The organism is Novosphingobium gossypii (assembly GCF_050433305.1).
Taxonomy (GTDB): Bacteria; Pseudomonadota; Alphaproteobacteria; order Sphingomonadales; family Sphingomonadaceae; genus Novosphingobium; species Novosphingobium gossypii.
The window spans coordinates 54055-109262 of the sequence record NZ_JBNPXM010000001.1; the positions used below are offsets into that span (position 1 = coordinate 54055).

Genomic DNA, 55208 nt, shown 5'->3' on the forward strand with positions numbered 1-55208 from the left:
GAGTGGCCGTCTTCGTTTCAGGGTTTTAATTGATTGCGGCAACCATCTTCCGCCTATGCCTTTCCCGGTCGCAACTGCGACGGAAAGGCAGGTGATGCGAATGGACTTGCAGACGACCGTGACACTGGCTGTGGGAGTGGCGACATTGATCGTCGCTCTCATCATCCTGACGATCAAGCTGATCGAACTGGGCTGTAAGTAACCGGTGAGGAGGTCGGCGCTGGAACGCCGGCCTCCGATAGGGTTAGCCAAATGCAAAGAGCCCGGATGCTGGAACATCCGGGCTAGGCAGGTCGAATGGACATTCAAACCATCGTGACGAAGAAAATTTATACCCGCCCCCGCCCTGTTTCAAGCACCGCCTCCGCGTCCCGCCCATCTTGCCGATATTTAACCGTGCCGCGTAAACGTGCTAGGCGCAGCACAGTTCAATTTCCGGAACCATCAGATGACCCGCTACTGCGCTTTCTTCGCCGCGATCAACGTGGCCGGCAACCGGCTTACCATGGCCGATCTGCGCTATGCCTTCGAGCGGGAGGAGTTCGAGAACGTCGAGACCGTGGTCGCCAGCGGCAACGTCCTGTTCGATTTCGAGGACCGGCCCACTGAAGGGCTGGAGGAACTGTTCGCCTACATGATGCTCGAACGTTTCGACATGAAGACCTTCGCCGCCGTGCGCAATCGCGATGAAGTGCGCAGCGCGGTGGAGGACAATCCGTTCACCGGCATCGGGCAGGACCATCTGGTCCACACGCTGTTCCTTGAACGTGAAGCCGATCCCGAGAAGTTCGAAAAGCTGGTGGCGGACCACGCCACGCGCGGTCCCGAGAAGATCGCGCGTGGGCCGCGCTGCCTCTACATCGATTATGTCGATGGGGTGGGGCCTTCGAAGCTGAGCAACGCCTTCATCGAACGGCGTCTGGGCTGCCGCGGCACCGCGCGCAACGTGCGGTCGCTCGCACGGATCGCAGCCAAGATGGCATGAAGAAAGGCGGGCCGCGCGAACGGTCCGCCTCCCCGTTCAGGGCTTGAGGCCGTCAGTTCATCGGAACTGCCCGGCCAGCACCGAAGCCACGATGCCGCTGGTGATGCCGACGAGCAGCATGTCGTTGCCCGATCGCACATAGTGATAGCCGCGCGGCGGGGCCTTCACGTTGCGGTACTTGCGATAATCGACGACCTGGTAATTGCGGGCATAGCGGCGGTCGAACTTCTGGCCCTTGCGGAAGGTCTTGTACGTGGTCCGCTGCGTGACCACGGTCTTCTTCTGCGGGCCACGATTGTCATGGCCGCGGGCGTCATGACGGGCCGGCTGGGCCATGGCCGGAACGGCGGCGACCGTCGGTGCCAGCAGGGCGGCGGCCATGAATGCTGCGGTGATCGTCTTCATATGGTGCGTCTCCTTTGACGGCGGGTGTCATCCGGGATAACGCCAAATACCGGGCCAGGAGGCGTAACAGTTTGTTGCAAATTGTCGCGAACCGCCCAAATGGACGCAACACGATGGCAAAACACCAGACTACTCCCGAACAGCACTCTGTCCGCCTCCTGAAGGTGGGTGAGCAGGTGCGCCATGTCATTTCAGAGATCCTCACGCGGCAGCAGGTCCACGACGCCACGCTCAGTGCGCATTCGGTGTCGGTTACCGAAGTACGGATGACGCCGGACCTGCGGCAGGCGACCGTCTACGTGAAGCCCCTGCTGGGCGAGGACGAGGAAGCGGTGCTCAAGGCACTGCGCACGCACACCGCCTTCTTCCAGCGCGAAGTGGCGCAGCGGCTGAAGATGCGCTTCGCCGCCAAGATCCGTTTCCGCGCAGACGAGACGTTCGACGAAGCCAGCCGCATCGACGCCCTGCTCAACGACCCGCGGGTGAAGCGGGACATCGATGGGCCCGAGGACGATACTGAGGACGCCGAGGATTGAGGCGCCGATAAGCGAGTAAACGCCCCCGTTTCATTCCGCCTCGAATGACAGCACCGCCGCGCGCCAGTCTCCTGCTGCCAGCGCGGCGGCAGGGATGCGGAAGCGCCATGTGCCGGTTTCCGGCCAGGACCATTCCATCAGGTCGTCGTAGCCCAGTTGCAGCAGGACAACGTTGGCCCCGTCGGCATCGAACATGCGATGCATGTGGACGGGCGGCAGGCGGTATTCGCGGTTGATCCGCAGCAAGGTGGCGTCGGGAATGGCCGCCAGCATCTCTGGCGGGCCGGAGATCATGGCACGCAGCGAAATGGTGGCGAGTTCCGCCAGCGTTCCGGGTACTGCGTCCCGCACGGCATCGCCGTAGCGTTCGTGGATTTCGGCCAGGATGTCGCCCACCACGGCCAGTTCATCGGCGGAGAGGCGCGCCAGCGGCTCGCGCCCGGCGACGAAGCCGTCCAGCGCCTCGACCATTTCCGGCAGGGCGGCGCACTGGTCCTGCAGCACCGCGTATTCCGCCTCCATCTGCTCGGCAATTTCGGCAGCGTCTTCCAGTGCATAGGGCACGGCGGCGGCGTCGGTACGCAGGCGTTCGCGTTCGGCATGCTGACGCACGAGTTCATCGCGACGGCGGGCCAGCAGGCGCGGCGCATCGTCCAGCGCGCCGTGGAGCCGGTCGGCCAGATGCATCACCGAATGCCACCACAGCGCCTCCACCGGCGCGCCGACGCCTGCCGCGTAGAACGTGTGATCGCGCGTCGTGGCGCCGAGGGTTGCGGCCAACGTGGCATCCTCGGCGTCTTCAGGCAGGTCCAGCGGCAGGGTAGCCACCGGCCAGAACGGGAAGAACCAGCGCGTCAGCCGGGTCACGCGCGTGGGGAAAGGGTGGCCGCCCTCGTCGTAGGCCGGGGGTAGGTCGGCGGGCGGCTCGGCAAAGTCCTGAACCCCTGCGGACACTGCGACGACGGCTCCGGTGCCGAGGAAGAACGCCAGAGACCCTCCGGGCGGCAGCGGTATGTCGGGCCGGGCGGCGGCAAGGTCGGCAAGGTCGATCTGCGCGGCGAAAGGCAGCGGCGTTCCGCCTGCGTCGCGCGGCCATGGCGCAGGGCCCAGCCGCGGCAGACCGCCCAGCCAGCTGGTGTCGGAGAACCAGTCGCGCGCGCGTTCGCGCTGCTTGCGCACCAGCACGACGGGCGCGGTGGGCGTCACCGCGAGGGCCTCTGCCTCCGGTTCGGGTTCCGGCTCGGGCGCGGGATGGAAGAAGAGGGGGGCGTCCTCGGCCTCTTCGACTTCTGCTGGTTCGGGCGACAGGCCGCGTCTGCGGCGGCCAAAGTTCTGCGGCGCGACTTGCGGATCATACGTCAGCCGCTCCGGGCCAGACCCGCGCACGGCCAGCGCCGCCAGCACCGCCAGTCCAAGGCCCGCCATCACCAGCGCAAAGACCGCCGCACTTCGCCCCTGCCACGCGACGACATGCTGCGCAGCCGGGTCGAACGACGCGAACTGCCCGCCCAGTGGCGCCAGCGCCACCCAGGCGGCAAGCACCGCCGGCAACGCAAAGGCTGCAAGGGCCGCCAACAGTCTCTTCATGCGCCCGGCTCCATCCGGTTCTCCCCAGTATGCCGCAAGTGTCTTCGCTTTTGATTGTTAAGGGCAATCGAGCCGGGGAGAAGCCCGGGAAAGACCGTGCGCGGCTTTCCGGGCGGTGTTATCCCCAGCAACCGATGGCCAAGCTCTATTTCTACTATGCCAGCATGAACGCGGGCAAATCGACGACGCTGCTGCAGGCGGATTTCAACTATCGCGAACGCGGCATGCGCACGATGCTGTGGACCGCCGCCATCGACGACCGCAGCGAAGGGCTCGGCGCCGACCATGCGATAGAAAGCCGCATCGGCCTGCACGCTTCGGCACATCGTTTCGGCGGGCAGACCGACCTGCTCAATCAGGTGCGCGCCGCCCATGCGGTGGAGCCGATCTCCTGCGTGCTGGTGGACGAGGCGCAGTTCCTTACCCGTGCGCAGGCCTGGCAATGCGCCGACATCGCCGACAAGGCCGACATCCCGGTGCTGTGCTATGGCCTGCGAACCGACTTCCAGGGCGAACTGTTCCCCGGCGCAGGCGTCCTGCTGGGCATTGCCGACACGCTGGTGGAACTGAAGGCGGTGTGCCACTGCGGACGCAAGGCCTCGATGAATCTGCGCGTCGACGACACGGGCCGCGCGGTGAGCGAAGGCGCCCAGACCGAGATAGGCGGCAATGACCGCTACGTGGCCCTATGCCGCCGCCATTTTAGTGAGGCGTTGGGGCGATAGAAGACGGCCAAATTTAGCCCGGATATATTGACAATAAAATCCGGGTAAATGTATGGACGCGTCCGAAAGGATGATCATGCCCGTTACCGTGTTCTACAAGGACGAAGTCATCGCGCGCGGTTCTCCGGCGGATTTCGTCGGGGCCATTCGCGATCTCGGTGTATTGGCGCGCAGCAGCGACCTGCTGGCTTTCGATGACGATACCGGCGCACAGGTCGATCTCGATCTGGCGGAACCTGCCGCGCCGCGCCCGCGTGGACGGCCCTCGCTGGGGGTGGAGGCGCGTGAGGTCACGCTATTGCCGCGTCACTGGGAATGGCTGGCGGCGCAGCCGGGCGGGGCTTCCACCACACTGCGTAAGCTGGTGGAGGGCGCCATGCGGGCCGGCCGCAGTGAGCGTGAGTGCCTGGACGCGGCCTGCCGTTTCCTCACCGTCATGGCCGGCGACCGGCCCGGTTACGAAGAGGCGATCCGCGCTCTTTATGCCGGGGACCGCGACAACTTCGACGCCCTGTGCGTGCTGTGGCCGCAGGCGGTGGCCGAACATGCGCGCAAGCTGGCATGGCGAAAGGACGCGTGATGGCGCACGGATGGATCATTCTCGACAAGCCGTTGGGGCTCGGCTCGACGCAGGCGGTGGCCGCGGTGAAGCGCAACTTGCGCGAAGCGGGCTACGGCAAGAAGGTTAAAGTAGGGCACGGCGGCACGCTCGATCCGCTGGCCTCGGGCATCCTGCCGGTGGCATTGGGCGAGGCGACCAAGCTGACCGGGCGGATGCTCGACGCCAGCAAGATCTATGAGTTCTCCGTGCGCTTCGGCGAGGAGACGGACACGCTCGACCTTGAGGGCAAGGTCATCGCCACCAGCGAGGTGCGGCCCACGGCAGAGCAGGCGAAGGCGGTGCTGGAGCGCTTCACCGGCCCCATTGAGCAGGTGCCGCCGATGTACTCGGCGCTGAAGATCGACGGTGAACGGGCCTACGACTTGGCGCGCGCAGGCGTCGAGGTGGAGATGAAGTCGCGGTCCGTGACCGTCTTCGACCTCGCGTTGCTGCGTTTCGATGAAGCGGAAGGCGCGACTTTTGTCGCCCACGTCTCCAAAGGTACGTATATTCGCTCCCTTGCGCGGGACATCGCGCGGGCGTTGGGAACATGCGGCACGGTCACCCTTCTGCGCCGGATCAAGGCGGGTCCGTTCGACCTGTCCCACGCGATTTCGCTGGACAAATTGAACGAATTCGGTAAGGGCGCGCCTCTTGAGCAGATACTCTTGCCGCTGGAGGCGGGGCTGGACGACATCCCGGCCATCGACCTCACCCCGGAGCAGGCAGGGGCGGTCCGACAGGGCCGCGTTCTCACCGGGATGCCCCATGAAGACGGGCTGTATTGCGGGTTCGAGGGGGCGACCCCCGTGGCGCTGGTGCAGCTTACGGACCACGAGGTCCGCGTCGTTCGGGGGTTCAACCTATCCGATGTCGCGGAGTAAATGAAATGTCGGTTACCGCTGAAAAGAAGCAGGACATCATCACGGACAACGCACGCGTCGCTGGCGACACGGGCAGCCCGGAAGTCCAGGTTGCGATCCTTACCGAGCGCATCAAGAACCTGACCGAGCACTTCAAGGCTCACCACAAGGATAACCACTCGCGTCGCGGTCTGCTGGCCATGGTCAACAAGCGCCGCTCGCTGCTGGACTATCTGAAGAAGAAGGATGTGGCGCGCTACAACTCGCTCATCCAGAAGCTGGGTCTGCGCAAGTAAGACCAAGCTACGGCCCGCTTCGGCGGGCCGTTTTGCATTTGTCACAATAGGCGTGGTAATAGCCCGCCAGCGAAACATCGGGCATCCTCGCAATTCGGCGCTGGAAGCCCAGGGGCGACGAAAAAGCCCCGCACCGGACCGGGACGGTATCCCCGGCAGTAAGCCCCGCAAGGCAATAGGGCCTGTGGGTCAAGGAATTCGAAAATGTTCGACGTAAAGACCGTAAGCATGGAGTGGGGCGGCAAGACCCTCACCCTCGAAACCGGCCGCATCGCCCGTCAGGCCGACGGCGCCGTCCTCGCAACCTACGGCGAGACCGTGGTGCTCTGCGCGGTGACTGCCGCCAAGTCGGTGAAGGAAGGCCAGGACTTCTTCCCGCTGACCGTCCACTACCAGGAAAAGTTCTCGGCCGCCGGCCGCATTCCGGGTGGTTTCTTCAAGCGTGAGCGCGGCGCGACCGAAAAGGAAACGCTGACCAGCCGCCTGATCGACCGTCCGGTCCGCCCGCTGTTCCCCGAAGGTTTCTACAACGAAATCAACGTCATCGCCCAGGTTCTGAGCTTTGACGGCGAAACCGAAGCCGATATCGTCGCGATGATCGCCGCTTCGGCTGCGCTCACCATCTCGGGCGTTCCCTTCATGGGCCCGATCGGCGCCGCGCGCGTCGGCTTCGTCGATGGCGAATACACGCTGAACCCGAAGCAGGACGTCGCCCTCAAGGACGGTCGCCTCGACCTCGTCGTCGCCGCCACCGGCGATGCCGTGATGATGGTCGAATCGGAAGCCAAGGAGCTGACCGAGGAAGAGATGCTGGGTGCCGTCGTGTTCGCGCACGACGAGATCAAGAAGGTCGTCAACCTCATCATCGACCTGGCTGAAAAGGCCGCCAAGGAGCCTTGGGACGTCGACCTGTCGGACAACACCGCCGACATCAAGGCGAAGCTCAAGAAGGCCGTCGGCAAGGACGTCACCGCCGCCTACAAGCTGACCGACAAGTCGAAGCGCTCGAACGCCCTCAACGCGGCGCGCGCCAAGGCCAAGGAAGCGTTCGCGGACGAAACCCCGCAGACGCAGATGGTCGCCATCAAGACCATGAAGAAGCTGGAAGCGGAAATCGTGCGCGGCGCCATCCTCAAGGACGGCAAGCGCATCGACGGCCGCACGCTGGAGCAGGTCCGCCCGATCGAGGCGATCGTCGGCTTCCTGCCGCGCACGCACGGTTCCTCGCTGTTCACCCGCGGTGAAACGCAGGCGATCTGCACCACCACGCTGGGCACCAAGGACGCCGAGCAGATGATCGACGGCCTCGAGGGCCTGTCGTATTCGTCGTTCATGCTGCACTATAACTTCCCGCCCTACTCGGTGGGCGAAGTGGGCCGCTTCGGCGCGCCGGGCCGCCGCGAAGTCGGCCACGGCAAGCTGGCATGGCGCGCGCTGCACCCGGTGCTGCCTTCGAAGGAAGACTTCCCCTACACGATCCGCGTTCTCTCGGACATTACCGAGTCAAACGGTTCGTCCTCGATGGCCACCGTCTGCGGCGGTTCGCTGTCGATGATGGACGCCGGCGTGCCGCTGGCCCGCCCGGTCTCGGGCATCGCCATGGGCCTGATCCTGGAAGGCAAGGACTTCGCCGTCCTGTCCGACATCCTGGGTGACGAAGATCACCTCGGCGACATGGACTTCAAGGTCGCAGGCACCGAAGCCGGCATCACCACGATGCAGATGGACATCAAGATCGCGGGCATCACGCGCGAGATCATGGCGAAGGCTCTGGAGCAGGCCAAGGCTGGCCGCGCCCACATCCTGGGCGAGATGACCAAGGCTCTTGGCTCGTCGCGTACCGAACTGTCGGCGCATGCACCGCGCATCGAGACGATCCAGATCGACAAGTCGAAGATCCGTGACGTCATCGGCACCGGCGGCAAGGTCATCCGCGAAATCGTCGCGGAAACCGGCGCCAAGGTGGACATCGACGACGAAGGCGTGATCAAGATCTCGTCCTCGGACATCGCCCAGATCGAAGCCGCCAAGAAGTGGATCCTCGGCATCGTCGAGGAAGCGGAAGTCGGCAAGATTTATCAGGGCAAGGTCGTCAACATCGTCGACTTCGGTGCTTTCGTGAACTTCATGGGTGGCAAGGACGGCCTCGTCCACGTCTCCGAAATGAAGAACGAGCGCGTGGAAAAGCCGACCGACGTCGTCAAGGAAGGTCAGGAAGTCTACGTCAAGGTCCTGGAAATCGACCAGCGCGGCAAGGTTCGCCTGTCGATGCGCGTCGTCGATCAGGAAACCGGCGCCGAGCTGGAAGACACCCGTCCGCCCCGCGAACCGCGTGAAGGCGGCGATCGTGGCCCGCGTGGCGGTGGCGATCGCGGTGGCGACCGTCGTGGCCCGCGCCGTGACGGCGGTGGTCGCGGTGGCGATCGCGGTCCGCGCGGTGGCGGTGACCGTGGTCCGCGCCGCGACGGCGGTGGCGAGGGTGGCAATCCCAACCACATGCCGGCCTTCCTTAAGGAAGACTGATCGGCAACACGATCCGCAAGGAAACAGGAAAGGGGCTGCGCGAAAGCGCGGCCCCTTTTCACTTGCAGGAATACCTGCGTTCAACCGGATGGCGATTGACGGTCGAGCATATGAAACATATACGTTTTGCATATCAACTAAAAGAGCCTTCCATGGGTATCGTAAAAATCGCCGAAGACCTGCACGAGGACGTGCGCCGGGCCAGCACCGTCATGTGCCGCTCCATCAATGCCCAGGCCGAGTTCTGGATGAAGATCGGCATGCTGGCCGAAGCCCATCCTGCCCTGTCGTTCACCGAAATCGTAAAGATGCAGATGCAGGCGGCGGAACTGCAGGGCGTGGCCGCAATCGCCACGGCGGCCTGACATGATAAAGACGGCGGAGGAACTGGCGCTGATGCGCATTTCCGGCAGGCTGCTGGCATCCGTGTTCGAGATGCTCGACGGGCAGGATCTTGCCGGGCTGTCGACGATGACGGTCAACGATATGGTGGAACGCTTCATCACGCACGACCTGTCGGCGCGTCCCGCCAGCAAGGGGCAGTACGGCTTCAAGTACGTGCTCAACTGCTCGATCAACCATGTCGTCTGCCACGGTGTGCCCAATGAGGACGAGGTGATCCGCGCGGGCGACATCATCAACCTTGACATCACGCTGGAGAAAAACGGCTTCATTGCCGATTCCAGCAAGACCTACATCGTGGGCGACGTGCCGCCCGCCACGCGCCGGCTGGTCAAGGTGGCGCAGGAGGCGATGTGGCAGGGCATAAGGCAGGTCCGGCCCGGCGCACGCATGGGCGACATCGGTTTCGCGATCGAGCAGCACGCGAAGCGCCACGGCTATTCGGTGGTGCGCGAATACTGCGGGCACGGCATCGGTCGTGAGATGCACGAGGAACCGCAGGTGCTAAACTTCGGGCGGCGCGGCACCGGGGTGTTGCTGCGCGAAGGCATGACCTTCACCATTGAACCGATGATCAATCAGGGCACGCGCAAGGTTTCGACCGAGGATGACGGCTGGACCGTGGTGACGAACGACCGCAAGCTGTCGGCGCAGTTCGAACATACCGTGGCGGTGACCGCAGACAGCGTGGAAGTGTTGACCTTGCGGCGGGACGAGAAGCCCCCGAAGGCCGCATAGACCACCTGCGGCAAGGTGATTACATTTCTTTCATCTCGCAACGGTCGCGATTGCTCCCAACTATTCAGGCCGATAGGCTAGCGGTGCCGCAAGGGCATCGGGGGCAAGCATGAAGACGAATGGGGCAGGGGCGTTGATCGCGGCCGTGATGATGTGCGCCGCGCTGATGGCGGGCCCGGTCCATGGCAAGGCAAGGAAGGCCTCGGGGCCGGTAGTCGGACAGCCGGCGCCCGATTTCGAGATCACGCTGATGGATGGCAGCAAGGTCACGCTGGCGCAGATGCGCGGGCAAGTGGTCGTGCTCAATTTCTGGGCGACGTGGTGCGTTCCATGCCGCACCGAACTGCCCATGCTGGACGCCTATTACGAAGCACAGCGCAAGCACGGGATGAGGGCTTTTGCGATCACCACCGAGGGGTCATTGCCCGCGTTCCGGCTCAGGCAGCTTTTCAAGGCCATGGAGATGGATTCCGCCCGCAAGGTTACCGGCGGATATGGACCGCTGGAGGGCGTGCCGACGAACTTCGTCATCGATCGTGCCGGTGTGCTGCGTTATGCCAAGGCGGGGGCGCTCGACGTGAATTCCCTTAACGCTGTCCTCGTCCCGCTGCTGCGGGAGAAGGCGCCGGGGTAACGCCCTAAGCCCCTTCTGCAGGCGCCTTGGTGCGGCGGGCGGTGATGATCTTCACGTCCTGCTCCAGAATCTGGCCCTTCATCACACCCTCGCCCTTGGTGGCGGAGCGGGGCTGGTTCCAGATCGCCTTTACCACGTCCATGCCCGAGGCGACGTGGCCGAAGGCGGCGAAACCGGCGCCGGGATCCTGGCCCTGATTGCCGTCCTCTGCATCCAGAGCACGCATGTCGGACAGCAGGATCAGGAAATCGGCCCGTGCCGAACCGGGGGCGAAGCGCGCCATCGACACCGTACCGGCCACGTGCCCGATGCCGGTCTTGCTCGTCGGCTCATGGGCGACGGGCGGCAGCAGGTTGGCGGCGTTGCGCACGCCGCCTTGCAACAGGCCCTGATGTTCGGGGTCGTGCTCCAGATGCATGGCACGGTAGAACACGGCGCCGTCCATCTTCTTCGCATCGACGTACTTGAGGAAGTTGGCCGTCGTCAGCGGTGCATGCGTCTTGTCGAGTGCGAGGGTGATGACGCCCTGCGGCACCGTCAGCGCGACGTAGACGTATTCCGCCGGGACCGGTGCGGGAGCCTGGGTGGCAGGAGCTTCCGGCGTTGCCGTCGGAGCGACCGGCGCGGCGTCTTGTGCCAGTGCGGGCGAAAGCACGGGCAGCGCCGCGAAAAGAGCGAGCGCCGCGCGAGCCTTCATCCCTGCACGCACGATCAGCGGACCCGGGGACCGCCGAAGGGCAGCGGCGGCGGGGCGCGACGGGCACCGCGCGGCAGCTGGGCCTGATAGGCGCGGCCGCAATGTTCGACGCAATAGGGGAAACCGGGGTTCACCTTGTCGCCGCAGAAGTGGAAGTCCGGCTCGCCGGGGTGACCCATCGGCCAGCGGCAGATGCGGTCGTTGAGATCGAGCAGGCTGGTCTTGTCGGCAACCTCGGCGCTGGGCTTCGCGGGCACCAGACGGCGCGGCGGCGCGGGCGGGATCGGCTGCTGCTGATCGCCGGGGCCCTGACGCAGGAAGCCGCCCGGACCGACCGAGACGATACGCGGCTGCGGCGGCGCAGCGGGCGCAGCATCGGCTGCCGGAGCGGGGGAGGGCTCTGCGCGCTGCACGGGCGGCTGCGGGGCAGGAGCGGCGGCGCGGACCACCGGCGGCTCGACGCGCGGTGCGGGTGCCGGTTCGGGCGCGCTGGTGTTGAACGGAGGCACGGTATCGGCGGGCTTGGGCTTCTTCGGAGCGGCGGGCGCGGCAGGGCGCGCCGGCTTCTCGTTGGCCTTGACCGGGGAAGGACGCGCCTTGAGGCCAAGGCGGTGGGCCTTGCCGATCACCGCGTTGCGGCTGACGCCGCCGAGTTCGTCCGCGATCTGGCTGGCGGTGGAACCACCTTCCCACATCTTGGTCAGCTTCTCGATCCGCTCGTCAGTCCAGCTCATTCCAGTTCCATCGTTCATGCGGGACGACATGAAGAATCGTCCCTGATTTCCAGGCGCCGCTTGCCTCGGAAGGCATCAGCCGATAGTCGCCGGTGCATGGCCGATCAACCCCATTCGACTGCGCTCCCGGACAACCCGCTTCCGGATACCGCCGGGATACTCGATCCCGATGGCGCCGTGGCAAGCCGCTTTCCGGCAAAGGGAGAACCCCTGATCCACCAGGTCAACTGGGAGGGGCTCAAGACCCTCTATATGAAGGAGGTGCGCCGTTTCTTCAAGGTCCAGACCCAGACGATCTGGGCACCGGCGATTACCACGATGCTGTTCCTGGTGATATTCTCGGTGGCGCTGGGCCGCGGCGACCGTCAGGTGCTGGGCGTCAACTTTGCGACCTTCGTGGCGCCGGGGCTGATCGTGATGGGGATGATGCAGAACGCCTTCGCCAATTCCAGCTTCTCGTTCCTGGCGGGCAAGGTGCAGGGGACGATCGTCGATTACCTTATGCCGCCGCTGACCGAGGCGGAGCTGATGGTGGCGATGGTCGGCGCCGCGGTGACCCGCGCGGCGCTGGTGGGACTGGCGCTGACGCTGGCGATGCTGCTGTGGCCGGGCGTGGACCTGTCCATGGCGCACCCATGGGCGGTCGTGTGGTTCGGCATCGGCGGTGCGGCATTCCTCGCGCTGCTGGGGCTGCTGTCCTCGATCTGGGCGGAGAAGTTCGATCATAATGCGGCGGTGACCAACTTCGTGATCGCGCCGCTTTCGCTGCTGTCGGGCACGTTCTACGTCATCGACAACCTCGCGCCTGCATTCCAGGCGATCAGCCGCGTGAACCCGTTCTTTTACGTGATCTCGGGTTTCCGCTTCGGCTTCTTGGGGCAGAGCGACATCGGCGACACCAACATGGCCGTGCTGCACAGCGCGCTAGGCATCGGACTGCTGGATGCCGCAATGGCCATGGCAGTGTTCCTCGTGCTGCGCTCCGGCTGGAAGCTCAAGGGCTGAGCGAAAAGCCCAGCCCCGAAGGCGCCTGTCAGTCTGCGGGCGCCTTGTCCACGGCGCCGGGATCGGCACCGGGACGCTGCAGCACGCCGATGGACGTTGAACTGATGCCGATCGCCGCCAGGAACATCACCAGCAGCGCGATCGCCAGATAGACAGCTTTCCTGACACCCTTGCGCGTGCCGGGCGGGGAATGCTTTTCGTTCATCGGATCGTGCGGTTTGTCGGCAGGCTGGTCAAAAGGGTTGTCGGGCAATTCGTTCGCTCCAGTTGGTCGGTTGTGTCGGATGCTACGAAGGCCAACACCGCGCTCGGCCAAGAGTTGCTCCGGGCGTGCTTTTGCCGCCAGATCGGCGCAAATTCGGCGCCGGATCTCACCTTTCGTTAATAAATCCTTATCTGCTGCGGTGCCAATCAGAAGCGGTGGTGCCTCGATCCGCCCTGACAGAAAATCGCAAGCAGACGATCGCGCGGTTCACCGTCCCGATCGGGGTCGCCGCGATGTGCGTGCTGGGGCTGACCCTTGGTCTGCTGGAATGGTCGGGGCGCGAAGTGGACCGCATCGCACGCGACCGGGATCGCGCCATCGTTTCGCTGATGCTGACGCAAAGCATGGCCCGTCTGGCTCATGCGCAGGAATCGTCCACCGTGTGGGACGATGCACTGCGCGAAGTGCGCAGACAGCCTGTCGATCCGCAATGGCTGGACCAGAACCTCGGCATCTGGTTCGAGAATTATGCTGACATAGATGAAGTCTACGTCCTCGACGCCGGGGGGAAGGCGCTCTACGCCATGCGCGAGGGCAAGCGGGCGCGGCCTGAAAGCTTCATCGCGGTGCAGGACGCTGCCGCACCGCTCATTGCCGCGCTGCGCCGGTCGCCCTCGATCCGTAAACGCAGCCTCGCAGACGTCGACATGCTTTCATCCGGCGAAGCGGACATCGCGACGGTGCATGGCCGCCCCGCAATCGTCAGCGTCAAGCCCATCGTCACCGACAGCGGCGCCTTGCGGCAGGCGCCCGGAACAGAGCCGCTGCATGTCGCCCTGATCTATCTCGACGCCGAATTCTTCGCCGGGATCAGCGAGCAGTACGGCCTGTCCGGCGCGCGCTTTGTCACTTCCGTCTCCCGTTCGGAGAATCTGCGCTCGGTCATGCTGCGCGACCGCCAAGGCCGCGCCGTCGGCTACATGCTGTGGCATCCGTTTGCGCCCGGCAGCCATGTGATCGCCGCGCTGGGCCCTGTGCTGGTGGTTGTGCTGCTGCTCGTCACGGTCGTGGTATTCCTGCTGGCCGGAAGGCTGGCCCGGCGCACGCACGACCTGGAGGAGAGCCGCGTCGATGCGCAGCACCGGGCGATGCACGATGGTCTGACGGGACTGGGCAACCGTGCGATGTTCGAACAGCGGCTGGACGAGGCGCTTTCGCGATCCCGCCGCCACAAGTCGCTGCTGGCGCTGCTCTACATCGACCTCGATCGGTTCAAGCAGGTCAACGATACGCTGGGCCACCCTGCGGGCGATGCGCTGATCCGGCAGGTCGCCAGCCGTCTGTGCGCCGAGGTGAGGGGCTATGATTTCGTCGCCCGGCTGGGTGGCGACGAATTCGCTATCCTCATCGCCGAGCCTGAGGGGCTCGACGCGATCGAGCGGATCTGCACGCGCATCATCGCCGAACTGGAACGCCCCTTCGACCTGTCCGGGTCGCAGGCCTTCATCGGCGGCAGCATCGGCGTCGTCGTCGCGCCGTCGCACGGACTGGACAGCACCGAACTGACGCGAAAGGCTGACATTGCCCTCTACAAGGCGAAGACCGATGGACGAAGCCGTTTCGTGTTCTTCGCCCCGGAAATGGATGTCGACGTCCGCTCGCGCGAAAAGACCTATCGCGAACTGCGGCTGGCGCTGGCCGATTGCGATCATCAGCTGGAAGTCCACTACCAGCCGGTCTGGGCGGTCGAAGGCCGATGCATCGTTGGCGTCGAGGCGCTGTTGCGCTGGCAGCACCCCGAGCAGGGCCTCGTTGCCCCGGCTGACTTCATCCGCTCGGCGGAAGAGACCGGCCTCATTACCGTGCTGGGCGAATGGGTTCTGCGCCGCGCCGTTGAAGACGCGCATGCGTGGCCCAGCCTGCGGGTGTCGGTAAACGTATCGCCCATACAGTTGCGCAGCCGGGCATTCGTCGAAACAGTGCGGCACGTTCTGGCCGAAGGCGCGCCGGGTGCGTTCGACCCCGAAAGGCTGGAGCTGGAACTGACGGAGACGGCGCTCATGGCAGCGTCGGGTGAAGTGGCCCGATCGCTGTCTGAAATCCGCCGCTTGGGCGTGGCATGCGCGCTCGACGATTTCGGTACGGGCTATTCCTCACTGAGCCACATCCGCGACTTTGCAGTGGATCGCATCAAGATCGACCGCTCGTTCGTCAACGCGGTGGACACCGTACCCGGCGCCGCGCTAGTCGAGGCGATTGTCGGGCTGGCAAGGGCAAACGGCCTGCGCCTCACGGCAGAAGGCGTGGAAACCGAGGCTCAGCTCGATTTCCTGCGCAAGGTAGGGTGCCCGGAGGTTCAGGGATATTTGCTATCCCGGCCGGTGCCGGCGGCGGCGATCACTGCGATGTTGGTCGGAGCAGGGGCCGCGGAAAACTGCCCGCAACCTCCACCGCTGATGTAGTCCGGATCGTCGCTGTCGGTGTTCAGTGCGCCAGACCACGACGCAGGCGGTAGCGGCCTTCGTCGTAATCCTCGAACATCTGGGACAGCGAGGGATGGTCCACCGGCCCGCTTTCACCGTCGCCGGTCAGGTTCTGCTGGCTGACATAAGCGACATAGCTCGAATCCTCGCTCTCGGCGAGGAGGTGGTAAAAAGGCTGGTCGCGACGCGGGCGAACCTCTTCAGGGATCGACTGGTACCATTCCTCGCTGTTTGCGAACACGGGATCGATGTCGAAGATGACGCCGCGAAAGTCGTGATGACGGTGCCGGACCACATCCCCGATCGCAAACCGCGCCCGCGTCCTCAGCGGTGCGTCGATCACGCGGCCGGCTTGCGGGGAGAAAAAGGACGCTTTGTTCATAGGCGGAATATAGGTTTCCTGTGGGGTCCAAACAAGCGAGCCGACCCGGCTGTTCCCGAAAAAGTGAAATGAGGGCTTGGCAAGCACGAAAAGGTCGGCTAACGGCGCGTTCCCGACCCGGTGGAACCAGTTTCCACCGCACACAACTTCTAGCGGAGAGGTGGCAGAGTGGTCGAATGCGCTGCACTCGAAATGCAGTGTACGGGTAACCGTACCGTGGGTTCGAATCCCACCCTCTCCGCCACTTACCTGACCGGCTATCAGTGAATGTTTGGAGAACGGCAGATTTTCTGCGGTTTTTAGGCCACCGCTGCTCTGCGACTTCCGATGTTGATCGGGCGCAACCACGTCGATCTTTCGTGGCAGCGACTACCCTTGTTGGTTATAGGGTGAAGTCAAGCCGATCCTCGGAGCGGTGCGACGGCGTTACAAGATTTTAGTTAGGAAAACTAACTAACGGCAGGTGCGCCATAGCTCCTTCGTTTGTGATGATGGCAAATCCACGCCATTACACCCTGGGGCGAAAGACATAGTCATTTCGCGTGGAAGTGGGTGACGGTGCTGTTCTTCCTTCTTAATGGAGCTATGCCTCAAAGAAGGCAGCAGCGGGATGCACCCGCCGGCGCATCGGTTGCCGTCTGATCGAAATCGAAGCAACTTGGCAGACGTCTGTCTAATCCGGCACTACAGATCCAGCGCCGCGGTCAGGTCGCCGGGCGGCATGCCGCCCGCAGCGCGCATCGCTTCTTCCCGCATGGTCAGCCCCGGCAACTTGGCCAGACCGAATCGCCGCGTCAGGAACCGCGCGATGGAGCCGGTATCGTAGATCGTGTGATCGACAAAATCCTTACGCGCATGGGGAGAGACGATGACGGCGGGGATGCGTGTGCCGGGGCCCCAGCGGTCACCCTTCGGCGGCGCTACATGATCCCACCAGCCGCCATTTTCGTCGAAAGTAATGACCACCAGCATCTTGTCCCACTGCGGGCTGGAGCGCAGCGTGTCGATCACCGCCGCGATGTGGTGGTCGCCCGCATCAACATCCGAATAGCCCGCATGCATGTTGAGGTTGCCCTGCGGCTTGTAGAAGCTGACCGGCGGCAAACGGCCCGCTTCGGCGTCGGCAAGGAAGCGGTTGGTGCGCGAAGTGCTGCCTTCGCCGCCGTCACGCAGGTGTTCTTCGCGGTCCCGGGTTCCGGGGGCAAAGCGCGAGTAGTAGTTGAACGGCTGATGATGCGGCTGCAGATTCGGGCGTGACGGGAACGAAGCGTCCTTGCCCAGCGCCGAGCCCCAGGCACCCGCGTACCAGGCCCAGCCGATTCCGCGCGCGGAGAGCATGTCGCCGATGGTGCGGTGATCCTGCGGCACCAGAGTGCTGCCGTTTGACCAGTCCGCATAGCCCGGCTTGTCCGGATCGGGCAGATAACTGGGCATGTAGGGCGGAAGCATCGTGTTCACGGCCCAGAAATCCGGCGTCAGAGTGCTGGGGACGAAGCTGGCCGGGCCGTCCATTGCGCTGGCGGGTGTCTTCGGCTCCAGCTTGAGGCGGATGCCCTTGGGATCGTCGCCCTCCACTTGCGCGATCTTGCGGGCGGGCGGGCCCTTGTCGGCATCGGGGTAGAAGGGAGGCTGCGCGGCGATCAGGTACTGGTGGTTCAGGAACGATCCGCCGAACGCGCCCATGAAGAAGTTGTCGCACAAGGTGAATTCCCGCGCGATCTGCCACAGCCGCAACTGGGCGCGCGTGTCGCCATAGTGGCCCATCACCAGCGCGCCACTGTCCCCCCAGGCGACGAAACCGTCATTGTGTCCGCCATTGATCTGCAGCTGGTTGTTGTAGAACGCGTGGACAAGATCGCGGGTGACAACGCCGTGGGGCAGCGGATCGCCATCGGGCGTCTTCAGCGCGAACGGCGCATTGGGCAGGGCGGCAAGATCGTCCGGCCCGATCAGGTACTCCGTATGATCGACGACCTGCTTTTCCGGGGCGAGACCCTCCCAGATTTTCGGCAGCATAGGCAGGAGCTTGCCATCGCGATCGCGCTGGGCGGCGCGTTCCGCAGGGACCGCCGAAAGCGGCTGCTGCAGGCCGGGAAAACCGGCGAACAGGTTATTGAAGCTGCGGTTTTCCGCATAGATCACCACCACCGTGTCGATAGCTTCACGCAGTCGCGCGTCGCTGACGGGTGCACGGGAGGTGCGGCCGACCGGGCGCGCCTGCGCTGCCGGTGCCGCTGCGCCGACGGTCGCGGTTGCCGCCCCCAGCGCCGCGAGACCTTCGAGAAAATGGCGGCGATCGGTATCGAGCATGCCGGTCTGCGGCAGATCGGAGCGGGCATCGGAGCTGGTCATGGGAATTCCTGGCAATGCGACTTCGGCGGTCGTCTGCCGATGCGCAGCGCGCCTCGTCAATCGCAAAACCGACAAGTGCCACCGCGATGGACGAACGCCCGGATACCTGCCACATCCCTGAACAGAGAAGGCGAGAGACGATGACGAAACAGGATCCCGACATGGTGGAGGCGCTTGCCGCAACGGTGCTGGGCGAACAGCGCGCCAGCGAAATTAGCGCATTGCTGCAGCCGATGGTGCCTTTTGCGCCTGCACAGGACATATCGCGCGCGACTTTTGCGGCCGCGCTGAACATGGTGCTGTTCGCACAGTTGCTGGACCGCGTGCCAAGCGGCGCGGCCTATGTCGCCGATGTGCGCGCATCGCAGGGCAGCGTCCTGTTCGACCACGGCGCGATACGCACCATCCGTTTTGCGCAGGGGCCGACAGGCGCGCTGCCTGCCGGCGAACTGGCGTTCCGCCGCATCCTGGAGCCGTTGGGGTACGAGGATGCGGCGCTATATCCGCTCCCCACTCTGCGCATGACCGGGCGCGCATATCGCCATCGCGATTTTCCCGAAACGATCCCCCAGTTCTTCGTCAGCGAGCTGCACGTCGATCAGTTCGATGCAGAGTTCACCGCTGCCGCCCATCGTGTTTTCGATGCCTCCGTAGATCCGCTCGATACGCCTGCCATGGATGCGCTGGCGCGGTTCGCCGCCGGCGAGGAACTGCTCTTTGGCGATGCTGCGGCGGCGCTTCCCGCCATCGTGGGCGCATTCGGGCGCCAGCATCCGGCGCCGATGCTGTCCGATTACGAAGACCTTTTGTTCGCTTCCAGGGAAGCGGCGTGGATCGCGACGGAAGGCAATGCCTTCAACCATGCGACCGACCGCGTGCCCGACGTCGTCGCCCTGTCGGATGGGCAGAAATCGCTGGATCGGCCCATGAAGGACAAGGTCGAGTTCTCCCGCACCGGACGCGTGCGCCAGACGGCCTATCGCGCCGACATGGTGACCCGCACTTTCCGCACGCCGGAAGGAGAGCGGCAGTTGACGGTGCCTGGCTCGTTCTATGAATTCATCAGTCGCGACGTCGATCCCGATACCGGTCTTCTGGACCTGTCGTTCGACAGCGGCAACGCGACAGGCATCTTCCACATGACCAAGGCCAGCTAAGCAGGGGGGGCTGCGGCGAAACCTGGCGGCCAAGCTTGTTCGCACGGATCACCATGCTAGGGGACGGGGATAGTTCTGCATCCCGGATCGGTCGGCATGAGTCTCAATATCCTCCTGATCGAAGACGATCGCCAGTTGCAGCGCCAGCTTGCCCGGCAACTGGCGCAGTTCGGCCATGAGGTGCACGCTGCCTTCGACGGGCCGCAGGCGCTCTCCCTCCTCAGCAGCCTGCCTGTCGATGCAGTGGTGCTGGACTGGATGATGCCGGGGATGGACGGGCCGGAAGTGGTGCGCCGGATGCGCGAGGATGGCATGACGATGCCGGTGCTGATGCTCACCGCGCTGGGGCAGACGCTGGACAAGGTCGAGGGGCTGGAGGCCGGCGCGGATGACTACGTGGTGAAACCGGTCGATCCGGCGGAGCTGAATGCCCGCCTCAACGCCCTGCTGCGGGCACGGCGGACCAGCGATCAGGGCACCGACACCATCGCGGCAGGCGACATCGTCATCAGTCCGTCCCGCCTGACGGGCTGGCGGGACGGCCAGCCGCTGGCGCTTTCGCAGACCGAGTTCAAGCTGCTGCTCGAACTGGCGCGCAACGCCGGGACGGTGGTGACGCGGCCCATGCTGATAGAGCGGATCTGGGGCCGCGATGTGGTGCCCACCACCAACATCGTCGATGCCCATATCCGCCAGTTGCGCGTGAAGCTGCTGCAGCACGGCGACGATCCCATCGCCACCGTGCGCGGGCTGGGTTATACCCTGCGCGCATGAGGCCGCTGCCGCGATCCTTGCGCGGGCTGACCATCGTCTTCCTGGCGCTGTTCCTGACGGTCACGGCGCTCGCCGGCTTCGGCACGTTCTTCGCCACGCTGTCGATGGTGCGTGTTCTGGTGGACGAACGCATCAGGTCCGAAAGCGATGCGCTGGTTCCGCCGGGCACCAAAGCGAACCGCAGCGAACTGATTGCGCACATTCTGGAACTGACGCGCCAGCGCGATACCGGCGATCTCGGCGTCCTCCTCAGCGATGCGCAAGGAAAGCCGATCGCCGGCAATGCCCGCTTTTCGCGGAAGCTGCCGCTGGGCTATTCCTCGCTGGGGCAGGGGGACAGGATCGTCGGCCTGAGCCAGGGCCGGGTGCTGGTCCGCGAAGTCGGCGGCGGGATGCGTCTGGCCGTCTTTGCCGAAACCGAGCCGATCGACAACTACTTCACCATGCGGCGGCGCATCTACATCGCCGGATTCGGTGCGATCGTGCTGGTGGTGCTGGCCGGATTGATCGCATTTCGCCGCTTGGTCGGTCGCCGCATCGACGAAGCGCGCCGGACTGCGGAATCGATCATCGAGGGTGACTTGTCCCATCGCGTGCCGATGTCCGGCGACGGGGGCGAATTCGATCAGCAGGCGGCGGTCTTCAACCGCATGCTCGACCGCATCGGCCAGTTGATGGGGGAGATCCGCAACGTTTCCAACAATATCTCGCATGAGATGCGCACACCGCTGGCGCGCCTGCGCAACGAACTGGCGCTGATCGAAAGCAGCCCGGAAGCCGCGCCCGTGCGTGACCGCCTGCTGGAAGCGCGCGAGCAGGTGGACGACCTGCTGGGTATGTTCAGCGCCATGTTGCGCATTGCCGAGATCGAGAACGGATCGCGCCGCGCCGGGTTCGCCCCTCTCGATCTTTCCGAACTGACCGAGGAGATCGTCGAGATGGTACGACCGCTCGCAGAGGAGCAGGACCAGCGCATCGTCGTCGAACGTAGCGATCCTGCGCGACTTGTCGGCGACCGGCAGATGCTGTCGCAGCTGGTGCTCAACCTGCTGGAAAACGCGGTGCGCCACACGCCCAACGGCACCCGAATTCGCGTGTCCGTTGCGCGTGAGGTGTCCGGCGCGGTGCTGGTGGTGACGGACGGCGGGCCGGGTATTCCCGCCGCTCAGCGCCAGCTGGTCATGCGCAGGTTCGGCCGGCTGGAGCGTGGCGAAGGCAGCGGACACGGTCTGGGCCTGCCGCTGGCTGACGCAATCGTGCGGTTGCATCACGGTACCCTGATGCTGGAAGACGCCGCGCCCGGCCTGCGTGTGGTGGTGACTTTGCCGGCGTAGTTGGGGCTTCTGACTTCAACGGCCAGCCCAACGCATCGCTGAAAAGGAAGGCGACGTCGCCGCAGGTCGGGAACTTCGCACCTTTGGGCCTCTGCGTGGGACCGACCTTCTTGGCAGTTTGAAGCGGACGTCTGCATCGGGCAGCGCGTCGCTCCCACCTCTACCAAAAACAAAACCGGCGTGACGCGGGGGAGGCATCACGCCGATTCAGGAACCGTCCACGCAGGGTGAGTGCAAAGCAAGGCCCATCGTGCCGGCCTGCTTTCCGCCTGCGCGGCGGTCTTCCCCGGCTCTTCCGAACCGGGGAATGTACTTAGAACGCGACGCTGGCGTCGATGCCGAAGGTGCGCGGCGCGTTGAAGTTGCCGTAGTCACCTATGACGTTGCCGATGCTGCCGGTGGTGACGTTGGTCGTCGGTGCGCCGGGCAGGCTGTTCGACGGGTCACGACGGAACACATACTGTTCGTTGAAGATGTTGCGGCCCCACACGCCCAGTGTCAGCTTCTGGTTGCCCACGCCGATGTCTGCCAGCGAGATGCGACCGTTGAAGATGAGCGAAGCGTCGTTTTTGGTGGCGAACTGATCGAAGGCCTGCGTCGCCTGCGAGTAGTTGCCGTCGACGTGGAACTTCAGCTTGGTGTCCTGAGCGCCGATCGGCAGCACGTAGTCGATGGAGCCGCTGGCTGCGTTGCGGGGCGTGAACACGATGTAGAACTGCTGGTAGACACTGGTGGAACGGCCCGCAGGGTCGGTCGCGGTGATCAGCACCGGCGGGATCTTCGTGTAGGTATAGGCATAAGAGGCGTTCAGCGTCAGGCCTTCGACCGGCTCCAGCGTCAGGTCCGCTTCGATGCCGCGGATCTTGGTGATGCCGGGTGCGTTGATCGTGACCAGATTGTTGAAGCTGCTGGAACCCACGAATTGGATCGAGCTGATGTCGACTTGGCTGTTCTTGCGGTCCATGATGTAACCGGCCAGGTTGAAGCGGGCGCGGTGGTCCCAGAAGTCGGACTTCAGACCCACTTCATAGGATTTGACGTCTTCCGGGTTGAAAGACTGGTAGTTGGAAGTGCGCGAACTGGCACCGCCGGCGCGGTACCCGGTCGCGTACTTGGCGTAGACGTGCAGATCGTCGTTCACGTCGTATGCGACGGTGGCCATCGGGTTGAAGCGGTTCCACTTCGCGTCGAGAGGCTTGTAACCCACACTGGCTGCGGGCGGATTGGTGTCGTAGTTCACATTGCGCGAGAAGTGCAGCACGCCTTCCTTCTCGTCATGCGTGTAGCGGCCGCCCACCGTCAGATGCAGCTGCTCGGTGGCGTTGTAGGTGATCTGGCCATACGCGGCGTAGCTCTTCGACCAGACTTCAGAAGCCCGGTCGATCGAGCGGCAGCCGACCGTTGATCCGAACCCGCCCGAACCGGTGCAGGGGTCGAGGATGGTGTAGACCGGCTGACCTGCCGCGTTCAGATACACGCCGTTCGAGTTCGGCGTGGCGGCATCGTCGCTGACGTGCTCGTTGAAGTAGAACAGGCCCGCAACGTAGTCGATCTTGCCCGCGGTGCCCACGGCCTGCAGCTCCTGGCTGAACTGGCGCTGGCGCAAGTCGGCAAGGCTGTAGCGGCTGAAGGCGCAGGGTGCCGCCTGGGTGCAGGCAGAAGTCAGGTTGACCACCGGCGGACGGTGCGCGCCGCCGGAATTGTCCCACTGCGTGGCGTCGACGCCGCGCCATGCGGTGATCGAGCGGATTTCGATTTCGGGTGTGGCTTCCCACTTCAAGGTGTTGGTGAAGCCGTGGGTCTTGTCCACGCTGACCTGCTGCGGAACGCCGATGTCGGCAACCTTCATGCGCGTGTCGCCGTTGACGACCACGCCCGGCAGCAGCGAGCGCACGGTGCCGGTCAGCGAGGTATACTGTGTCCCCGGCAGGGTGCATGCGGCATGCGACGCCTGCGTGCCGGCAGCACAACCGTTGGGGTTGTAGTTCAGCAGCTGGCTGTAGAAAGGCGTGTTCTCATCGCGCGCGACGTCATAGGAGAAGTCGTTGGTGATGGTGCTCGTCGGCTGCCAGCGGACGGCCACGCGGCCACCCTTGCGGTGGTACTGGTTGAAGCCGGCCTGGCCCGCCAGCGGGTTTTTGGTGGTCGGATCCTGATGCTGTAGCACGCCGTCCAGCTTGACCGAGAAGCCTGCGAACTTGGGCAGATCGATGTGGGCCGATGTGCTGTAGGCGCCATAGTTGCCCAGGCCGCCGTCGATGCGGCCACCGAATTCGCCGGTGGGCGCCTTGCTGACGATGCTCAGCGCGCCGCCTTCGGTGTTGCGGCCGAACAGGGTGCCCTGCGGCCCCTTGAGCACTTCCACGCGCTCGACGTCGAACAGCGCCGCGTTCAGGCCGTGCTGGCGGCCCATGTAGACGCCGTCGACATAGATGCCCACGCCCTGTTCGCGGGCCGGCTGGTTGGCATCTAGCGGCACGATGCCGCGAATGCCGATTGTCAGCGCGCTCTGGCGGGCCTCGAACGTGGCGACGCGCAGCGATGGTACGGCGCCGTCGGCCAGATCGTAGAGGCTCTGGACGTGCCGATCCTTGAGCGCCGCCTGGTTCACCACGTTCATCGAGATCGGGGTTTCCTGGAGGTTCGTCTCGCGCTTGGTCGCGGTGACGACGATATCGCCCAGCCCGGAATCGGCGGCTGCGTCGGCAGCGGCATCGGCGGCGGGAGCGTCGGCCCATGCATTTCCGCCGGTTACTCCTGCAAGCATCGAACCGGCGAGCAGCGTCGCGCGGACAAACTTGGTCATCATGTTGAAATTCCACCCTTTTGCAGCAGTCCGCGACTGCCTTGGGGCGGCTAATATGGCTGCATCGCGACAGTTATATGGAGGTTCAATGACGTTGGAGTCGCGCCGCCCTCATGCTCGCTTCATTTTCGGTACAAAGGGCTGAAACGCTTGCGAAATTCGGGCGTGAAAAGCGGCGAAAAAATCTTTCGGACTTATCTGCCGATCAGTCCCAGTGCATGACGGACGAAGGCGTCGCGGTCGAGCACCCACCGGGCGTCTTCAGGCAGGTCCGGGTCGGCATACGTCCATCCCGCATCCGCCGTGCGGGCATAAACCTTGTCGAACGTGCCGGAGGTGCCGAAAGCCAGCGAGATCATGCGCTGCTGCGCCGGCCCGGTGCTGCCTTCGCCGTCGACATGCGTGCCATCCGCGCCGATCGCCTGGCCAGTGCGGCGCAGAGCGAACACATGCGGTTCGCTGCGAAAGCTTTCGACAGACGTATTCACGAAGACCGACAGGTAGACCTTGTCGAGCGCCTTCAGCGGATCGGCAGGCATGCGCCACTCCGCATCGGCGACACCGCTCCACGGATAATTGTCCGCCTCTGCGTACCGAATGTCCGTGCGCAGATCGACGAGGGTGTCGCGCGGATCCTGCGCAGGCTGCACGCGTTCCAGGCGCAGCCCGTCCGCCCAGGTGAAGCCGAAGGCCGTCGCATCGACCAGCGGCATCGCCGAGGGCGTCGAATGCTGCGGCACGTTGGAAACCGTGACGTTCTCGTAGACGCGCAGGTACACCTTGTCCTTCAACTGGTGCCCGCTGGCTAGGTTCTCGTAAGCGCGCTGGCCGTGGAACACGGTGTTGCGGAAGTGGGAGACGAGGGTGCCGTTGATGTAGGTGGTGTGCTGCTGGTCGAAATTGGTGCCCACGTTTCCGGCGATGTCGCTGTCCTCGACGTAGAGCATCGTCTGGCCGTTCGGTACGAACAGCGCATTCTTGCCGCCGTAAATCTTCGAACGGCGCACGACGGCGGTGAACAGCCCCGGCTTCTTCGTATCGACCACCTCGAGATGCAGCGCGCCCATCGGCTGGATGGCGCCGGGAAAATCTAGCTCCACGTCGCGCATCTCGAAATGGGCGCGGGCGGTTCCCATCGAAAACAGCCGAAGGTCGACTGCCGCCCATTCGTCGGCGGTGCGGAAGGTCACCCGGTGGCCGGACATCGAGGAGCGCAGGATATACTGCGTGCCGTCAGGCGACCCGACGATCTGCGGCATCCACGGTGCGAAGGGATAGACGCAGGGCTTTCCGGCGGAATCGAGCGCATCGTAGATGAACTCGTACCCGCCCTCTACCCGGCCATATAGCGAGTCGGCGCTGCGGCCCTGGTAGACTTCCCTGCCCGCCGCACGCGACGCATCGCACTTGATCCGCAAGGTCACGGCAGGTGCGCGCAGGTGGCCCATCGGCATGTAGAACGGATAGAGCGTGTCGCGCTCTTCCGGCGTCGGCGTGGCGACTGCTGCGGGCGCTGGCGGGGGCAGAGGTGCGGCAACCACCGTCACCGGCGCGGCAACGTCCAACAGCAGTGGCAAACCCAGCGCGATGGCGGATTTCAGGCGATGGGTGAGGGGCAAGAACGTCTCCATGCGACAGATGCGGGAACCCTGGCGCAAGTTGGTGAACGAAAAGGCCCCCAATAAAAGCAAAAGCCCGCCCGGATCGCTCCGGGCGGGCCTTCACTGTCTCACCGTGAGGTGAGGCTCGGACCGGTCTTACGAACGGTTCTTCAGAGCCTCGCCCAGGATGTCGCCGAGCGAAGCGCCCGAGTCCGACGAACCGTACTGCTCGACTGCTTCCTTCTCTTCGGCCAGCTGGCGGGCCTTGACCGAGAAGTTCGGCTTCTTCGAGCGGTCGAAACCGGTGACCATGGCGTCCAGCTTCTGGCCGACCTGGAAGCGGTCGGGACGCTGTTCGTCGCGGTCGCGGCCGAGGTCCGAACGCTTGATGAAGCCGGTGGCGCCATCGTCGCCAGCCTGGACTTCCAGACCGCCGTCGCGAACTTCGAGAACGGTGACGGTGACGACCTGGCCGCGGCGCAGGTTGCCTTCCGCCGACGAACCGGTGCCGCCAGCTGCCGGAGCGCCACGCTCAAGCTGCTTCATGCCGAGCGAGATGCGCTCCTTCTCGACGTCGACGTCGAGAACCACGGCCGAAACCTGCTCGCCCTTGCGGTGCAGGGCCAGTGCGTCTTCGCCCGAGATGCCCCATGCGATGTCCGACATGTGGACCATGCCGTCCACGTCGCCGTCCAGGCCGATGAACAGACCGAATTCGGTCGCGTTCTTGACTTCGCCTTCGACCTGCGAGCCAACCGGGTGACGTTCTGCGAACGCTTCCCAGGGGTTCTGCTGAGCCTGCTTCAGGCCGAGCGAGATGCGGCGCTTGTCCGAATCGACTTCGAGAACGACCACTTCGACTTCCTGCGAGGTCGAGACGATCTTGCCGGGGTGGACGTTCTTCTTGGTCCAGGACATTTCCGAAACGTGGACGAGGCCCTCGATCCCGGCTTCCAGCTCCACGAAGGCGCCGTATTCGGTGATGTTGGTGACAGTGCCCTGCAGCTTCGCGCCGACCGGGTACTTGACGCCTGCGCCTTCCCACGGATCGCTTTCCAGCTGCTTCATGCCGAGGCTGATGCGCTGCGTGTCCGAGTTGATGCGGATGATCTGCACCTTCACGGTGTCGCCGATGGCGATCACTTCGCTCGGGTGGTTGACGCGCTTGTAGCTCATGTCGGTGACATGGAGCAGGCCGTCGATGCCGCCGAGGTCAACGAACGCACCGTAGTCGGTGATGTTCTTGACGACGCCGTCGATGACCTGGCCTTCGCTCAGCTTGTCGATCAGCTCGCTGCGCTGTTCAGCGCGGGTTTCTTCGAGGACGGCGCGGCGCGACACGACGATGTTGCCACGGCGACGGTCCATCTTGAGGATCTGGAAGGGCTGCGGCACGTCCATCAGCGGGGTGACGTCGCGCACGGGGCGGATGTCGACCTGCGAGCCGGGGAGGAACGCAACGGCGCCGTCGAGATCGACGGTGAAGCCGCCCTTGACGCGGCCGAAGATCACGCCTTCGACGCGCTTGCCTTCGCCGAATTCGTTTTCGAGCTTGTCCCACGCGGCTTCGCGGCGAGCGCGGTCGCGCGACAGCATGGCTTCGCCGTCGGCGTTCTCGACGCGATCGACGTAGACTTCGACTTCGTCACCGACCTTCAGGCCGTGGTCGTCTTCGCCACGAGCGAATTCGCGCAGCGACACGCGGCCTTCGCTCTTGAGGCCCACGTCGATGACAGCCTTGTCGTTCTCGATCGCGGTGACGGTGCCCTTGACGACGCGGCCTTCGAAGCCGTCATCGGCGACGCCGCCGAGCTGGTCGTCGAGCATCTTCGCGAAATCGTCGCGGGTCGGATTGGCAGCAGTTGCCATTAAGACATTTCCTTGGTTCGATTTTCCGGCCTGGCGGTTGGTTCCGCCGGTCTTTTCTCCGCGCCTGCACCATTGCAGGAAAGCGGGCCAAAGAAGCCGAACTGCCGCGGCGACCGGATGCCGTTCGCGGCGCCCCTTGAGCCATGGGCCTTTCGGGACCGGCGGCCATTACGCGCCGGGCACCCGAAATGCAAGGGAATTGGCGGCATGCGCTGACGGTTGCATGCCCTGCAAGTTGATGAAACCCATGCGCCAGCCGCCTGTCCAAAGGCATGTACTTGAGGGTGGAGCCGTGCCGCCGGATCGGGATGAGAAAGAGCCGCCCCGATCATAGCGCCTGCGAAGGATGTAGGAAAACGCTTCGTCCCTTATCCGGGCAGGCCGCCAGTCTGGCGCAGCGCCTCTCCCAGCGCGAGCGCCGCCGATGTCGCGAGGTTCATGGAGCGGACTTCGGGCCGCATCGGCAGCCGCACATGGGCATGGCACGCCTTCGACACGGCGGGGGTGACGCCCGCGCTTTCCTTGCCGAACAGCAGGATGTCGTCCGGGCGGTAGGCGAAACCGTAGGCCGACGTGTCCGTCTTCGTGGTGAACAGCACCAGCCGCGCCGTGCCCACGGTTTCCAGGAAGGCGTCGAAGCCGGCGTGCCGGGTGACGGAGACATGGTCGATGTAGTCCATCGCGGTGCGGCGCACCCGGCGGTCGTCCCAGGCAAAGCCCATCGGCTCTATCAGGTCCACCGCTGCGCCCATGCACGCGCACAGGCGCAGCACCGCGCCGACATTCCCGGCGATCTCCGGTTCGAAAAGAGCAATTCGCATCGGGCCTGATTGGCGGCCCCGAAGGCACCTTGCAAGCCCACGGGCAGCGATAGTAGCGCCGGGTGCAGGGGCGCAAACTTCGCTGGCCCAATTCCCGCGCTGCGCTATCATGCAGGCGGGAGAAAAAGATGTCCGAACGGCTCGTGCGCCATCTGGCGCAATATGCGGCCTATCATCGCGACCGGCGCAACGTCGCCACGCACATGGTTGGCATTCCGATGATCGTGCTGGCGGTTGAAGTGCTGCTGGCGCGGCTCCGATTCCAGATCGGCGGGGTGGAACTGGCCGCCGTCGATCTCGCCATCGTCGCGGTGTGCTGCTTCTACTTCACGCTTGACCGGCGGCTGGCCTGCGGCATGGCCGTGCTGCTGGCGGTGGGCAAGGTGATCGGCGGCAAGCTGGCCGAGCAGGACGCCGCGACATGGCTGGGCTGGGGGCTGGGGCTGTTCGTGGCGGGCTGGCTGTTCCAGTTGCTTGGCCACATATGGGAAGGGCGCAAGCCCGCGTTCCTCGACGATCTGCGCGGCCTGCTGATCGGGCCGCTGTTCGTGCTGGCCGAAGCGGTGTTCCACTTCGGTCGCCGCCGGGACTTGCGCGGCGCGATCGAGGCGCGGCTGGCGCAGCCGGCGGAGTAGGGGGCTTAGGGCGATTGTTCGTCCGCGATCCGTGGCTAACCTTGCCTTCCCACCCCCCGTCACCCTGAACTTGTTTCAGGGTCCATCGTGCAGCGGTAACCCAAAGCGTCGCGTCGCTGCGCCGTGATGGCGGTTTGCTGACCGAAGCACCGCGCTTACGGCAAAATGGACCCTGAAACGAGTTCAGGGTGACGGAGATGAGAGGGCGGCCCTTCGTCGCTCCCAACCCGATTCCGGCACCGCGGGCCATCACGCCCACCCGCCAAACCCCCCTTACGCCGAAAGCGCATTCACTGCCGCGATGGCTGCGGCGATGGCTTCCTCGCGCTTGAGGGAGGAGGTGTCGATCGTCACCGCGTGGTCCGCTGCAACTAGCGGCGCGTCCTTGCGGTTGCGGTCGCGCTCGTCGCGGGCGGCGAGGTCGGCGGCGATCTCGTCCAGTGAGACGTCGCGGCCATGGGCCTGCATTTCAAGGAAGCGGCGCTGCGCCCGCGCCTCGACCGAGGCGATGACGAACAGCTTGGCGGGCGCCTCGGGGGCGATCACGGTGCCGATGTCGCGCCCGTCCAGCACTGCGCCGCCGGGCTGGAGGGCAAAGCTGCGCTGGCGGTCGAACAGGGCCTGGCGCACTGCGGGATGGATGGATACGCGGCTGGCAAGCCCGCCGGTCGCCTCGGAGCGCAGTTCAGGGTCGGCCAGCAGTTCGGGCGGGAAGGTGCAGGCGGCCAGCGCGTCCGCCGGATCGTCGGGATTGCCGCCGCTCAGCAGGCACTGGCGGCCCACCGCGCGATAGAGCAGCCCGGTGTCGAGATGCGGCAGGTGGAAATGCGCGGCCAGCGCCTTGGCGATGGTGCCCTTGCCGGATGCGGTGGGGCCGTCGACCGCGATAATCAGGTCGGCAGGCTTCATTGGGCAAGGCCTTCCAACCCGAGTTTGGCCAGCATGGCCTCGAACACCGGGAAGCTGGTGGCGATGGGGCGCACGTCGTCCACTTCCACGCCGGCGCGGCTGGCAAGGCCCGCGACCGCCATCGACATGGCGATGCGGTGATCCAGGTGCGTGGCGATGGCGCCGTTGGTGCCGACGAGCGGCTCCCCGCCGGTGCCGGTGATGACCATGCCGTCTTCGGTCTCGCGCACGCGCGCACCTGCGGCGGCAAGCGCGGTCGCCATGACGGAGATGCGGTCCGATTCCTTGACGCGCAGTTCCTCAAGGCCGGTGCAGGTGGTGACGCCTTCTGCCAGCGATGCGGCGACGAACAGCACGGGGAACTCGTCCACCATCGCCGGCACGATGGCAGGATCGACCTCGATGCCCTTGAGCGCGGAGTGCTTCACCAGCAGGTCTGCCACCGGCTCGCCGCCGACTTCGCGGGGGTTCACTTCCTCGATGGAGCCGCCCATCTGGCGCAGCACCTGGACGATCCCTGCGCGCGTGGGGTTAAGGCCGACGTTCTCTATCAGCACTTCGCTGCCCGGAACGACCAGCGCGGCGACGATGAAGAAGGCGGCGGAAGACGGGTCGCCGGGAACTTCGATGGTCTGCGGCTTCAGTTCCGCCTCGCCCCGGATGGAGATGACGCGCGCGCCGTCGGCGTCGGTCTCCACGGTCAGGTCGGCGCCGAAGCCGCGCAGCATCCGCTCCGAATGGTCGCGGGTGGGCACCGGCTCCACCACGGTGGTGATGCCGGGCGTGTTGAGGCCAGCCAGCAGGATCGCGCTCTTCACCTGCGCCGAGGCCATCGGCAGGCGATAGCGGATCGGCACGGCGGGCGATGCCCCCTTGAGGATCAGCGGCAGGCGGCCACCTTCCGACGCCTCGAAGCTGGCGCCCATGGTGGAGAGCGGATCGATCACGCGGCCCATCGGGCGCTTCGACAGCGAACCGTCGCCGATGAAGGTCGCGGTGATCGGGTGGCTGGCGACCAGCCCCATCAGCAGGCGGGTGGACGTGCCCGAATTGCCCATGTCGAGCGGCGCCTCGGGCTGGAGCAGGGCGCCCACGCCGACGCCGTTGACAGTCCATGCGCCTTCTCCGGTGCGCGTCACCGTGGCGCCCATGGCGCGCATCGCAGCGGCGGTGGAGAGCACGTCCTCGCCCTCCAGCAGGCCGGTCACCTTAGTCTCGCCCACCGCCAGCGCGCCCAGCATGATCGAGCGGTGGCTGATCGACTTGTCGCCCGGCACGCGGATTCGCCCCTTGAGTGGCCCGGTCGGCAGGAAGCGGCGGGGGCGCATATCGGCGGTGTCGTGGCTCACAGGACGGGTCTTTCCGGGATTGAATACTTCAAAAACGGGGCGGCTTTTGACAGCGCCTGTCCGCTATGGCAAGGCGCGCGCCCTGATGCGGCCTTGCGCGCCTTTTCACGCGAGACTTGATTAAGTACGCGGGCTTTCCCATCAAGACTTGCAATTTATCGCCCGGGCCATCCGGAACGGGCCAGACTTTGAGGACTTTGTCATGGCCAAGCCTGAATGGGGCGCCAAGCACGGCTGCCCGAAATGCGGCACCCGCTTCTACGACCTGGGCAAGGATGACCCGGTCACCTGCATCGAATGCGGCAACGAATGGACGCCCGAGCCGGTGCTCAAGTCCAAGCAGCCGATTCCCTATGAGGAAATCCAGAAGAAGAAGGAAGTCGAGCAGGAAGACTCCGACCTGGCCGAGGACGATCTGGACATCGATGACGATGGCGATTCGCCCGACAACGACGTCGACCTGGGTGGCGACGACGATCTGGGCATCGGCGCCGGTGACGACGACGACGACATCGAGAACTGATGTGATCTGAAAGGGGCCGGTTCGCTCACCCACACGGGAAGCGAACCGGCCCCTTCTGCTTTCGGGGCTGCAATCGGACCCCGGAAAATGCGGCGACGAAAAAAATCGACGCGATGTGAATTTTCCTCTTGCCAACTTTTTCGACCACCCCTAGATGGCGGCCTCCCAAGCGGAGGCGCTTCTGAGAAACGCCGGAAAGCAAGGGAAACGGGTTGGTCCTCCCAGGGCTAACTTGCTGAAATGATTGGGGCCTTAGCTCAGCTGGGAGAGCGCCTGCATGGCATGCAGGAGGTCAGCGGTTCGATCCCGCTAGGCTCCACCATTTCGCCACATTGAAGTTTCGCATGATTGCGACACGCTGGTTGACGAGGTTTCGTCCACCGGCGTTTTTCGCTATCAGGTCATGCACACGTCGGTCAGCGAGGTTTCGCCCACCGGCGTTTTTGGCGTGGTTTGCGCCGTTGTGAAGGAGTGAACGGCCTATGTTCGACAGTCTGTCAGATCGCCTTGGCGGCGTCTTCGACAAGCTGCGCGGCCGTGGCGCGCTCAAGGAGCAGGACGTCCTCGACGCCATGCGCGAAGTGCGCATCGCGCTGCTCGAAGCCGACGTCGCGCTGCCGGTGGTGCGCCGCTTCATCGATACCGTCACCGAAAAGGCCGTGGGCCAGAACGTCCTGCGCTCGGTCACGCCGGGGCAGCAGGTCGTCAAGATCGTCAACGACGCGCTGATCGAGACGCTGGGCGGTGAGGATACTCCCGGTCTCGATCTGGAGGCCGTGCCGCCGATCGTCATCATGATGGTCGGCCTGCAGGGTTCGGGCAAGACCACCAGCACCGCCAAGATCGCCCGCCTCCTGCGCGAGAAGCAGGGCAAGAAGGTCATGATGGCCTCGCTGGACGTGAACCGTCCGGCGGCGCAGGAACAGCTCAAAGTACTGGGCGAACAGGTTTCCGTCGCCACGCTGCCGATCATCGCCGGCCAGCAGCCCACCGAGATCGCCACCCGCGCCATGCAGGCCGCGCGTCTTCAGGCCGTGGACGTGCTGCTGCTCGACACCGCCGGTCGCCTCCACGTCGACCAGCAGCTGATGGACGAGATGAAGGCCGTCGCCGCGATCGCGACCCCGCGCGAAACGCTGCTGGTGGTCGATTCGCTGACCGGCCAGGACGCGGTCAACGTCGCGCAGTCGTTCTCGGGCCAGGTTGATCTTACCGGCGTCGTGCTGACCCGCATGGACGGCGATGCGCGCGGCGGTGCGGCGCTGTCGATGCGCGCCGTCACCGGCAAGCCCATCAAGTTCGCCGGCACCGGCGAGAAGATGGACGCGCTGGAGGTGTTCCACCCCAGTCGCGTCGCCAACCGCATTCTGGGCATGGGCGACATCGTCTCCATCGTCGAGAAGGCGGCAGAGGCGGTCAAGGTCGAGGAGGCCGAGGCGCTCGCCAAGCGCATGGAGCAGGGCAAGTTCGACATGAACGATCTGCGCATGCAGCTGAAGCAGATGCAAAACATGGGCGGGCTTGGCGCGCTGGCGGGCATGATGCCCGGCATGAAGAAGGCCAAGGCGGCGATGCAGCAGTCCGGCATGGACGACCGCGTGCTGCTGCGCATGGACGCCATCATCGGTTCGATGACGCCGAAGGAACGCGCCAATCCCGCGCTGCTCAACGCCAAGCGCAAGATTCGCGTCGCCAACGGCTCCGGCACCCAGGTTCAGGACGTCAACAAGCTGCTCAAGATGCACCTGGAGATGTCCAAGGCCATGAAGCAGATCAAGAAGATGGGCGGCCTCAAGGGGCTGGCCGCGATGTTCGGCAAGGGCGGCCTCGATGCCGCCATGCCGGGTCTCGGCGGTGCCGGTCTCGGCCCGGCGGCGGGCGGAATGCCCGGTCTTGGCGGCGCACCTGATCTCAGCAAATTCCTGAAACGATAATCCCAAGTATTTCAAAGATCACAGAAAGGTAAATCCAATGGCAGTTTCGATCCGTCTCTCGCGCGGTGGCGCCAAGAAGCGTCCGTACTACAAGATCGTCGTCGCCAACGCGACCGCGCCGCGCGACGGCAAGTACCTGGAGCAGGTCGGCACCTACAACCCGGTGCTCCCCAAGGAAGACGAGAACCGCGTGCGTCTGGTCGAGGACCGCGTGCGTTACTGGCTCGGCGTTGGCGCCCAGCCGACCGACCGCGTTGCCCGCCTGCTCGACAAGGCCGGTGTGAAGGAACGCGCCGCCACCAACAACCCGAACAAGGCAGAGCCGGGCAAGAAGGCAAAGGAGCGCGCTGAAGACCGCGCCACCAAGCTGCGCGAAGCCGAAGAAGCCGCTGCCGCCGCAGCCGCTGCCCCGGCTGAAGAAGCTCCGGCTGCCGAAGAAGCTGGTTCGGAATCGACCGAGGCATAAGCCTTGGTTGACGGCAAAAACGACCGCCCCGTCACGCTTGCCGCCGTTTCCGGCGCGCACGGCGTGACGGGCGAGGTTCGCCTCAAGCTGTTCGGTGAAGGCGTGGCGGCGCTCAAGCGCTACCGCGCCTTCAACGATTCTTCGCTCACGCTGGTGAAGCTGAAGGACGACGGCAAGGGCGGCGCGATCGCCCGCTTCGACGAGGTGAAGGACCGCAACGCGGCTGAAAAGCTGCGCGGCACTGCGCTCACCGTCCCGCGTTCGGCCATGCCGGCGCTGGAGGACGGCGAATACTATCACGCCGACCTTCTGGGCCTGCCCGCCGTATCGGAAGAAGGCGGGGCGCTGGGTACGTGCGTGGCGGTCGAGAACTTCGGCGCCGGTGACGTGCTGGAGATAGAACGTCCGACTGCCGAAGGCGGCAAGCGCCGCCGCTTCATGGTTCCGATGATACCGGCCGCCGTTCCCGAGTGGAACGCGGATCGCATCGTCCTCAACGCGGCGTTCGCGGAAGAATGACCTTCTCCGCGACCGTTCTGACGCTCTACCCGGAGATGTTTCCGGGGCCGCTCGGCGTCAGCCTGGCGGGCAGGGCGCTTGCCGATGGCAAGTGGGCGATCGACCCCGTCCATATCCGCGACTTCGCGCAGGACCGCCATCGCACGGTGGACGACACGCCTGCGGGCGGGGGCGCCGGCATGGTGCTCAAGGTCGACATCCTTGCCGCCGCCATCGACCATGCCCGCAGCCTCAACCCCGGCGCCCCGGTCATCGCCATGACGCCGCGGGGCAAGCCGATCTCGCAGGAGCGGGTGCGCGCGCTGGCCGAAGGGCCGGGCGTGATCCTGCTGTGCGGCCGGTTCGAGGGTTTCGACGAGCGCATCTTCGAGGGCCGCGAGGTCGAGGAAGTCTCGGTCGGCGACATCATCCTGTCGGGCGGAGAATGCGCCGCGCTGATGGTACTCGACGCTTGCATTCGGCTGCTTCCCGGCGTAATGGGCGCGCCTTCCAGCGGGACCGAGGAATCGTTCGAGGACGGTCTTCTCGAGTATCCGCATTATACCCGACCCACCGAGTGGGAAGGGCGCACGATCCCTGAAGTGCTGCGATCGGGGGATCATGCGAAGATCGCCGCCTGGCGGAAACACCAGGCGGAGAACGATACACGGTCACGCAGGCCGGACCTCTGGGAGCGTCACAGGGACGCTCGGGTTCAGCCTGCCTCTGGCGCGCGGCGCAAAGACAAGGATTTGGGTTCATGAACCTGATTCAGCAGATCGAAGCCGAAGAAATCGCCAAGGCCGGCAAGGACATTCCTGAATTCCGTCCGGGCGACACCGTCCGCGTCGGCGTGAAGGTCGTCGAAGGCACCCGCACCCGCGTCCAGGCTTACGAGGGCGTGTGCATCGCGCGCTCGAACCGTGGCATGGGCTCGAACTTCACCGTCCGCAAGATGAGCTTCGGCGAAGGCGTGGAGCGCGTATTCCCGCTCTACTCGCCCAACATCGATTCGATCACCGTCGTCCGTCGCGGCGTCGTGCGTCGTGCCAAGCTGTACTACCTGCGTGGTCGTACCGGCAAGCGCGCTCGCATCGCCGAGCGTCGCGTCAACGACGCCAAGGCGTAAGCCAGGGCAACGGCCCGGCCTTCCGGTCGGGTCCGCATCAAGAGGCGGTTCGGATTCGGGCCGCCTTTTTTTGCGCCTTCATGTCCGCTGTCGATCGTACCGGAACCGCACGCCCGGTCCCGTGTCACGATACCTTGGCCACGACGGCAAGGCGCAAACCACTCCAGGCGATTCGGTTGTGAGCGTTCACTGCCATGCTGCATCGCACAAAGCTCGTCTCTGGTTCAGGGGCTGCGAAAGCGGCGGAAAAACGCGATTGACTGCGATTTCCGGCTCTTTTTGGCCCTTGCCACCTGCGGGAAAAACGGCTCAATTTCGTCGTTCTTTCGAGGCGATACGATTTCAACATACCGCTCCACTGAAAGGTAAGGGGGTTCCCATAATGAACAAGAACGATCTCATCAGCGCAGTCGCCGATTCGAGCGGTCTGACCCGCAACGACGCCACCAAGGCCGTCGAATCCGTGTTCGACGCCGTCACCGGCGCGCTGAAGAAGGGCGACGAAGTGCGCCTGGTGGGCTTCGGCACCTTCTCGGTCGCCAAGCGCAAGGCTTCGACCGGTCGTAACCCCCGCACCGGCGAGCCCATGGAAATCAAGGCCTCGTCTCAGCCGAAGTTCAAGGCTGGCAAGGGCCTGAAGGACGCCGTCAACTAAGACGAAGGTCCCGGCCTGCCGCCTCGCAGGTTGAAACAGATACGCCGCGCCGTCCTTTCGGATGGCGCGGCGTTTTTCTCTGGCGATGATGAAAGCCTGGCGCGCCGCGTCAGCGCGACAGCCTGACCAGCGCAGTCGGCGCTGCGCCTATGCGCGGATCGACCTTCCACGACAGGGCCTTTCCGCTCGCGACGGACTTTGCGCCCTCGTCGGTGTTGTTGGCCAGGATCTCGCCGTCGGTGATCAGCGCAAAGGTACCGTCAGCCAGCGTCGATGGACCCTTGGGCGCATCGTCGCCGCTGCCCATGGCCCCTTGCGCGATGCCGGCCATCATCCCCGCCGCCGGCCCACCGCTGGGCGGGCCGAAGCCGGGCGCTTCCACCCTGACGGTGCCGTCCGCGCGCCGGAACGCCTGGACGAAGGCATTGCTCATCGCGAACCCTTCGATCGAAGGGAAGGTGAAGTCATGATCGAGCGTGCCGGATACGGCATAATCGACATCGAACTTGCCCGCGCCCAGGTACTCCACTTTCTTCCAGCCCGCCTGACGACGCAGCCGCGCCGCCATTTCCTCGCCCGTTTTCGGATCGTTCGGATCGAAACCGCCCAGCATCATGCGCGCGGCTTCGGAATCGCTCTTGCGGCTGCGCGCGCGGCTCTCCTCCCACTCGGTCTTCTGTTTGGCGAGGTCCTCCGGCGTGCATTCGCGCTCGTCGTACGTATCTTCGTCGCGGCAGGTGGAGGGGGTGAAGGGCTCATCCTTCTTCTTTTCCGCCTCCATCAGCGGCACCATCAGAATCTCTCCGGTATAGCTGAAGCTGAACTTGCCGTTGCGGCGCAGTTCCAGCTGAGAACCGAAGCGACCGGGTGCGAGAATGCAGGCGCTGACGATCAGCGCCAGCCCTGCGACGATCAGCGCCCGGCGGGCGCGCTGCGATATGGATATCATGCGTGTTCCCCTGTTCCCTGATTTGGTGTTGCCCGACGCGGTCGGCTCATTCGGTTTCGCGGATGGCTGCGGCGTAAAGCGCGATGGCAGCGGCATTGCTGACGTTGAGGCTTTCCATCGCCTCGCTGATCGGCAGTCTGGCGATCGCGTCGCAGTGCTGGGTGATGTTGTGGCGCATGCCATCGCCCTCGGCACCGAGCACCAGCGCCACGGGGCCAGTGGGCAGCGCCTCGCCCAGCGTCGATTTCCCTTCGCCATCAAGACCGATGCGCCAGTATCCGGCCTCGGCGATTTCCTCCAGCGCGCGGGCCAGGTTGACCACGCGAACCCACGGCAGCACTTCGAGCGCGCCCGAAGCCGACTTGGCCAGGGTGCCCGACTCGGGCGGGGCGTGGCGGTCCTGCGTGACGATGCAGCAGGCGTCGAAGGCGGCGGCAGAGCGCATGATGGCGCCGACATTGTGCGGGTCAGTGACCTGATCGAGGACGACGACAGGTCGCGTCGGGTCGCCTTCCAGCACGTCGGCCAGGAAGATGTCGTCCAGCGGCGCGCATTCCAGTACCAGCCCCTGATGCGGCGCGTCCTTGGCGACAAGGCGGGCGAGGTCGGCGGGCTGCGCCCACTCCACCGGGAAGTCACTGGGCAGTTCGCCATCAAGCGATTCGACGCCTTCGCGCGTGGCCCATAGCTTGCGGTGGCTGCGGTCGGGGTTCTTCAGCGCGGCTTCCACCGCGTGACGGCCCCACAGCCGCACCATGCCGGTGGACGCGCGGCCGCTGCCACGGCCGTTCTTCATGCGGCCTGCACGGCCACGCAGGGCCTTACCCTTACGGGCTTCGCCTTGGCTGCCATCGTCCTGGCCGGGGCGTTCGCCACGCTTGGTCATCAGTAGTCCTTTCGAAAAATATGCGCTTATGACAAAAATCTTGCCCCCTGTGACAGGGAGGGCATTGACAGGCAAGGCTCGCTTCGGCAAAGGCGCGGCTCCTCGGCAACGGGGCACCTTCGGGGGCCTCGACCAACGCCGGATTTCCCAGCAATTGCGGGGATTTCCAGCAGCCAGCAACTGGTGTGGACAGGTGGCCGAGTGGTTAAAGGCAGCAGACTGTAAATCTGCCCGTGCAAGCGTACGCTGGTTCGAATCCAGCCCTGTCCACCACCATTGCTCTCCCCGATCGGACCGGGGCCTCTTCGCAAAAAGGTATCCCCCGCGAATGTTTCGCCGGGAACAACCGTGTGCCGGTCGGCATTGCGGTACTGATGCACACTGGCTAGACGAGAGCGATGCCCGGAAACATTCTCGACAATCAGGGTCGCGGCGAAGCGTCGTGGCAGTGGCCCACCATTCACAACGAAGGCCGCAAGTTCGGCGCCATTGCGGGCGCCGTCGCGCTGCTCGTGTGGATCCTGTGGGGGCCGTGGTTCGGCTGGCCACTGGCGGTGCTGACACTGTGTGTGCTGGCGTTCTTCCGCGATCCCGTCCGCGTGACCCCGCAGGACGAGCGCGCCATCGTGGCGCCGGCGGACGGCCTCGTCACGCTGATCGGCAAGGTATCGCCGCCGCGCGAACTGACGATGGACGATGGCACCGGTTCCGCCCCGCTTTCCGCCGAGCCCGTGACCCGCATCTCGATTTTCATGTCGGTGTTCGACGTCCATATCAATCGCACGCCCATTGGCGGCACGGTGAAGCGGGTGATCTACATCCCCGGCAAGTTCGTGAACGCCGACCTCGACAAGGCCAGCGAAGAGAACGAACGCCAGCACATCCTGGTTGAGCGATCGGACGGCCTGCGCATCTGCTTTACGCAGATCGCAGGGCTGGTCGCGCGCCGTATCGTCCCGTTCGTCAAGCCGGGCGACATCATTGCCGCCGGCCAGCGCATCGGCCTGATCCGCTTCGGCAGCCGCGTGGACGTCTATCTGCCCGCAGGCGTGGAGCCCAAGGTGCTAATGGGCCAGAAGATCGTTGCCGGTGAAACCGTGCTGGCCGAACTCGGCAGCGCTCCGCTGATCGAGGGTATCGCCCAGTGATGGATGAGCGGGCCGACGAAATGGAACATGATCGTTCGGATATGCACACTGCATCCGATCTCGGCCCGCGCCGCCGCCTGTCGCCCGGTCTTTCGATGCGCGCGGTGGTTCCCAATGCGATCACCGCCGCTGCCTTGTGCTCCGGCCTGACCGGCATACGCTTTGCCATCGCCGGTGATTTCGAAAAATCCGTGCAGGCCGTCATTCTGGCAGGCCTGCTGGACGGTATCGACGGTCGTGCCGCTCGTCTTCTCAAGGCGCAGACCCGGTTCGGCGCCGAACTGGACAGCCTGGCCGATTCAATTTCCTTCGGCGTTGCCCCGGCGCTGATCGTCTATCTCTGGACGCTGCATCAGGTGCCCAGCTTCGGCTGGATGGCGGCGCTGGCTTTCGCCATCTGCTGCGTACTGCGGCTCGCCCGCTTCAACGCCCGGCTCGACATGCTGGACCAGCCGCACAAGGATGCCGGGTTCCTGACCGGTGTACCCGCGCCTTTGGGTGCGGGGCTGGCATTCCTGCCGCTGTACCTGTGGATAGCCACCGGCCGGTCAGAGTTCGGCAATCCCGCACTGGTCAGCCTGTGGATGGTGCTTTGCGCCTTCCTGATGATTTCCAGCATCCCGACGCTGGGCTGGTCCCGTCTGCGCCCGCCCACGCATCTGCGCCTAGGCGTGATCGCGCTTGTCGGGCTGACCATGGCGGCGCTGCTGACCGAGCCGTGGCCCACTTTGGTCGTCGTCACGATCGTCTACCTGCTGCTGATCCCCATCGGACTGGTGACGTACGCCCGTGTCAGGCGGCAAGGTCGCCGAAGCCCGACGACGCCAAGCCCGGCCACTCCAGTCGCACCGGCATACGACGGACCGGACGCTTCCTGAGCGACCCGAGAGCGGGCAGATGCACGCGCTCCACGATCTTCCACGTCACCGTCAGCGTATCGGGGCAATTGCGAAGCTGCGCCCGCAGCATCCGCGCGCCGGGAGCATAGCGGCGCATCGTGGAAACGATGACCACGCCAGACGCCAGCGCGGCAGTGCAAAACAGCCATGGGGCGAGCAGCGAGGCGGCGAATGCAATCATGACCGTTCCTTCCGGATATTTCGCCCGCACCTAGGACAGGCTGTGGACACCTTGTGGATAACGCGAATCTGTTCTAACAATGTTCCGTTACGGTGTAGTTCCTATTTTGTTCCAGCCAAGTCAAGAGGCTTTTTCCGGCCCCATGATTCGAGTGTTAGAACCGATACGGACGCGACTTGCGCAAATTGCAATTTGCGGCATTGCCGGATTGTAAAACGCAAGGCACAGTCGGTTGTGGCGCAATAGTTAGGAGCCTAAGTACCCGCTGCTTCCCCCCTCCTATCTCTCAGGCCAATGACCGACCGATCGAGCCTTGCCCATGATCTTGCCACCCAGCTTGCCCCGGTAGCGCGGGTGTGGCGGCAGTTGGCCGATCGTATCCTGGCATCTTTGGACATATCGAACTCGGCAGGGTGGGCGCTGGTCCACCTCGAACGCCTGGGGGCCGGGGCGCGGCAGGCGGAACTGGCGCGGGCGATCGGGATCACCGAAGCGTCGCTGACTATGACCCTGCGCCAGCTGGAGCAGGCGGGCCTTGTCGAACGCCTTGCCGATGAGGGCGACCGTCGCGCCAACAGGCTTCACCTGACGCAGGAGGGTGCACGGATCGCCCGCAAGGCCGAAGGACGGTTGGTGGCGCTGCGTGCCGAGCTTCTGGACGGGATACCCGATGCCGAACTGGAAGCAGCGGTGCGGCTGATTTCTACGGTGGCAAATCGCGCTGCGGACATGCGGGGTCGGGCATGAACCCGCCGCTGCGCATGCGCTGGGGATTGCCCGCCGCGATCTTTTCGCTGAAGGCTTTCGCGGCCGCTATTCTGGCCGCGTACATCTCGTTCACGATCGGGCTGGAGCGGCCGTACTGGGCGTTCCTGACGGCCTACATCGTCGCCGCGCCGTTGGCCGGGGCGGTGGTGTCGAAGGCGCTGTTCCGGGTCATCGGCACTTTCGTGGGGGCGGCGGCGTCGGTGCTGATGGTCCCGCCGCTGGTGAACAGCCCGGAACTGCTGACACTGGCGCTGGCGGCATGGCTGGGCCTGTGCGTCTTCGTATCGCTGCTGGACCGGACGCCGCGCGGCTACATGTTCGTGCTGGCGGGGTACACGGCCTGCCTGATCGTGCTGCCCACGGTCGCGGCACCTGCGCAGATATTCCAGACTGCGGCTTTGCGCGTGCAGGAAATCACCCTGGGCATCCTGTGCGGCAGCCTGATCCATGGCGTGATCCTGCCTGGCTCCGTTGCGGGTTTCCTGATCGAGCGGGTGGCGGTCATCCTGCGCGACGCCGAGCGCTGGACCCGCGATTCGCTTGAACTGGAGCCGGACCCTGCGGTGGAGGGGGAACGCCGGCGGCTGGCGCAGGACGTCACCGAATTGCATCAGCTGTCGATCCACCTGCCGTTCGAGACGAGCCGCCCGGCGCCGCGCGTCCGCACCGTCCGTGCTCTGCAGGATCAGCTTTCGCTGTTGATGCCGCTGGGCGCTGCCGTGGCCGACCGTGTCGCGGCGCTGCGCGAACGCGATGCGCTGAGCGAGGAGGCAGCGGCGCTGCTGGCCGACACTCGCGAGTGGCTGCGCGATATAGAGACCGACCGGCTCACACGCGAACGGGTGGCCGACGGGCTGAAGGCCCGCTGCTCCGCGCTTGAGCCGGAAGTCGGGCCGGGCGCGGGCTGGGACGATCTGCTGCAACTCAGCCTGGGAGCGCGGCTGGCCAGCCTGATCGAGGCGCATCAGGATGTGCGCGATCTGAGCGAGCAGATCGGCACTCGCGATCGCCGCCCTGTTTCCGCGCGCATTCCACGCCTGCTGGAAGGGCGGCGCAATCGGGAGGTGCATCGCGACTTTCGCGGTGCGGCGCGCGGTGCTGCCGGGGCCGCGCTGACGATCATCGTGGGCAACGTATTGTGGATCGGCAGCGGCTGGACCGACGGGGCGACGGCGGTGATGCTGGCCGGGGTGTTCCTCGCGCTGTTTTCCGCCTCCGACAATCCGTTGCTGCCATTGTGGATGTTCTTCAATGGCACCTTCATCGCTTCGGTGCTGGGCATGATCTATGCCTTTGGAATCCTGCCCCGGATCGACGGCTTTCCGATGCTGGCGCTGTCACTGGCGCCGCCGCTGCTGGTGCTGGGTGCACTGATGCATTCGCCGCGCTATGCCGGCGTGGCGCTTCCGGCGCTGCTGGGCATGGGCAGCCCTTTCATCATCGCCGAATCCTACAACGACAACTTTGTCAGCTTTGCCGACAGTTCGCTGGCGCAGCTGGTGGGCGTGCTGTTCGCCATCGCCATGGCACGGCTGATGCAGACCGCCGGGCTGGAAAGCGCCATCAACCGGACGCTGCGGGCAGGGTGGCGCGACATTGCCGAGCGCGCAAATCTCTATGGCGCACCCGACGTGCGCGGATGGATCAACCGGATGCTAGACAGGATCGCTCTGCTGGCGCCTCGTCTGGCCCTGTCGGGCAAGCATCCGGGCGAGCCGCTCTACGACGTGCTGCGCGATCTGCGCACCGGCGTCGCCATCGGTGAACTGCGCGAACTGCGGCTGGAACTGCCGCGTGAGCGCAGCGCCCCGCTGACCAGCGTGCTGGCGGATGTCGGTGCCTATTACCGCCGCCTCGAACCGCGCGAGCGGGTTCCCGCCGACCCCCGGCTGCTGGGCGACATCGATGGCGCGTTGCAGGCCTTCATCCGCGACGAGGACGTGCCGGTGCGCCGCAAGGCGGCACTGGCGCTGGTGTCCCTGCGTCGCAACCTGTTTCCCCAAGCCGACGCGCTGAAAGGGCAGCCATGACCGGCGAAGTTTCCATCATGGGCGTGTTCCTGCCCACCCTGCTGCTGATCGCGGTGGTTGCCTCCATCCTGACCATGCTGCTGCTGCGGCTGGTGGATTTCCTGGGGTTCTACCGCATCGTCGCTTATCGTGCGCTTGTCGACCTGTGCCTCTACGTCATGGTCTTCGGCGCGTTGTCCTTCCTTGCCATCCACTTTGGTCCCCACCCATGAAGAACCTGCTTCCCACTCTTGGCCGCAGTGCCGCCACCATCGTCATCGTCATCCTTGCGGCGCTGATCGCCTATTGGATGTGGATGCATTACGAACGCAGTCCGTGGACCCGCGACGGTCGCGTGCGGGCCGACGTGGTGCGGGTGACGCCGGACATCGGCGGTCTGGTGACTTCGGTGGCCGTGCACGACAATCAGGTGGTGAAGGCCGGCGATCTGCTGTTCGTGCTTGACCGTCCGCGCTACTCGCTGGCGGTGGAAGAGGCCGAGGCATCCGTCGCCAGCGCCCGGGCCACGCTGGGGCAGGCGCAGCGCGAAGCCGCGCGCGACAAGGCGCTGGGCGATCTGGTCGCCACCGAAACGCACGAGCAGAACGTGGCTCGGGTGGCCACCGCGCGCGCCGCGCTGGCCGAGGCCGAAAGCTCGCTGGACGGGGCACGGCTGAACCTGACGCGCACGCAGGTGAAAGCGTCGGTCAACGGCACCGTGACCAACCTCGACCTGCATCCGGGCGACTATGTGGCGGCGGGCACGCAGGCGATGGCGCTGGTGGACGGCGATTCGATCCGGGTCGAGGGATATTTCGAAGAAACCAAGCTGCCGCTTATCCATGTCGGCGCCCCGGTCAGCGTCAGGCTGATGGGCGAAGGGCAGATCCTCAAGGGCCGGGTGGAAAGTATCGCGGCGGGCATCAACGACGATACCCGCAGCAATTCGGGCAACCTGCTGCCCAACGTCGAGGCGACGTTCTCATGGGTGCGGCTGGCCCAGCGCATCCCCGTGCGCGTCAAGCTGACGCATGTTCCCGCCGACGTGCGCCTGATCCTTGGCCGCACTGCCACGGTGACGATCGAGCAGCATGAAGGTGCCGGCCGGCGCGAACAGCCTGCCAATCCTGCTGCGGGAGCAAGGCCGTGAACACGCCGCGTCTGCTGGCATCGGCAGCGCTTGCGCTGGCCCTTTCTGCCTGCGCCACCGCCGGGCCGGACTATCATGCGCCGGAGCAGTCGGTGGCGAATGCCCCGGCGGCACAGGGCGCCTTCGCCTCTGCCCAGGGCGCGGGGTTCTCTCAGGAGCCGCTGCCGGACCGGTGGTGGAAGCTCTATGACGATCCCCGGCTTGATACGCTGGTCGAGCAGGCGCTGGCCGCCAACACCGACCTTCGCGTGGCAGAGGCGAACCTTGACCGCGCAGAGGCTGTGCTGCGCGAGGCTGCAGCGGCCCGCACGCTGTCGACCGCGCTGAGCGGCGGCGTCGATCTTACGCGGCAATCGTCCAGCGGCGTATCGATGCCGGGCGTGGTGACGGACAATCTCGGCCTGTCGCTGAGCTATCCGCTGGATCTGCGCGGCAAGCTGCGCCGTGCGATCGAGGCGAGCAGCGCGGATGTGGAGGCCACGCAGGCCGCGCGCGACGCAGTGCGCGTCAGCGTGGCGGCGGCCACCACCAGCGCCTATGCGAAAGTGTGCGCGGCCAATTACCAGCTCGGCGTGACGCAGCGGGTCGTGCAGTTGCAGCGCCAGACGCTGGACGCCACGCGGCGACTGCAAAAGGGCGGGCGCGGCACCGCGTTCGACGTCAGCCGCGCCGCCGCCGCCGTCGAGACGAGCGCCGCCGCGCTTCCGGCGTTCACCGCCGCGCGGCAGAACTCGCTCTATCTGCTGGCCACTCTGCTGGGCCGCCCGCCTGCGGATTTCCCCGCCGAAGTGGCGGACTGCGCTGCCCTGCCGCAACTGGCGGGCGGCGTGCCGGTGGAGGACGGTGCGGCCCTGATCCGCCGCCGTGCCGACATCCGGCAGGCCGAACGCAAGATCGCCGCCGACACCGCAAGGATCGGCATTGCCACCGCCGACCTCTATCCTTCAGTCAGCGTCGGCGGTTCGGTGGGCTTTTCCGGGCCGCTCCACGAATTCGGCAGCAGCGACAGCTTCAACATCGGGTTGGGGCCGCTGCTGAGCTGGACCTTCCCCAACCGGCCCGCCGTGCGCGCGCGAATCGATCAGGCGGACGCACAGGTGCGCGCTGACCTTGCCACTTTCGACGGCACTGTGCTGCTGGCGCTACGGCAGGCGGAATCGGCGATGGTAACTTATGCCCGCGACCGTGAACGGGAAGCCGCGCTGGGCCGGGCGGCGGATGCGGCGGGGCTATCGGCGTCGCAGGCGAACAAGCTGTTCCGCTTCGGCCGCAGCGATTTCCTGGATCTGCTGAGCGCGCAGGGCAGCCTTGCCTCGGCGCAGGTCAGCCACGCTTCCGCGCAAGCCGCGCTGGTGGACGACCAGATCGCGGTGTTTCTGGCGTTGGGCGGAGGCTGGCAGCGGTAGGTTGCCGGGCCGCCGCCGTTCGGCTCAGAAATCGATCGCGACGCCCTTCTGCACCCAGTCGCCGTAGCGGGTGGGGGAAAGTCCCTCGGGATCCTTCTCGTCGCTGGCCTTGACCGGCGTCGGGGCGGGGTCGTTCGTCCAGTGGGCGGGCTTGGTGAAAGCCGCCGGACGCTGTGTTGCGCGCTTGGTCATCTGCGTCATGTGGTGCGGGTGGCGGAAAAACGCAATCCGGTATAGGGGGCCGCGATGGACATTCCCGGCCTTCCCGCGCGCCGTGCCGCGCTCAACCTCGTCGATGCCGTTCTGCGCAGGGGCGAAACCCTCGATCAGGCGGGCGGCTCCGCCCTTGCGCGCGTAAAGGGCGACGCCGACCGCGCACTGGCCCGCGCCATCGCCGGAGAAGCGCTGCGGTGGAAGCAGGATCTCGACGCATTGATCGACTCCGCCACCCGCCTGCCGCTGGCCGACGATGCCAAGGCACGCGCGGTGCTGCAGATCATGCTGGCGCAGGTGCTGCGGCTGGAGACGCCTGCCCATGCCGTCATCGCCACTGGCCTGCCGCTGCTGATGGGCGGCCCGCGCAGGCTGGCGCACGGGGTGTTCTCCACGCTGACCAAGCGTGAAGCGGCACTGCCTGACGTTCCCTCGCTGCCCGAAGCGGCGATGGAGCGCTGGGGCGTGCGGGCAGACGCCATCGCCGCCGGGCTGGCAGAACCGCCGCCGCTGGATCTGGCGCTGCGCGATCCCGCCGCCACTGTCGAATGGGCAGAGCGGCTGGGCGGCGTGTCGCTGCTGCCGGGCCATGTGCGCCTGCCGCGCGGAATGGCGGTGGACCAACTCGAAGGGTTCCGCGACGGGGCATGGTGGGTGCAGGATCTGGCCGCCAGCCTTCCCGCGAGGCTGATCGGTGCGGGGGAAGGCCGCCGTGCGCTCGATCTGTGTGCTGCGCCGGGCGGCAAGACGATGCAGCTGGCCGCAGCGGGCTGGCAGGTCACCGCCGTCGACAATGCCAAGCGCCGGCTGGAGCGGCTGGGCGAGAACCTCCAGCGCACCGGGCTGTCGGCCAACGTCGTGCTGGCGGACGCTTTCTCGTGGGAGCCGGAGGAGAAGTTCGACGCGATCCTGCTGGACGCGCCGTGCACGGCGACCGGCACCTCGCGCCGCCATCCGGATGTCCTTCACCGCATCGGCCCGCGCCAGATCGCGGACATGGCCGATGTCCAGACGCGGATGCTGGAGCGGGCCGCCGGCTGGCTCAAGCCCCGCGGTGTGCTGGTCTATGCGGTATGTTCGCTGGAGCAGGAAGAAGGCGAGGATCGCGCCTGCGACGTGAACCTCACCCCCTCGCCGATCCGGGCGGACGAACTGCCCGCAGGGCTCGCGCCCACGGCGGAAGGCTGGCTGCGCACCGATCCGGGCATGCTGGCCCAAGCGGGCGGCCTCGACGGTTTCTTCATCGCGCGCTGGACTGCGGGCTGATGCGGCGCGCCGGGGTTGATCCCGGCGCGCGGTCCCGGCAAGACCTGTCCGAAAGGATCGTTGGCGAACCCGCCGCAAGGCGTGATGCAGGCGATACCCGGAGAGGAGAGACCATGGATTACGAGCATATCCTCTATTCGCTGGAGGACGGCGTGGCGCGCATTTCGCTGAACGACCCCAGCACGATGAACGGCGTGACCGAGGCCATGGGGCTGGAACTGGTCCACGCGCTGGAAGACGCCGCGATCAACGCCCGTGCAGTGCTGCTGACGGGGGAGGGCAACGCCTTCTGTTCGGGCGCGAACCTTGCAGCGGCACAGGACATGCTGGCCGACCCCAAGCGCGACATCGGCGGGCAGCTGGACCGGGCGTTCAACCCGCTGGTCACCACGATCAAGTCCATGCAGCAGCCGGTCGTCACTGCCATTTGCGGCCCGGCGGCAGGGTTCGGGACGGGTCTGGCAGTGGCGGGCGACGTGGTTGTCATGGCGGAAAATGCCTACTTCTTCTGCGCGTTCTGCCATGTCGGCCTCGTTCCCGATGGCGGCAGCACGTACCTGCTGGCGCAGGCGGTGGGCCGGGTGCGGGCGATGCAGATGATGCTGCTGGGCGAAAAGATCGACGCCCGCACCGCGCTCGACTGGGGCCTCGCCACGAAAGTCGTGCCCGACGAGGATCTGGATGCAGAGGCGATGAAGCTGGCGCGGCGACTGGCGGCGGGTCCGCGTTCACTGGGCCTGATCAAGCGCGCGGCGTGGGATGCGCTGGATTCGAGCTTTGAAACCGCGCTCCAGATCGAACGTCAGGCCCAGCGCGAGGCAGGTCGTTCGGAGGATTTCCTGGAGGGTGTCACCGCCTTCATGGAAAAGCGCAAGCCCGCGTTTACCGGCCGATAAGCCCGCGTTACGCCGCCACGCGCAGCGCGTTACGACCGCTGCGTTTGGCGCGATAAAGCGCGGCATCGGCAGCAGCGAAGGCGGCTTCGGGCGAACCGGTCAAGAAGGCGAGGCCGGCGCTGAACCCGATGGGGATCGACGTTTCCTGCCATTCCACCTGGGTCACCAGCCTGCCAAGCCGCCGCCGCATGGCCATTTCCAGCGCAGCGGGACGAACGGTAGCGGGCAGGGCCACGGCAAATTCGTCCCCACCGATGCGGGCGACAAGGGCGGCGTTGGGGAAGGTCTCGGCCAGCCGCTGGCCGAAGCGGGCGATGCAGGTGTCACCGGCAGCATGGCCCCAGCGGTCGTTGATGCCCTTGAAATCGTCAAGGTCGAAGAGCGCCAGGGCACCGATACGCGCCAGCCGCTCCGAACCCTCTGGCAGGTCGAGAAATTCGGACTGGAACCGGGCGCGGTTGCCCAGACCAGTCAGCGCGTCGTTTTCGGCAAGGCGGCGCAGGTCTTCCCAGCGCAGGCGGTCCTGCGTGATATCCTGCTTCATGCCGTAAAGCTGTACCACCCGGCCATTCTCCACCCGCGTCCGGGCGGCAAGCCGCATCCAGCGCAATTCGCCGCCCGGCTGGCGAATCTGCGCCTCCATCGAAAAGGCTGAGGGCGTTTCTATCGCCCCGGCGCGCAGGCGCAGCATGGCTTCGCGCGACTCCTCGCAATAGAGCGCGACGGTATCCTGTCGTTCGAAACGGGTGCCGGCATCCAGCCCGAAGATGTCGAAGACGCCCGGCGTCCATTCCAGCGCCTCGCTGGCAAGATCGCAGCTCCATGCACTCATGCCAACCAGAGCAGCGGCCTGCGCGACAAGGTTGCCATCGGTCAGGGGCCGGATCGTGGATCGTTGCCTGTCGGTCTGCAGGTGCACGGGGAGTCCTTTGCTGGATCCACCGCCACATGGATCTACGCGAAACCCCGTATCGCGTTATGGTAAATAGTGCACTAACGGCGATGCTGTCGTCAGATTTGTGCAGGGCGGCCAAGCGATGCGCGGGCAATGAGGTCCGGTTCCGGCGGTGGGGCGGGAGCAGGTGCTGCCCCGGAGAGCCAGCGGGCGGCATCGTGGCCCGCGCGGCTCCACGGCAGACGCATCGAAGCCAGCGGAGGCAGGGTGCGGGCGGCGAGGGGGGTATCATCGAAGCCGATCACCGACAGCGCCTCCGGCACCGCAACGCCTACCTGACTGGCGGCATGGAGGACGCCTGCGGCCATTTCGTCGTTGCAGGCGAGGATCGCGGTGGGACGGGGGCTGATTTCCAGCAGCAGATGGCCAGCTTCGATCCCGGAGGCAAATGTATCGTCGCCGCCGACGATCAGCGCCGGGCCGCGATCCAGCCCGTGCTCTGCCATGGCATCCAGATAGCCGAGTTCACGCCGGCGTGCGCTGGCCGAGCCTTCCGGGCCCGCGACCAAACCGATTCGGGTGTGCCCCAGTTCCACGAGCCGGTCGACCGCCTTGCCCGCCGCGCGGCGTTCGTTGCAGCCGGGCAGGTCATGGCCGCCGATACGCAGGCATTCGACCCCGGCGCGCGCACACAGCGCGGCCAGATCGTCGCGCTCGGCCAGCGAAGGGACCATGACGACGCCGGACGGGCGATGCCGGTCGAGGAAGTAGGCCAGCGATCCGGCTTCCTCCTCCGGCGGCAGGCCATGCAGCACGATCAGCCGGTCCGTTCCGTGAAAGACCGCGCCAAGTCCGGTTTCGATGGCGGCCAGCACGTCGCGATTGCGACCGTCGTGCAGCAGGGCAACGATCGGCGTGGGGCCGGGCCGGGCGACCGGGTCCGGCAGCGGCAACATTACCTCGTCGCGCGGGGACGGTTCCGGCAGATAGCCCGCCCGCTCTATGGCGGTAAGGGATCGGCGGTCGGCGCGAGACGTATCGCCAAGAGGAGCGGGGGCATTCATCCCGCGATGGTCGGCGTTCGGCGCGGCGCCACCAAATGCAGTCTGCTCCGAAATCGAGCAGTCCCGCGATTACGCCTTGATACAAGCGCGTGATTGCAGTGGGGTGACAACCGGCCTAATGCCGCGCCTACGCCGGACCTGCGCCTGCGGCTTGTCCGCGCGGAGGGACTTGCGCCGGCCTTTGTTACGAACTTGCCACGGACCGCGATGACACCCGCCCAGAACCAGCGCCACTACGGAATGGATTGGTTGCGCGTCGGCGCCTTCGTGATGCTGATCTTCTATCACGTCGGGTTCTCATTCACGCCATGGGGCTTCCAGACGCCGAGCCGCGGCGTCGTATGGTGGGCGGAGATTCCTTTGCTGGGCCTCAGCGCGTGGAGGCTGGCGCTACTGTTCGCGATTTCCGGCTACGCCAGTGCGGCGCTGTTCTCCAAGGAGCGCAGCACCGGGACGTTCCTGCACAGTCGCCTGCTGCGGCTGGGCATTCCGCTGCTGTTCGGCCTGACCGTGATCGTGCCGCCGCAGCCCTACATGGGCCTGCTTAACAGCGGATACGCGCGCGGCTATGGCTATTTCCTGTTCCATGACGCCTTCAGCTTTCGCCGGGTGATCCATGAGAGCCTGCCGGCGGTCATGCACCTGTGGTTCGTGATCTACCTGCTGGCCTATACCGTGGCGCTGTGCATCGCGCTGATGGTGCTGCCCGCCCGCTGGCGCGCGTCGCTGGCGCGGGGAGCGGAAAAGGTGCTGGGCGGGGCGTGGCTGTTGCCGGCGGGATGTCTGGCCACCTACATCGTGCGCGCGCCCGGAGACGGGTGGACCGACACGCACAGCGTCCTTAACGACATGTGTGCGCACCTGCATTATGGCGGCATGTTCCTGTTCGGCTTCCTGCTGCGCGGGTCCGAGCGGCTGCGGGCGGCCATCGCGCGGCAGTGGAGCATGAGCCTTGTGCTGGGGCTGGCAGGCTATGCCGTGGTCGCGCTGGAGGCGTGTTACTATCCCGGCAACGTGCGCACGCCGCGCGTCTGGATGGAGCCTCTGGATTTCGCCAAGTCGGTCCAGTGCTGGGGCACGGTGATCGCGCTGTTCGGGATTGCGGACCGCTTCTGGAACCATGACGCGCGCTGGCGCGGTACGCTGGCAGAGGCGGTGTTCCCGGTGTTCCTGGCGCATCAGACGGTGATGGTGCTGGTCAGCTACTGGCTGCGCGACAAGGGGCTGACGGCGCTGCCCGAGTTTCTGGTGCTGTGCGTCAGCGTGGCGGGCGGTTCCTGGCTGTTCTATCTGGTGGGCCGCGAAGTGGGCCCGCTGCGTCCGCTGATCGGCCTCAAGCGCGCGCGACCTGCACGGGGTGCCAAGGCTGCGGCGATGCCGCCCAGCGCGATCTGATTATACGTCGAGGAACCGGTCGATTTCGGCGGCGACGGTTTCGGGTATCTCAAGGTTCAGCATGTGCCCGGCGTCGGCATGGTCGATGTGCTGAACGTCAGGCGCGCGGGCTGCGATGGTGCGGGCGATCTCCCGGAAGTCCACCGTGTCGCGTGCGCCGGTCAGCAACAGCGTGGGGCTGGAGAGGTCGCCAAGGCGGTCTGCGGCTGGGACGGCAGCGGGACACTGGGGGTCCGCGATCCACTGCCTGCCGTGAAATGCCTCGATGGAGGCGCGCATGACGGCGCCGGGGGCGGTGCCGCGCAGGGTATCGAACAGCGGATGGGCCCACCAGAGCTGCCGGGCCTGCGCCAGATCGCCGGAACGGGCCGCGCGGCCGATGGTCTTCCAGCGCTCTATCCAGTCCTGAGACCATACCCAGCCGGTCATCAGCGGGCTGACCAGCACCATCCTACGGACTCTGCCGGGATGTTCCAGAGCAAAGTCGATGGCGGTCGCCCCGCCCAGCGACATGCCGCACAGATCCGCTTCGGCGACGCCCAATGCATCGAGAAGCGCGGCAAGATCGTCCGCGTGTGAATAAGGCCCGTCATCCGCGCGGGACTGCCCAAACCCGCGCTGGTCGTAGAGGACGAGCGGGCGGTGGGAGGAAAGCGCGGCGACAACGGGATCCCAGTCCCGCACCGATCCGCCGAAGCCGTGGATCAGGACCAGCGGCGTGCCGGTTCCCGCGCGGCGCTCTCCATGAAGGAGGGCGCCGCCTGCGGGAACCTGAAAGGCCGGGATCAGTACTTGCCCCAGACGAACTTCGACGACAGCGCGAAGTTGAACACCGAGGCCAGCAGAACGCCGGTGATCACCGCCAGCACGTCATGCACGCCGATGGTCTTGAGCACGGCGGCCGAACCGATGTTGGTCAGCAGGCCCAGCGAGCAGGTCAGCGCGAACTGCGCCCAGCCGCGCATCAGCGGTGCGAAGCCGCGCAGGCGCTTGTCGGAATAGGTCAGTTCGTTGTTGAGCACGAAGTTGAACGTCATCGCCACCAGTGCCGCGATGGTGTTTGAGATGTTGAAGGTCGTGCTCTCCGACCAGTTGCCGTAGACGAAGCGCTCCCCGAAGACGAGGTGGAGCATCACCCACAGCACGGCCAGCTGCACCACGACGCCAAGCGCGCCCACGGTGCCGAACAGCGCGAAACGGGTCGGGATGATCCGGCCCAGCCACTTGTCGTAAAGACCCACGAGGAATTCGAACACGACGGTCTGGTCCAGCTTGCTTTCGCCTTCTGCTCGGGCGGCGAAGTTGAGGGGGAATTCCTTGACGCGCAGCGGGGTGTCCACCGTGGCAAGGATGTCGAGCAGGATCTTGAAGCCCACGCCCGAAAGGCGGTGCGCGTCGGCACGAAGGGTCTGGGTGCGCAGCATGAAGAAGCCGCTCATCGGGTCGGTCAGTTCCACCCCGGTCACCTTGTTGGCGATGCGGTTGGCCAGACCCGATGCCTTGACGCGGTCGGGGCGGCCCCATGCCTCGGTGCTGGCGCCTTCGGCAAAGCGCGAGGCGTAGGCAAGGTCGTACTGGCCCGACTGGATCGCCGCCAGCATCCCCGGCAGCAGCGCGGGATCGTGCTGGTGGTCGGCATCCATCACCGCGACGACGGGCGCGGCGGTGGAGCACATGCCCTCGATCGCCGCGCTGGCAAGGCCGCGCCGACCGATGCGCTGGATGCAGCGCACGCGCGGGTCCACCAACGACAGGCGGCGCGCCTCGTCAGAGGTGCCGTCAGGGCTGTTGTCATCGACGTAGATGGCTTCCCACGCGATTCCGGCCAGCGCCTTGTCGAGCCGCTCGATCATCGTCGCGATGTTCTTGCGCTCGTTGTAGGTCGGCAGGACCACGGCCAGCTCAAGCGGCTTCGTGCCGGCCTGTCCTATGGCGTGTGCGGCCCCGGCGAGATCGGAAGTCGAAATGGTCATGTACCCTGTTTGTAACTGCCAAACGTCAAGAAACGATTATTGCGTAGCGGCGCAACCTTTACAGGCGCGCGACCACCGCGTCACCGATTTCCTTCGTACCCGCCGAACCGCCCAGATCGCCGCCCTTGATGCCGTCCGCCAGCGCGGCGGCGACAGCGGCCTCGATGCGCGCAGCTTCGGCTTCAAGGCCGAACGAGTGACGCAAAAGCATGGCGGCGGAAAGGATCGTCGCCATCGGATTGGCAAGTCCCTTGCCCGCGATGTCGGGGGCGGAACCGTGGATCGGTTCGTAGAGGCCGAAGGTGCCTTCAGCCAGACTGGCCGATGCAAGCAGGCCGATCGAGCCGACGCACATGCTGGCCTGGTCCGAAAGGATGTCGCCGAACAGGTTGCCGGTGACGATCACGTCGAAGGCGCCGGGGTTCTTGACCAGCTGCATCGCCGCATTGTCGACGTACATGTGCGTCAGTTCGACGTCGGGATATTCCTTCGACACCTCGATCACCACGTCGCGCCACAGCTGCGACGTTTCCAGCACGTTGGCCTTGTCTACCGAGCACAGCTTCCTGTTGCGGCCCTGCGCGGCCTTGAAGCCGGCGTGAGCGATGCGGCGCACTTCGTCTTCGGCATAGGACATCATGTCCCAGCCCTGACGGCGGCCGTCTTCCAGCGTGCGGGTGCCCTTTTCGCCGAAATAGACGTCGCCGTTCAGCTCGCGCACGATCAGCAGGTCGATCTTGCCCGATACTTCGGGGCGCAGGGTGGAGAGGTCTTCCAGGCCCTTGAACACGGTGGCGGGGCGCAGGTTGGCGAACAGGCCCAGTTCCTTGCGCAGGCCCAGCACGGCCTGTTCCGGGCGCAGCGCACGCTCCAGATGGTCGAGCGAGAAATCGCCCACGGCGCCGAACAGGATGGCGTCGGCAGAGCGCGCGATGTCCAGCGTCTGCGCGGGCAGTGGGTGACCATGCTTGCGATAGGCCGCGCCGCCGACGTCGCCCTCAACCAGTTCCAGACCGTCAAGCTGAAGCGCTTCAAGCACGCGCACCGCCTGTTCAGTGACTTCGGGACCAATTCCGTCTCCGGCGAATACAGCGATGCGCATGTCTGTTCTTCCTCAGCTTCCGATCCGGGCCAGCCGCTCACGCAGCAGGGTGCGCGCCGCCATAACGTCTCTGCGGCGATCGGCAAGCGGGTAGCGTGCCAATTCGCGTCCGATCGCATCGAACGTGTCGAGCAGGGCGGGCCAGTCGTCGTCCGCAGGGCGCCGGATTCTCGCGCCATAACCCAGTTCGCGCAGCACCAGCACTTCGTAGCGCAGCAGCCCCAGCGCCCAGCCACGCGCGGACGGGGCAACGCAGATCGCTTCCAGCACACCGGTCAGGGCATCGAACAGGGCGGGGAAGGGCTGGCGCTCGGGAAGCACGGCGGCGGCAAGCGCCGTGACCCAGCCGATGGCGGCGGCGGGCAGCGGCTCGGTGATCCACGGTGCCCGGCTTT

Annotated in this window: 56 protein-coding genes and 3 tRNA genes (1 of these 59 running past the window's edge); 36 read left to right on the forward strand and 23 right to left on the reverse strand. The window is 65.6% G+C overall.

Annotation, left to right across the window (positions count from 1 at the left end; all coding sequences use genetic code 11):
- Window positions 1-448 precede the first annotated feature (448 nt).
- Window positions 449-985, forward strand: coding sequence for a DUF1697 domain-containing protein (locus GGR40_RS00310; RefSeq protein WP_429274212.1), 537 nt, complete (start codon window positions 449-451; stop codon window positions 983-985).
- Window positions 986-1042: 57 nt separating this feature from the next.
- Here the strand turns inward: GGR40_RS00310 and GGR40_RS00315 are convergent, their stop codons facing one another.
- Window positions 1043-1390 (reverse strand): RcnB family protein, encoded by a 348-nt coding sequence (locus GGR40_RS00315; protein WP_429274213.1) that lies wholly within the window; start codon window positions 1388-1390, stop codon window positions 1043-1045.
- 113 nt (window positions 1391-1503) lie between these two features.
- On the opposite strand from GGR40_RS00315, the gene rbfA reads away from it, so the two are divergent.
- A complete protein-coding gene (gene rbfA, locus GGR40_RS00320; RefSeq protein ID WP_429274214.1) occupies window positions 1504-1926 on the forward strand; it encodes a 30S ribosome-binding factor RbfA in 423 nt (140 codons plus the stop codon).
- 30 nt (window positions 1927-1956) lie between these two features.
- Here the strand turns inward: rbfA and GGR40_RS00325 are convergent, their stop codons facing one another.
- Window positions 1957-3513: a DUF1963 domain-containing protein gene (locus GGR40_RS00325; RefSeq protein WP_429274215.1), complete on the reverse strand. Its 1557-nt coding sequence runs from the start codon at window positions 3511-3513 to the stop codon at window positions 1957-1959.
- A gap of 134 nt (window positions 3514-3647) precedes the next feature.
- On the opposite strand from GGR40_RS00325, the gene GGR40_RS00330 reads away from it, so the two are divergent.
- The 8 genes from GGR40_RS00330 to GGR40_RS00365 all read left to right on the forward strand — a co-directional run bounded on the left by GGR40_RS00330 (window position 3648) and on the right by GGR40_RS00365 (window position 10295).
- The gene (locus GGR40_RS00330; protein ID WP_429274216.1) at window positions 3648-4238 is read left to right on the forward strand and encodes a thymidine kinase; all 591 of its coding nucleotides are present in this window, start codon (window positions 3648-3650) and stop codon (window positions 4236-4238) included.
- A 76-nt stretch (window positions 4239-4314) separates the two neighbouring features.
- Window positions 4315-4818: a DUF2239 family protein gene (locus GGR40_RS00335; protein WP_429274217.1), complete on the forward strand. Its 504-nt coding sequence runs from the start codon at window positions 4315-4317 to the stop codon at window positions 4816-4818.
- Window positions 4818-5723 carry a tRNA pseudouridine(55) synthase TruB gene (gene truB, locus GGR40_RS00340; protein WP_429274218.1) on the forward strand — a complete coding sequence of 302 codons (906 nt, stop codon included), beginning with the start codon at window positions 4818-4820 and terminating at the stop codon, window positions 5721-5723. The genes GGR40_RS00335 and truB overlap by 1 nt, the downstream gene beginning before the upstream one ends.
- 5 nt (window positions 5724-5728) lie before the next feature.
- Entirely contained in the window at window positions 5729-5998 is a 270-nt protein-coding gene (rpsO, locus tag GGR40_RS00345) for a 30S ribosomal protein S15 (protein ID WP_008993704.1), read from the forward strand.
- 204 nt (window positions 5999-6202) lie between these two features.
- A complete protein-coding gene (pnp, locus tag GGR40_RS00350) occupies window positions 6203-8521 on the forward strand; it encodes a polyribonucleotide nucleotidyltransferase (RefSeq protein ID WP_429274219.1) in 2319 nt (772 codons plus the stop codon).
- A gap of 152 nt (window positions 8522-8673) precedes the next feature.
- Entirely contained in the window at window positions 8674-8886 is a 213-nt protein-coding gene (locus tag GGR40_RS00355; RefSeq protein ID WP_429274220.1) for a ParD-like family protein, read from the forward strand.
- 1 nt (window position 8887) lies between these two features.
- Window positions 8888-9661 (forward strand): type I methionyl aminopeptidase, encoded by a 774-nt coding sequence (map, locus tag GGR40_RS00360; RefSeq protein ID WP_429274221.1) that lies wholly within the window; start codon window positions 8888-8890, stop codon window positions 9659-9661.
- A 148-nt stretch (window positions 9662-9809) separates the two neighbouring features.
- Window positions 9810-10295 carry a TlpA family protein disulfide reductase gene (locus GGR40_RS00365; RefSeq protein ID WP_429275185.1) on the forward strand — a complete coding sequence of 162 codons (486 nt, stop codon included), beginning with the start codon at window positions 9810-9812 and terminating at the stop codon, window positions 10293-10295.
- 4 nt (window positions 10296-10299) lie between these two features.
- Here the strand turns inward: GGR40_RS00365 and GGR40_RS00370 are convergent, their stop codons facing one another.
- Window positions 10300-10992, reverse strand: a complete 693-nt coding sequence (locus tag GGR40_RS00370) for a peptidylprolyl isomerase (RefSeq protein ID WP_429274222.1) — start codon at window positions 10990-10992, stop codon at window positions 10300-10302.
- Window positions 10993-11006: 14 nt separating this feature from the next.
- Window positions 11007-11726, reverse strand: coding sequence for a GcrA family cell cycle regulator (locus GGR40_RS00375; RefSeq protein ID WP_429274223.1), 720 nt, complete (start codon window positions 11724-11726; stop codon window positions 11007-11009).
- A gap of 96 nt (window positions 11727-11822) precedes the next feature.
- On the opposite strand from GGR40_RS00375, the gene GGR40_RS00380 reads away from it, so the two are divergent.
- Window positions 11823-12731, forward strand: a complete 909-nt coding sequence (locus GGR40_RS00380) for an ABC transporter permease (RefSeq protein WP_429274224.1) — start codon at window positions 11823-11825, stop codon at window positions 12729-12731.
- A 28-nt stretch (window positions 12732-12759) separates the two neighbouring features.
- Here the strand turns inward: GGR40_RS00380 and GGR40_RS00385 are convergent, their stop codons facing one another.
- Window positions 12760-12984 carry a hypothetical protein gene (locus GGR40_RS00385; protein ID WP_429274225.1) on the reverse strand — a complete coding sequence of 75 codons (225 nt, stop codon included), beginning with the start codon at window positions 12982-12984 and terminating at the stop codon, window positions 12760-12762.
- 170 nt (window positions 12985-13154) lie between these two features.
- On the opposite strand from GGR40_RS00385, the gene GGR40_RS00390 reads away from it, so the two are divergent.
- On the forward strand, window positions 13155-15398 hold the full coding sequence (locus GGR40_RS00390; protein ID WP_429274226.1) for a putative bifunctional diguanylate cyclase/phosphodiesterase: 2244 nt from the start codon (window positions 13155-13157) through the stop codon (window positions 15396-15398).
- A gap of 22 nt (window positions 15399-15420) precedes the next feature.
- Here GGR40_RS00390 and hspQ read toward each other — a convergent pair whose 3' ends face one another.
- Window positions 15421-15801: a heat shock protein HspQ gene (hspQ, locus tag GGR40_RS00395; protein WP_429275186.1), complete on the reverse strand. Its 381-nt coding sequence runs from the start codon at window positions 15799-15801 to the stop codon at window positions 15421-15423.
- 154 nt (window positions 15802-15955) lie between these two features.
- Here hspQ and GGR40_RS00400 point away from each other — a divergent pair.
- Window positions 15956-16045 (forward strand) — tRNA-Ser (locus tag GGR40_RS00400).
- 440 nt (window positions 16046-16485) lie between these two features.
- Here the strand turns inward: GGR40_RS00400 and acpA are convergent.
- A complete protein-coding gene (gene acpA, locus GGR40_RS00405; protein ID WP_429274227.1) occupies window positions 16486-18153 on the reverse strand; it encodes an acid phosphatase in 1668 nt (555 codons plus the stop codon).
- A gap of 140 nt (window positions 18154-18293) precedes the next feature.
- Between acpA and GGR40_RS00410 the strand changes: the two genes are divergently transcribed.
- The 3 genes from GGR40_RS00410 (at window position 18294) to GGR40_RS00420 (ending at window position 21418) form a co-directional block, all read left to right on the forward strand.
- Complete coding sequence (locus GGR40_RS00410) at window positions 18294-19310, forward strand: 2-oxoadipate dioxygenase/decarboxylase family protein (protein ID WP_429274228.1); 1017 nt, start codon at window positions 18294-18296, stop codon at window positions 19308-19310.
- A 96-nt stretch (window positions 19311-19406) separates the two neighbouring features.
- A complete protein-coding gene (locus GGR40_RS00415) occupies window positions 19407-20084 on the forward strand; it encodes a response regulator transcription factor (protein WP_429274229.1) in 678 nt (225 codons plus the stop codon).
- Window positions 20081-21418 (forward strand): HAMP domain-containing sensor histidine kinase, encoded by a 1338-nt coding sequence (locus tag GGR40_RS00420; RefSeq protein ID WP_429274230.1) that lies wholly within the window; start codon window positions 20081-20083, stop codon window positions 21416-21418. Before GGR40_RS00415 ends, GGR40_RS00420 begins: the two co-directional genes overlap by 4 nt.
- Window positions 21419-21731: 313 nt before the next feature.
- On the opposite strand, the gene GGR40_RS00425 is transcribed toward GGR40_RS00420, so the two are convergent.
- From GGR40_RS00425 to GGR40_RS00440, 4 genes are all read right to left on the reverse strand, one after another.
- The gene (locus GGR40_RS00425) at window positions 21732-24227 is read right to left on the reverse strand and encodes a TonB-dependent receptor (protein WP_429274231.1); all 2496 of its coding nucleotides are present in this window, start codon (window positions 24225-24227) and stop codon (window positions 21732-21734) included.
- Window positions 24228-24418: 191 nt separating this feature from the next.
- Entirely contained in the window at window positions 24419-25843 is a 1425-nt protein-coding gene (locus GGR40_RS00430) for a hypothetical protein (protein ID WP_429274232.1), read from the reverse strand.
- 138 nt (window positions 25844-25981) lie between these two features.
- Window positions 25982-27694 (reverse strand): 30S ribosomal protein S1, encoded by a 1713-nt coding sequence (gene rpsA / locus GGR40_RS00435; protein ID WP_429274233.1) that lies wholly within the window; start codon window positions 27692-27694, stop codon window positions 25982-25984.
- Between the two features lie 368 nt (window positions 27695-28062).
- Window positions 28063-28515, reverse strand: coding sequence for a tRNA (cytidine(34)-2'-O)-methyltransferase (locus tag GGR40_RS00440; RefSeq protein WP_429274234.1), 453 nt, complete (start codon window positions 28513-28515; stop codon window positions 28063-28065).
- Window positions 28516-28643: 128 nt separating this feature from the next.
- On the opposite strand from GGR40_RS00440, the gene GGR40_RS00445 reads away from it, so the two are divergent.
- A complete protein-coding gene (locus GGR40_RS00445) occupies window positions 28644-29150 on the forward strand; it encodes an Mpo1 family 2-hydroxy fatty acid dioxygenase (RefSeq protein WP_429274235.1) in 507 nt (168 codons plus the stop codon).
- A gap of 273 nt (window positions 29151-29423) precedes the next feature.
- Here the strand turns inward: GGR40_RS00445 and GGR40_RS00450 are convergent, their stop codons facing one another.
- Entirely contained in the window at window positions 29424-30044 is a 621-nt protein-coding gene (locus GGR40_RS00450; protein ID WP_429275187.1) for a (d)CMP kinase, read from the reverse strand.
- Window positions 30045-30055: 11 nt separating this feature from the next.
- On the reverse strand, window positions 30056-31387 hold the full coding sequence (gene aroA, locus GGR40_RS00455; protein WP_429275188.1) for a 3-phosphoshikimate 1-carboxyvinyltransferase: 1332 nt from the start codon (window positions 31385-31387) through the stop codon (window positions 30056-30058).
- 223 nt (window positions 31388-31610) lie between these two features.
- Here aroA and GGR40_RS00460 point away from each other — a divergent pair, with 223 nt between their 5' ends.
- From GGR40_RS00460 to GGR40_RS00495, 8 genes are all read left to right on the forward strand, one after another.
- Window positions 31611-31931 carry a TIGR02300 family protein gene (locus GGR40_RS00460; RefSeq protein WP_429274236.1) on the forward strand — a complete coding sequence of 107 codons (321 nt, stop codon included), beginning with the start codon at window positions 31611-31613 and terminating at the stop codon, window positions 31929-31931.
- 246 nt (window positions 31932-32177) lie between these two features.
- Window positions 32178-32253: transfer RNA gene (locus tag GGR40_RS00465), tRNA-Ala, on the forward strand.
- 160 nt (window positions 32254-32413) lie between these two features.
- Window positions 32414-33865 carry a signal recognition particle protein gene (ffh, locus tag GGR40_RS00470; RefSeq protein WP_429274237.1) on the forward strand — a complete coding sequence of 484 codons (1452 nt, stop codon included), beginning with the start codon at window positions 32414-32416 and terminating at the stop codon, window positions 33863-33865.
- Between the two features lie 37 nt (window positions 33866-33902).
- The gene (rpsP, locus tag GGR40_RS00475) at window positions 33903-34331 is read left to right on the forward strand and encodes a 30S ribosomal protein S16 (RefSeq protein ID WP_429274238.1); all 429 of its coding nucleotides are present in this window, start codon (window positions 33903-33905) and stop codon (window positions 34329-34331) included.
- Window positions 34332-34334: 3 nt separating this feature from the next.
- Entirely contained in the window at window positions 34335-34850 is a 516-nt protein-coding gene (gene rimM, locus GGR40_RS00480; RefSeq protein ID WP_429274239.1) for a ribosome maturation factor RimM, read from the forward strand.
- The gene (trmD, locus tag GGR40_RS00485; protein WP_429274240.1) at window positions 34847-35593 is read left to right on the forward strand and encodes a tRNA (guanosine(37)-N1)-methyltransferase TrmD; all 747 of its coding nucleotides are present in this window, start codon (window positions 34847-34849) and stop codon (window positions 35591-35593) included. Before rimM ends, trmD begins: the two co-directional genes overlap by 4 nt.
- Window positions 35590-35958 (forward strand): 50S ribosomal protein L19, encoded by a 369-nt coding sequence (gene rplS, locus GGR40_RS00490; RefSeq protein ID WP_404481978.1) that lies wholly within the window; start codon window positions 35590-35592, stop codon window positions 35956-35958. Before trmD ends, rplS begins: the two co-directional genes overlap by 4 nt.
- A 382-nt stretch (window positions 35959-36340) precedes the next feature.
- Window positions 36341-36613, forward strand: coding sequence for an HU family DNA-binding protein (locus GGR40_RS00495; protein ID WP_429274241.1), 273 nt, complete (start codon window positions 36341-36343; stop codon window positions 36611-36613).
- A gap of 109 nt (window positions 36614-36722) precedes the next feature.
- On the opposite strand, the gene GGR40_RS00500 is transcribed toward GGR40_RS00495, so the two are convergent.
- Both GGR40_RS00500 and GGR40_RS00505 read right to left on the reverse strand, forming a co-directional pair.
- Window positions 36723-37562 carry a hypothetical protein gene (locus tag GGR40_RS00500; RefSeq protein ID WP_429274242.1) on the reverse strand — a complete coding sequence of 280 codons (840 nt, stop codon included), beginning with the start codon at window positions 37560-37562 and terminating at the stop codon, window positions 36723-36725.
- A 46-nt stretch (window positions 37563-37608) separates the two neighbouring features.
- A complete protein-coding gene (locus tag GGR40_RS00505; RefSeq protein WP_429274243.1) occupies window positions 37609-38448 on the reverse strand; it encodes a TrmH family RNA methyltransferase in 840 nt (279 codons plus the stop codon).
- A gap of 187 nt (window positions 38449-38635) precedes the next feature.
- On the opposite strand from GGR40_RS00505, the gene GGR40_RS00510 reads away from it, so the two are divergent.
- The 3 genes from GGR40_RS00510 to GGR40_RS00520 all read left to right on the forward strand — a co-directional run bounded on the left by GGR40_RS00510 (window position 38636) and on the right by GGR40_RS00520 (window position 40474).
- Window positions 38636-38721, forward strand: a tRNA-Tyr gene (locus tag GGR40_RS00510).
- A gap of 125 nt (window positions 38722-38846) precedes the next feature.
- The gene (locus GGR40_RS00515; protein WP_429274244.1) at window positions 38847-39596 is read left to right on the forward strand and encodes a phosphatidylserine decarboxylase; all 750 of its coding nucleotides are present in this window, start codon (window positions 38847-38849) and stop codon (window positions 39594-39596) included.
- A 41-nt stretch (window positions 39597-39637) separates the two neighbouring features.
- Window positions 39638-40474: a CDP-alcohol phosphatidyltransferase family protein gene (locus GGR40_RS00520; protein ID WP_429274245.1), complete on the forward strand. Its 837-nt coding sequence runs from the start codon at window positions 39638-39640 to the stop codon at window positions 40472-40474.
- On the opposite strand, the gene GGR40_RS00525 is transcribed toward GGR40_RS00520, so the two are convergent.
- Complete coding sequence (locus GGR40_RS00525) at window positions 40389-40676, reverse strand: hypothetical protein (RefSeq protein WP_429274246.1); 288 nt, start codon at window positions 40674-40676, stop codon at window positions 40389-40391. The two genes, GGR40_RS00520 and GGR40_RS00525, sit on opposite strands and share 86 nt — an antisense overlap.
- A 294-nt stretch (window positions 40677-40970) precedes the next feature.
- Between GGR40_RS00525 and GGR40_RS00530 the strand changes: the two genes are divergently transcribed.
- Genes GGR40_RS00530 through GGR40_RS00550 form a run of 5 tightly spaced genes read left to right on the forward strand, consistent with a single transcriptional unit; the run spans window position 40971 to window position 46009 of the window.
- On the forward strand, window positions 40971-41423 hold the full coding sequence (locus GGR40_RS00530) for a MarR family transcriptional regulator (protein ID WP_429274247.1): 453 nt from the start codon (window positions 40971-40973) through the stop codon (window positions 41421-41423).
- Window positions 41420-43474 carry an FUSC family protein gene (locus GGR40_RS00535; protein WP_429274248.1) on the forward strand — a complete coding sequence of 685 codons (2055 nt, stop codon included), beginning with the start codon at window positions 41420-41422 and terminating at the stop codon, window positions 43472-43474. The genes GGR40_RS00530 and GGR40_RS00535 overlap by 4 nt, the downstream gene beginning before the upstream one ends.
- Window positions 43471-43686 carry a DUF1656 domain-containing protein gene (locus GGR40_RS00540; RefSeq protein WP_429274249.1) on the forward strand — a complete coding sequence of 72 codons (216 nt, stop codon included), beginning with the start codon at window positions 43471-43473 and terminating at the stop codon, window positions 43684-43686. The genes GGR40_RS00535 and GGR40_RS00540 overlap by 4 nt, the downstream gene beginning before the upstream one ends.
- On the forward strand, window positions 43683-44603 hold the full coding sequence (locus tag GGR40_RS00545; protein WP_429274250.1) for an efflux RND transporter periplasmic adaptor subunit: 921 nt from the start codon (window positions 43683-43685) through the stop codon (window positions 44601-44603). The genes GGR40_RS00540 and GGR40_RS00545 overlap by 4 nt, the downstream gene beginning before the upstream one ends.
- Complete coding sequence (locus GGR40_RS00550) at window positions 44600-46009, forward strand: efflux transporter outer membrane subunit (RefSeq protein ID WP_429274251.1); 1410 nt, start codon at window positions 44600-44602, stop codon at window positions 46007-46009. The genes GGR40_RS00545 and GGR40_RS00550 overlap by 4 nt, the downstream gene beginning before the upstream one ends.
- Window positions 46010-46033: 24 nt before the next feature.
- Here the strand turns inward: GGR40_RS00550 and GGR40_RS00555 are convergent, their stop codons facing one another.
- Window positions 46034-46201, reverse strand: a complete 168-nt coding sequence (locus tag GGR40_RS00555) for a DUF1674 domain-containing protein (protein ID WP_429275189.1) — start codon at window positions 46199-46201, stop codon at window positions 46034-46036.
- Window positions 46202-46255: 54 nt separating this feature from the next.
- On the opposite strand from GGR40_RS00555, the gene GGR40_RS00560 reads away from it, so the two are divergent.
- Window positions 46256-47488 (forward strand): RsmB/NOP family class I SAM-dependent RNA methyltransferase, encoded by a 1233-nt coding sequence (locus GGR40_RS00560; RefSeq protein ID WP_429274252.1) that lies wholly within the window; start codon window positions 46256-46258, stop codon window positions 47486-47488.
- A 113-nt stretch (window positions 47489-47601) separates the two neighbouring features.
- Window positions 47602-48384, forward strand: a complete 783-nt coding sequence (locus tag GGR40_RS00565; RefSeq protein ID WP_429274253.1) for an enoyl-CoA hydratase-related protein — start codon at window positions 47602-47604, stop codon at window positions 48382-48384.
- 7 nt (window positions 48385-48391) lie between these two features.
- Here the strand turns inward: GGR40_RS00565 and GGR40_RS00570 are convergent, their stop codons facing one another.
- Both GGR40_RS00570 and GGR40_RS00575 read right to left on the reverse strand, forming a co-directional pair.
- Complete coding sequence (locus GGR40_RS00570) at window positions 48392-49303, reverse strand: GGDEF domain-containing protein (protein ID WP_429274254.1); 912 nt, start codon at window positions 49301-49303, stop codon at window positions 48392-48394.
- A 92-nt stretch (window positions 49304-49395) separates the two neighbouring features.
- Window positions 49396-50343: a substrate-binding domain-containing protein gene (locus tag GGR40_RS00575; protein WP_429274255.1), complete on the reverse strand. Its 948-nt coding sequence runs from the start codon at window positions 50341-50343 to the stop codon at window positions 49396-49398.
- 207 nt (window positions 50344-50550) lie between these two features.
- Between GGR40_RS00575 and GGR40_RS00580 the strand changes: the two genes are divergently transcribed.
- Window positions 50551-51738 carry an acyltransferase family protein gene (locus GGR40_RS00580; protein WP_429274256.1) on the forward strand — a complete coding sequence of 396 codons (1188 nt, stop codon included), beginning with the start codon at window positions 50551-50553 and terminating at the stop codon, window positions 51736-51738.
- Here the strand turns inward: GGR40_RS00580 and GGR40_RS00585 are convergent, their stop codons facing one another.
- The 4 genes in view from GGR40_RS00585 to recO are tightly spaced (at most 58 nt apart) and all read right to left on the reverse strand, a layout consistent with a single transcriptional unit that may run on beyond the window.
- Window positions 51739-52539: an alpha/beta fold hydrolase gene (locus GGR40_RS00585; RefSeq protein ID WP_429275190.1), complete on the reverse strand. Its 801-nt coding sequence runs from the start codon at window positions 52537-52539 to the stop codon at window positions 51739-51741.
- Window positions 52524-53711, reverse strand: a complete 1188-nt coding sequence (locus tag GGR40_RS00590; protein WP_429274257.1) for a glycosyltransferase — start codon at window positions 53709-53711, stop codon at window positions 52524-52526. The genes GGR40_RS00585 and GGR40_RS00590 overlap by 16 nt, the downstream gene beginning before the upstream one ends.
- Window positions 53712-53769: 58 nt before the next feature.
- The gene (gene leuB / locus GGR40_RS00595; protein ID WP_429274258.1) at window positions 53770-54813 is read right to left on the reverse strand and encodes a 3-isopropylmalate dehydrogenase; all 1044 of its coding nucleotides are present in this window, start codon (window positions 54811-54813) and stop codon (window positions 53770-53772) included.
- A 12-nt stretch (window positions 54814-54825) separates the two neighbouring features.
- Window positions 54826-55208: the 3' portion of a DNA repair protein RecO gene (gene recO, locus GGR40_RS00600; protein ID WP_429274259.1), read on the reverse strand. Its footprint extends 223 nt past the window's final position; only the last 383 of its 606 coding nucleotides appear in the window; its start codon lies beyond the right edge, outside the window; its stop codon occupies window positions 54826-54828.

Coding starts and splice junctions, on each gene's coding strand:
- GGR40_RS00380 (WP_429274224.1), top strand. CDS start 11,823: ATGGCCGATCAACCCCATTCGACTGCGCTCCCGGACAACCCGCTTCCG.
- GGR40_RS00460 (WP_429274236.1), top strand. CDS start 31,611: ATGGCCAAGCCTGAATGGGGCGCCAAGCACGGCTGCCCGAAATGCGGC.
- GGR40_RS00420 (WP_429274230.1), top strand. CDS start 20,081: ATGAGGCCGCTGCCGCGATCCTTGCGCGGGCTGACCATCGTCTTCCTG.
- GGR40_RS00375 (WP_429274223.1), bottom strand. CDS start 11,726: ATGAGCTGGACTGACGAGCGGATCGAGAAGCTGACCAAGATGTGGGAA.
- GGR40_RS00310 (WP_429274212.1), top strand. CDS start 449: ATGACCCGCTACTGCGCTTTCTTCGCCGCGATCAACGTGGCCGGCAAC.
- leuB (WP_429274258.1), bottom strand. CDS start 54,813: ATGCGCATCGCTGTATTCGCCGGAGACGGAATTGGTCCCGAAGTCACT.
- GGR40_RS00575 (WP_429274255.1), bottom strand. CDS start 50,343: ATGAATGCCCCCGCTCCTCTTGGCGATACGTCTCGCGCCGACCGCCGA.
- GGR40_RS00555 (WP_429275189.1), bottom strand. CDS start 46,201: ATGACCAAGCGCGCAACACAGCGTCCGGCGGCTTTCACCAAGCCCGCC.
- GGR40_RS00495 (WP_429274241.1), top strand. CDS start 36,341: ATGAACAAGAACGATCTCATCAGCGCAGTCGCCGATTCGAGCGGTCTG.
- aroA (WP_429275188.1), bottom strand. CDS start 31,387: ATGCGCCCCCGCCGCTTCCTGCCGACCGGGCCACTCAAGGGGCGAATC.
- GGR40_RS00445 (WP_429274235.1), top strand. CDS start 28,644: ATGTCCGAACGGCTCGTGCGCCATCTGGCGCAATATGCGGCCTATCAT.
- GGR40_RS00560 (WP_429274252.1), top strand. CDS start 46,256: ATGGACATTCCCGGCCTTCCCGCGCGCCGTGCCGCGCTCAACCTCGTC.
- GGR40_RS00515 (WP_429274244.1), top strand. CDS start 38,847: ATGCCCGGAAACATTCTCGACAATCAGGGTCGCGGCGAAGCGTCGTGG.
- GGR40_RS00365 (WP_429275185.1), top strand. CDS start 9,810: ATGATGTGCGCCGCGCTGATGGCGGGCCCGGTCCATGGCAAGGCAAGG.
- GGR40_RS00370 (WP_429274222.1), bottom strand. CDS start 10,992: ATGAAGGCTCGCGCGGCGCTCGCTCTTTTCGCGGCGCTGCCCGTGCTT.
- pnp (WP_429274219.1), top strand. CDS start 6,203: ATGTTCGACGTAAAGACCGTAAGCATGGAGTGGGGCGGCAAGACCCTC.
- rbfA (WP_429274214.1), top strand. CDS start 1,504: ATGGCAAAACACCAGACTACTCCCGAACAGCACTCTGTCCGCCTCCTG.
- GGR40_RS00505 (WP_429274243.1), bottom strand. CDS start 38,448: ATGACCAAGCGTGGCGAACGCCCCGGCCAGGACGATGGCAGCCAAGGC.
- GGR40_RS00535 (WP_429274248.1), top strand. CDS start 41,420: ATGAACCCGCCGCTGCGCATGCGCTGGGGATTGCCCGCCGCGATCTTT.
- rpsO (WP_008993704.1), top strand. CDS start 5,729: ATGTCGGTTACCGCTGAAAAGAAGCAGGACATCATCACGGACAACGCA.
- GGR40_RS00425 (WP_429274231.1), bottom strand. CDS start 24,227: ATGATGACCAAGTTTGTCCGCGCGACGCTGCTCGCCGGTTCGATGCTT.
- GGR40_RS00315 (WP_429274213.1), bottom strand. CDS start 1,390: ATGAAGACGATCACCGCAGCATTCATGGCCGCCGCCCTGCTGGCACCG.
- ffh (WP_429274237.1), top strand. CDS start 32,414: ATGTTCGACAGTCTGTCAGATCGCCTTGGCGGCGTCTTCGACAAGCTG.
- GGR40_RS00410 (WP_429274228.1), top strand. CDS start 18,294: ATGACGAAACAGGATCCCGACATGGTGGAGGCGCTTGCCGCAACGGTG.
- GGR40_RS00415 (WP_429274229.1), top strand. CDS start 19,407: ATGAGTCTCAATATCCTCCTGATCGAAGACGATCGCCAGTTGCAGCGC.
- GGR40_RS00590 (WP_429274257.1), bottom strand. CDS start 53,711: ATGACCATTTCGACTTCCGATCTCGCCGGGGCCGCACACGCCATAGGA.
- map (WP_429274221.1), top strand. CDS start 8,888: ATGATAAAGACGGCGGAGGAACTGGCGCTGATGCGCATTTCCGGCAGG.
- GGR40_RS00325 (WP_429274215.1), bottom strand. CDS start 3,513: ATGAAGAGACTGTTGGCGGCCCTTGCAGCCTTTGCGTTGCCGGCGGTG.
- rpsP (WP_429274238.1), top strand. CDS start 33,903: ATGGCAGTTTCGATCCGTCTCTCGCGCGGTGGCGCCAAGAAGCGTCCG.
- GGR40_RS00520 (WP_429274245.1), top strand. CDS start 39,638: ATGCACACTGCATCCGATCTCGGCCCGCGCCGCCGCCTGTCGCCCGGT.
- rplS (WP_404481978.1), top strand. CDS start 35,590: ATGAACCTGATTCAGCAGATCGAAGCCGAAGAAATCGCCAAGGCCGGC.
- GGR40_RS00330 (WP_429274216.1), top strand. CDS start 3,648: ATGGCCAAGCTCTATTTCTACTATGCCAGCATGAACGCGGGCAAATCG.
- rpsA (WP_429274233.1), bottom strand. CDS start 27,694: ATGGCAACTGCTGCCAATCCGACCCGCGACGATTTCGCGAAGATGCTC.
- acpA (WP_429274227.1), bottom strand. CDS start 18,153: ATGACCAGCTCCGATGCCCGCTCCGATCTGCCGCAGACCGGCATGCTC.
- truB (WP_429274218.1), top strand. CDS start 4,818: ATGGCGCACGGATGGATCATTCTCGACAAGCCGTTGGGGCTCGGCTCG.
- hspQ (WP_429275186.1), bottom strand. CDS start 15,801: ATGAACAAAGCGTCCTTTTTCTCCCCGCAAGCCGGCCGCGTGATCGAC.
- GGR40_RS00540 (WP_429274249.1), top strand. CDS start 43,471: ATGACCGGCGAAGTTTCCATCATGGGCGTGTTCCTGCCCACCCTGCTG.
- GGR40_RS00440 (WP_429274234.1), bottom strand. CDS start 28,515: ATGCGAATTGCTCTTTTCGAACCGGAGATCGCCGGGAATGTCGGCGCG.
- GGR40_RS00500 (WP_429274242.1), bottom strand. CDS start 37,562: ATGATATCCATATCGCAGCGCGCCCGCCGGGCGCTGATCGTCGCAGGG.
- GGR40_RS00530 (WP_429274247.1), top strand. CDS start 40,971: ATGACCGACCGATCGAGCCTTGCCCATGATCTTGCCACCCAGCTTGCC.
- GGR40_RS00545 (WP_429274250.1), top strand. CDS start 43,683: ATGAAGAACCTGCTTCCCACTCTTGGCCGCAGTGCCGCCACCATCGTC.
- GGR40_RS00525 (WP_429274246.1), bottom strand. CDS start 40,676: ATGATTGCATTCGCCGCCTCGCTGCTCGCCCCATGGCTGTTTTGCACT.
- GGR40_RS00335 (WP_429274217.1), top strand. CDS start 4,315: ATGCCCGTTACCGTGTTCTACAAGGACGAAGTCATCGCGCGCGGTTCT.
- trmD (WP_429274240.1), top strand. CDS start 34,847: ATGACCTTCTCCGCGACCGTTCTGACGCTCTACCCGGAGATGTTTCCG.
- GGR40_RS00565 (WP_429274253.1), top strand. CDS start 47,602: ATGGATTACGAGCATATCCTCTATTCGCTGGAGGACGGCGTGGCGCGC.
- GGR40_RS00580 (WP_429274256.1), top strand. CDS start 50,551: ATGACACCCGCCCAGAACCAGCGCCACTACGGAATGGATTGGTTGCGC.
- GGR40_RS00355 (WP_429274220.1), top strand. CDS start 8,674: ATGGGTATCGTAAAAATCGCCGAAGACCTGCACGAGGACGTGCGCCGG.